Consider the following 55,399-nt stretch of genomic DNA (forward strand, 5'->3'; position numbering starts at 1 on the left):
TCCTGCGGGCCGCTGCCGTGCTGGACGCCGGCACGTCGGCCGGCACGGACGCCGTGTTGCTGGGCGCCGTCGCGCAGGTCGCCGTCGCCGAGGTCGCCGAGGCGCTCGCCCCGGCCGTCACCGCCCGGCTCGCCGTGGCGCACGAGGGCCGGCACCGCTTCCCCCACGCGCTGGTCGGGGAGACGCTGCGGGAGCTCACCCCCGCGGCGACGGCGCTCGACCTGCACCGCAGGGCGGCGTACACGCTCGCCACCCGGCTCGAGGCGGGCATCTCCGACGTCGCGGAGCTCGCCCACCACCGCAACCGGGTCGCCGATCTGTCCGGGGAGCCCGGCGACCGGGCTGCCGCCGTGGCGGTCGCGGTCCGGGCCGCGACCGCCGCGACGTCCGCGGCCGCCCACGACGACGCGGTCCGGACGCTCGAGACCGCGCTGGACCGCCTCGGCGCCGAGGATCTCCCGGGCGCACCCGATCGTGGGGTGCTGCTGTGCCGCCTCGGCGACGCGCTGCTCGCCGCCGGCGACCCGGCCCGCTCCCGGGCCGTGTTCCGCGCGGCGGCGGTGCACGCCCGGCGGGCCGGCCGGCCCGAGCTCCTCGCGACGGCGGCGCTGGGCGCGACGGGCGGCGCCGCGGGTTTCGAGGTCGACCTCGTCGATCCGGACGGGTGCGTGCTGCTCGAGGAGGCCCTCGCCACGCTCCCCCCGGAACGGGAAGGGCTCCGCGCGGAGGTGTCGGCCCGGCTGTCGGTCGCGCTGGCCTTCACCGACGGCGAGCCCCGGCGAGCCGCGCTGGCCGGCGAGGCGGTGGCGATCGCCCGCCGGCTCGGGGACCCGCGGGTGCTCGCCTCCGCACTCGCCGCGCACTGCGACGCGATCGCCGGTCCGGCCCACGTGGCGGAGCGCCGGACGGCGGCGGACGAGATCGTCGCGTGCGCGCGCCGCAGCCGTGACCGCACCGTCGAGCTGCTCGGCCGGCGCCTGCGGACCCTCGCGCTGGCCGAGGCGGGCCGGTGGGCCGAGGTCGACCGCGAGATCGAGGAGTACGCGCGGGTGGCCGAGCCGTTGCGACAGGCCGGGCTGAGCTGGTGCGTGCCGCTCTGGCGTGGCACCCGGGCCCTCGCCGCCGGGGACGAGCCCGCCCGGCTCCGGTACGACGCCGAGCTCGAGGCTCAGGCGGCACGGTCCGGCAGCGGCAACGCGCAGATCCTGCTGCTCACCCAGCGGTTCGTCGCGGCGCTGCTCCGCGGCCGCACCGACGAGGTCGACCTCGCCGGATTCCTGGCGCTGGCCCCGGACCTGGGGGCGTCCGGATACGTCACCCACGGACTGTTGCGGACGCTGCGCGGCGAACCCGGCGGCGCCGACCTCGTCCGCCACTGGCTCGACGAGCGGGGCGGAGGCACCCAGGACAGCGAGTGGCTGCCGGAGGTGGTGCAGGCCGCGCAGGTCGCGATCCTGCTCGCCGACGTGGACCTGGCCGCCCGGGTGTCCGCGCTGCTCACCCCGTTCGCCGGGCTGTTCGCGGTCGAGGGCATGGTCGCCGGGACCTGGGGCTCGGTCGACGGGTTCCTCGGCCGGCTCGCGGCGCTGCGCGGGGACCGGGGCGCCGCCCGCGCGCACCTCGCGGCCGCCGCGGCGGCGGATGCGCGGGCCGGGGCGTTCTTCGCGGACCGGACGCGGGCCCGGGCCACCGCATCCGGCGCACCCGGTCCCGTCGCCGACCGGGCCGATCCGGCCGAGTTCCGGCGCGACGGCGAGGTGTGGACCCTGGTCTTCGCCGGCCGCACCGCCCGGCTCCGGGACAGCAAGGGCCTGCGCGATCTCGCCGTGCTGCTCGGCCGACCGGGCCGCGAGGTCTCCGCGGCCGAGCTGGCCGGGGCGCCGGGTCCCGGCGCGTCCGCCCTGCCGCTGGCGGACCGGACCGCCGTCGCCGCGTACCGGGTGCGGCTGCGCGACCTGTCCGACGAGGCCGACGAGGCCGCTGCCGGCCACGACCCCGAACGCGCCGCCCGCGCCGCAGCGGAACGCGACGCACTGCTCGCCGAGCTGGCCGCCGTCACCGGCCTGGACGGGCGGCCCCGCACCGCGGGCTCGGACGCCGAACGCATCCGCAAGGCCGTCGGGAACCGGATCCGCTCCGCCGTCGACCGGGTCGCCGCCGCCCATCCCGAGCTCGGGCGGCACCTGCGCGCCGCCGTGCGGACCGGGACCTTCTGCCGCTACGCGCCCGAGCATCCGGTGCGCTGGCGGCTGTAGCACCGCTACGCCCCACGTGGCGCGTACGGGGTGAGGAGAGACAGGAGCACCCCATGACCGCCACCCCGATCACCACCGTCACCCCGACCGAACAGCTCGCGGGCCGCCTCTTCGAGGCGGGCCTCGGCGCCTTCGAGCTCGCGACCGTCCTGCTCGGCGACCGGCTCGGCCTCTACGCGGCGCTGCGCGCCACACCCCTGACCGTCCCCGCTCTCGCGGGCGCCGCCGGTGTCGACGCGCGGTACGCGCGGGAGTGGTGCGAGCAGCAGGCCGCCGCGGGCCTGCTGACCGTCGACGACCCGGCCGCCGCACCCGACGAGCGGCGCTTCGGCCTGCCGCCCGGCAGCGAGCCCGTGCTGCTCGACGAGGACAGCCCGGCCCGGCTCGTCCCGCTCGCGGACTTCGCCGCGTCGATCGGAAAGGTGCTGCCCGCCCTGGTCGAGGCCTTCCGCACCGGGGACGGCGTGCCGTACGCCGCCTACGGCGTCCAGCACGCGCAGGCGGCACTCAACCGGCCCGGCTTCCTCGGACAGCTCGTGCAGGACTGGCTCCCGCAGGTCCCGGGGCTGGACGCCCGGCTGCGCAGCGGCAGCGTCGCCGAGTTCGGCTGCGGGGAGGGCTGGGCGGCGATCGCGCTCGCCCGCGGCTACCCGGGCCTGCGCGTCGACGCCTTCGACGCCGACCCGGCGTCGATCGACTCCGCCCGCGCCCACGCCGCGGCCGCCGGGGTCGCCGACCGCGTGCGGTTCGTCGTCGCCGACGTCGCGGACCCCGCCCTGGCCGGTCGCTACGACGCCGTGTTCGCGTTCGAGATGTTGCACGACCTCGCCCATCCGGTCGCCGCGCTGCGCACCGCCCGCCGGCTCACCACCGGCCCGGTCCTGGTGGTGGACGAGCGGGCCGACGAGACCTTCTCCCCCGACGCGGATCCGGTGCAGCGCTTCCTCTACGCCGCCAGTGTCCTGCACTGTCTGCCGGTCGGCCGCTGCGAACCGGGCTCGGCCGCGACCGGGACGGTCCTGCGCCCGGACGTGTTGCGCCGCTATGCCGCCGACGCCGGCTTCGCCGACGTCACCGTGCTGCCGATCGAGCACGACATGTTCCGCTTCTACCTGCTGGAGGGCTCCCGGTGAGCACGCTGACGACCGGCTGGGAACCGTCCACACCGGACACCGACTCGCTCACGGCCGCCGCCGCCCGCGCGATGGCCGACCGGGCCGCCGCGTGGGCCGTGGCCGCCGGCGGCACCGTCCGGCACGTCGCGGGTCTCGTCGTCGCGGACGCGTTGTCCCCCTGCGTGTTCCTCAACACTGCCGTCTCCGTGGGCCCCGCGGGGCACGAGGCGGCCCGGGCCGCCGACGTCGGGCCCGACCGGGCCTGCCTGCTGCTGACCCCGCACCCCACGCCGGACCTGCGCCCCGACGGCCTGGAGCTGATGGGGCACCCCCACTTCATGGTCCGGGCGGCGGGCGCCGGCGCCCCGCCACCGCCCCCCGGCGTGACCGTGGAGGAGGTCCGCGACCCGGCCGGGCTGGAGGAGTGGGCGGACGTCCTGGCCGCCGGGTTCCCCAGCCCCGCGTCGCCGGCGCCGTCCGGACTGCTCGGCGGCCCGGCGCGGTTCTGGACCGCCCGGCTCGACGGGCACGCCGTGGCGACCGCGCTGTCCTGGACGGGGCGCGGCGTCGTCGACGTCGAGTGCGTCGCCACGCTGCCGGAGTACCGCCGCCGCGGCATCGGCGCCGCGGTGACCTGGGCCGCGACCCTGGCCGACCCGGCGCTGCCCGCGGTCCTGATCTCCAGCGACGACGGCCATCCCGTCTACCGCGGGATGGGCTACCTACCGGTCTCCCGCTGGACGCTCTGGTACCGGCCGGCACGGGGTGCCTGAGCTACCGCGGATCACACCCCGCGACCGGTCCACTCCCCGTCCCCGACCAGGAACTGGACGCTGTGCACCGACTCGACGTGGTCCCGGGGCACGGCGAGATGGGCCGGGTGCAGGAGATAGCGCCGGAAGTCCTCGGTGTCCGCGAACTCGCTCACGACCGCGTAGTCGGCGTTGGTCGCGCGCTCGCCGAGGTCGGGGCCCTGCCGGGTCCGCATCGGGAAGTCCACCTGGCTCGGCAGGCGGGCGATCGCCTCCCGGAACGCCTCGACGTCGGCGGCGCTCGCCGACGTCGCGAACCTCAGCGTGAGACAGTGCACGAGCATGTCCACCTCCACATCACTGGTGAGTCGTGATGGACATTAGCGCTCGACAACCGCTCTGAACAGCACAGAGATCTTTCGCCGTAGTTATCCACGATTGACAATGCCGACCGCACAGCCCTACCTTGCAGCTCCCGACACCTTCGACCGGGAGACCCGACAATGAAGCTGGGATGCTCGTTCGCCACGTCGCTGCAGACTCCCGAGCACATCCGCATCGCGGAGGAGCTCGGCTACGAGAGGGCGCTGTGCTACGACTCGCCCGCGCTGTACCCGGACGTCTGGATGATCCTGAACCAGGCGGCCGAGCGGACCGACCGGATCGTGCTCGGCCCCGGTGTGCTGATCCCGAGCCTTCGCCATCCGATGGTGACCGCGTCGGCGATCACCACCCTGGTCCACACGGCCGGGGCGGATCGCGTGCTGATCGGGGTCGGGAGCGGCTTCACCGGCCGCCTCGCCCTGGGCCGACCACCGGTCCCGTGGGCGCAGGTGAAGCACTACACCGAGGTCGTCCGGGCCCTGCTGCGCGGCGAGCAGGTCGAGTGGGAGGGCGCGATCATGCAGCTCATCCAGCCCGACGAGCGGTTCGGCCCGGCGCTGCCGATCGAGGTCTCGTGGGGCGTCGCCGGGGAGGGCCCGAAGGGCACCGGGGTCGCGCGGGACCTGGGCGCCGAGCTGTTCCGGATCACCGCTCCCGAGCCGGACTTCCCGGCCCAGATGATGATGCTGATCGGCACGGTGCTCGACGAGGGCGAGGACCCCGGTGCCGAGCGCGTGATCGACGCCGCGGGCCACGGTGCGGGGCTCTTCCTGCACTGGGCCGTCGAGCACGGGGTGATCGACGAGCTGCTCGGCGAGGCCGGACACACGTGGGCCGCGGCCTACGACCACATCCCCGAGAACGTCCGCCACATCGCGCTGCACGACCGGCACGTGGTGGGCGTCAACGACATCGACCGGCCCTTCGTCACCGGCGAGGTGGTGACCGCGGCCGGGCTCGCCCTGACCCGCGACCAGTGGCGCGACCGCTTCGCGGAGCTCGAGAAGGCCGAGTGCCACTGGGTCCACTTCCAGCCCGCGGGCCGCGACATCCCCCGCGAGCTCGAGGCGTTCGCCGGCGCCTTCCACCGCTGAGCCCCTCCCCGCCGAGAGGAGTACCGACCGATGACAGACCTGCAGTTCCTGGAGTGGGAGACCGACGGCCCGGTCGCCACCGTCTGGTTGAACCGCGCGCCGGTGAACGCGGTGGACCAGCAGTTCTACCGCGAGATCCGCTCGTTCTTCGGCGACCTGGAGCGCCACCTCCCCGAGGCGCGCGTCGTCGTGCTCGCCGGGCGGGGGAAGCACTTCTGCGCCGGCAACGACCTCGCCGCCTTCCAGACCCTCGACCCGGAGAACGCCCCGGAGCAGCTGCAGCGCGCCCGGGAGGCGTTCTGGGCGATCTACGACTCGGCGTACCCGGTGATCGCCGCGGTCCACGGCGTCGCCGTCGGGACGGGCCTGGCGATCGCGGCCTCGTGCGACCTCGTCGTCGCGGCCGAGGGCGCCCGGTTCGCCACCCCCGAGGTCAACGTGGGGGTGCTGGGCGGTGCGAAGCACCTCTCCCGGCTGGTGCCCCAGGGGATGGTGCGGCTGATGCACTACACCGGCGACCTCTACCCCGCCGAGCGGCTGCTGCCCTACGGCGGGATCGTCGAGATCGTCCCGCAGGAGCAGCTGATCGACCGCGCCCGCGAGCTGGCCCGGTCGATCGCCCGGCACAGCCCGGTCACGCTCCGGCTGGCCAAGCGCAGCCTCAACGGCATCGAGTACCGCGACCTCAAGACCGGCTACGAGTTCGAGCAGAGCCAGACCCGCGAGCTCTCCGGCTACGAGGACTCCAAGGAGGCCGTGAACGCGTTCCTCGAGCGGCGCGAACCGGTCTACACGGGACGGTGAGCATGGAGACGCTCGAGGACTTCCGGGTGCGCGCCCGGTCATGGCTGGCGGAGGCCGATCCACCCAAGGTCCCGCTGGACCTCGACAGCCGGTTCGCGGTGCTGCGGCGCTGGCAGCGGACCCTGGCCGAGGCCGGCTGGCTCGGCCTCGCCTGGTCGCCGGACGCGGGCGGCGGCGGCCTCACCCATGCCCACCAGCTGGTGTTCGTCGAGGAGCTCGTGCGGGCCCGGGCACCGCAGCCCATCGGGCTGATCGGCTTGGAGGTCGTCGGACCGTCGATCGACCGCTACGGCACCGAGTCGCAGCGCCGGGAGCTGCTCCCCCGCCTGCTCTCCGGCGAGGACATCTGGTGCCAGGGCTTCTCCGAGCCCGACGCCGGGTCCGACCTCGCCTCGCTGCGCACCCGCGCCGTCGCCGACGGGGACTCCTATGTGGTCACCGGACAGAAGATCTGGACCAGCTGGGCACACGAGGCGCAGTGGTGCGCCCTGCTGGTCCGGACCGATCCGTCGGTGCGCAAGCAGGCGGGGATCAGCTATCTGCTCGTCGACATGACCAGCCCCGGCATCACGGTCCGGCCGATCCGGCAGATGACCGGCGACCGGGAGTTCTGCGAGGTCTTCCTCGACGAGGTCCGGGTGCCCCGACCGAACCTGCTCGGCGCCGAGAACGAGGGCTGGCCGATCGCGACCCACACCCTCGGCAGCGAGCGCGGCGGCGCGACCCTGCGCCGCCGGGTGGAGCTGGAGGTCGCCCTCGAGGACGCCGTCGAGGCGCTCCGCGGACGCGACGATCTCGGCGACCGGGCGCGGGCCGCGATCGGCCGTGCGCACGTCGCCATGCGTGTCCTGGACGCCCAGACCCGGCAGACCACGGACCGGCTGCTCGCCGACACGGGTCCGACGCCGCTGGACTCGGTCGACAAGCTCGTGCTCAACGACGTGGAGCAGACGGTGTTCGCCGAGATCGCCGGCCTGCTGGGCCCGCTCCGCGCGCTGCCCGGCTCCCGGCCCACGGGTCTGCACTCCGAGCGCTGGGCGCACGACCACCTGTACTCGCGGGCCGCCTCGATCTACGGCGGGTCCGCGCAGGTCCAACGCACGATCGTGGCCGAACGACTCCTGGGGCTGCCCCGTGGCTGAGCACGAGCTCGCGTCCGCCGTGGACGACTACCTCACCCGCACCTACGACGGCGACCGCCGGCGCAAGCTCCTCGACGGCGGAGGCTGGGACGCGGGCCTGGCCGCCGAGCTCGCCGACCTCGGCTGGTACTCCGTCGCCGTCCCCGAGGAGAAGGGCGGGATCGGGGCGCCGCTGTCCGACCTCGGCCCGCTGTTCGTGGAGTACGGGCGCCACCTCGTGGTCGGGCCGCAGCTCGAGTACAGCCTGCTCCCGGCGCTGGTCGGGGGCCTGGACCCGGCGGGGCAACCGCCCGCGCTCGTCGACCCCGGCGTCACGGACGACTGGGCGGCGGACGTCGGCTCGGTCTCGCTGACCGGGCGGGAGCTCACCGGGACGGTCGAGGCGGTGCGCTTCGCCGCGCAGGCGGGCGTGCTCGTGGTCGTCGCCGGCGAGACCGTGTGCCTCGTCGACCCTGCCGCGTCCGGCGTGCGGACCGAACCGGTCGACAGCGCCGATCCCGGGACGGTGTTCGCCCGCGTGTCCTTCGACGGCGCCACCCCGCACACCCTCGTCCCGGGCGCGGACCTGGTCGGCCGGATCCGCGCGTGGGCCCGGCTCCTGCTCGCCTGCGAGCTCAGCGGCCTCGCCCGGGGTGCGCTCGAGCGCACGGTCGGGTACGTCGGTCAGCGCGAGCAGTTCGGTCGACCGATCGGGGGGTTCCAGGCCGTCAAGCACCTCGCCGCGGACATGGCCGCCCGGTCGGCGGGCCTGCAGAACCTCTGCGCGGCCGCGCTCGACGACGCGGGCGAGGCATCGGGCTCCGACCTGGAGCTGGTCTCGTCGACGGCCAAGGCCCACGCCGCGGAGGCGGCCGCCCGGGTCTGCGAGGACGCGATCCAGCTGCACGGCGGCATGGGCTTCACCACCGAGGCGGACGTCAGCTGGTACTACCGGCGCGCCCTGGCCCTGCGCGGCTGGTACGGCGACGCGACCGAGCTGCAGCGCCGGATCGGTGCCGGGCTCCTGACCCACGAGAGGCAGCGGTGAAGGCGACCCGGCTCGACGACGAGCAGGCCCGGCACAACGTCGAGGCGGGTTTCTGGGCGGGGAACCCGGTCGACTCCTACCTCGCCGCGGCCGCCATCCGGACACCGGCGGCGGTCGCCGTCGTCGACCGTGGTCGACGGTGGACCTACGGCGAGCTCGACGGTGCGGTGAACCGGTTCGCCTCCGCCCTGCGCGGCCGCGGGGTCGGACCCGGTGACGTCGTGTCCTGGCTGCTCCCCAACTGGACGGAGGCGATCGTCGTGCACCTGGCCGCGATCCGGGCCGGGGCCGTCAGCAACCCGATCATCCCGATCTACCGGCACCGGGAGACGGCGTTCATCCTGCGCCAGGCGGGAACGAAGGTGGCCGTGGTCCCGCACTCGTTCCGCACCTTCGACTACCCGGCCATGCTGGACGAGATCCGCGCCGAGGTCCCCACCCTGGAGACGGTCGTGGTGGTGGGCGGTGGGCCGCCGGCCTTCGACGACCTGCTCGCCGAGGGCCGGGCGGATCCGGTCGAGGCCGCGCGCTCCTCGTCGGACATCGCCCTGCTGCTCTACACCTCCGGCACCACGTCCGCCCCCAAGGGGGCGCTGCACAGCCACGACACCCTCGACCACGAGAACCGCAGCATGATCGACTTCTTCGGCCTCACCGCCGCGGACGTCGTGTTCATGCCCTCGCCGGTCGGCCACATCATCGGCGTCCTCTACGGGCTGCAGCTGCCGTTCATGCTGGGGAGCACGGTCGTGCTGCTCGACGTGTGGGAGCCGGGCCGGGCGCTCGAGCTCATCGAGGAGCACCGGTGCACCTTCACCGTGGCCGCCACCCCCTTCCTCCACGGGCTCGTCCACCACCCGTCGCTCCCGCAGCGGGACGTCAGCTCGCTGCGCGTCTTCGCCTGCGGCGGCGCCGACGTGCCGCCGGAGCTGGTCAGGGCCGCGACCACGGCGCTCGGCTGCACCGTCACCCGCGGCTACGGGTCCACCGAGTACCCGACCGCGACCGCCTGCACCGCGGCGGACCCCGTCGCGAAGCGGGCCGGCACGGACGGCAGGCCGATCGGCCCCGCCGAGGTCCGGGTCGCCGCCGACGGCGAGCTGCAGGTCCGCGGCCCCGAGCTGTTCCTCGGCTACCTCGACGCCTCGCTCAACGACACGGCCTTCACCGACGACGGCTGGCTGCACACCGGCGACCTGGCGCGCATCGACGCGGACGGCTACGTCGAGATCATCGGACGGCAGAAGGACATCATCATCCGCGGCGGCGAGAACATCAGCGCCAAGGAGATCGAGGACCAGCTCTTCGAGCACCCCGCCGTCGCGGACGTCGCGGTCGTGTCCACACCGGACCCCGTACTGGGCGAGCGGGTCTGCGCGGTCGTCGTCCCCGAGGCGGGTGGCGAGCCGACCCTGCCCGAGCTCGTCGACTTCCTGACCGGGCGCCGGATGGCCCGCCAGAAGCTCCCCGAGCGGCTGATCCTGCTCGACACCCTGCCCCGCAACCCCAGTGGCAAGATCCAGAAGTTCCGGCTCCGAGAGCTGGCACGTGAGAACGGAGTGACGCGATGAAGCTGCACACCACCACCGAGTTCGCCACCGGTCACAAGTTCCTCGAAGGCCTGCGCTGGCACGACGGCGCCCTCTGGGCCAGCGACTTCTTCACCGGAAAGGTGCTGACCTTCGCCGCCGACGGCGACGCCGCAACGGTCGCCGAGGTCCCGGGCGCGCCCTCGGGCCTGGGCTTCCTGCCCGACGGCACCGCGCTCGTCGTCTCCCAGTCCGACGCGACCGTCCTGCGGATCGGCCCGGACGGCACGCTGAGCACCTACGCGGACTTCAGCGCGTTCGCGGGCGGCCCCGGCAACGACCTGCTGGTCGCCCCCGACGGGCACGCCTACGCGGGCAACTTCGGCTTCGCCATCGGGAGCGAGGACCCGAAGCCGACCGTGCTCGCCCACATCGACCCGCAGGGGACGGTCCGCCCGGTCGACGCACCGGTCCTGTTCCCCAACGGCATGGCGCTCACCCCGGACGGACGCCTGCTGCTGGCGGAGACCTTCCTGTCCCGCATCACCGCCTACGACCGCGCGCCCGACGGCACCCTGTCGAACCCGCACGTCTGGGCGCAGCTCCCCGACGGCTTCATGCCGGACGGCATCGCGCTGGACACCGACGGCGGCGTCTGGTTCGGCAACGCGCTGACCCCCGAGCCCGGCGCCGGCTTCTACCGCGTCGTCGAGGGCGGCGAGCTCACCGACAAGGTGCCCGTGACCGGGGCGCAGGCGGTGGCCTGTGCGTTCGGGGGCGACGATCTCGGCACGCTCTACATGAGCTGCAACGCCACCACGCTCGAGGAGTTCGTGCAGGGGCAGTCGAAGGGGTCCATCGCCACCGCGTCGGTGGGGCGGACCGGCGCGCCCGCCTGAGCCCCGGCCGTGGTCTCCCCCGCTCTAGGATCACCGACGGCGGGAGGAGACCACGGCATGACGGCATCGAGTGCGGCGCCCCGGCCCCGGCCCCGCAACCGGCGGGCCGAGATCGCCCGCAACGCCGCCGAGCTGTTCAGCGTCCGCGGGTTCCACGCCGTCCGCATGGACGACATCGCCGACGCCAGCGGCATCACCGCGCGCGCCCTCTACCGCCACTACGCCAACAAGCAGGCCCTGCTCTCCCATGTCGTGCTCGAGGACCAGCAGCACGTCGTCGACACGATCACCGAGCTGGTCGCGCAGCCGCGCGACCTGGACAGCACCCTCGCCGCCCTGACCGAGGCCGCGCTGGACAGCCGCCGCCTCTCGCTGTTGTGGCAACGGGAGGCGCGCCACCTCGACGGCGAGGACTTCCTGCTGGTCCGGACCCGGACACAGTGGATCGCGGAGCGGTTCGGCGAGCTCCTGCTGGGACACCGACGTCGCGAGCTGGGCGACGAGGTCACCGACCTGCGCAGCTGGGTGATCGTCAGCGTCATCTCCGGAGCCGGGTTCTACGACAGCCCGCTCCCCCATCCCCGCCTCGCCCAGGAGCTCGCGGCGGCGAGCAGGCGGGTGATCCTCGCCCCCGAGGTGAGCCAGGTGAGCGGGGCGGGCGGGCCGGCCCGGGTCGCCGACCGGGCACCGCTCGCCCGCCGCGAGCAGCTCGTCGCCGCCGCGGCGCAGGAGTTCCGCGTCAAGGGGTTCGCGAGCGTCGGTATCGACGACATCGGCGGCCGGGTGGGCGTCGTCGGCCCGGCCCTCTACCGCTACTTCGACACCAAGGCGGACATCCTCGTCGCCGCCGTGAGCCGCTGGCACGAGTGGCTGGCGCTGGAGGCCGCCCGGGCCCTGCGCGCCCCCGTCCCCGACGAGGCCGTCCTCGGCCTGCTGGTCGAGGGCTACGTGCGCACCGCGCTCGACGCGACCGACCTGCTCGCCGTCTGGCTCACCGAACGCCTCTACCTGCCCGACGCCGTCCGGGAGCGCCTCGACCGCGTCCAGGCCGACTCTCTCGCCGAATGGCAGCACTGGCTGTCGGTCGCCCGTCCCGACCTCCCGGACGCCGACGCGGCCACCCTGGTCAAGACCGCCAAGACGATCATCGACGACTGCGCGCGCATCCCGCACCTCCGGCGCCTCCCGACGGTGACCGCCGAGCTGTCGGGCTCCGCTCTGGCCGCCCTCGGCCTCCCGCGGGCCGGTCGACCGTCCGGGTCCGGTCGCTAGAGCACCCGCCCGGGTGGGGACCGCAGCGTCGCCGCCGGGCTGAGGCCGTAGCGGGAGTGGTAGGTCGCGGCGAACCGCCCGTAGTGGTGGAAACCCCACCGCCGTGCCACCGCCGAGCTCGTGGTCTCGTCGGGGCCGCTCTCCCGCAGCTCGGCGTGGGCCTGGGCCAGCCGATGGTCACGCAGATAGGCCATCGGCGACCTGCCGACGTGGCGGCGGAAGCCCGCCTCCAGCGCGCGCACGCTCAGCCCGGCCGCCCGGGCGAGGTCGACGACGGAGACGATCTCGGCGGCCCGGGCCTCGATGAGCTCGAGGACGGCGCGGATCGCGGCGGGCGCACCCGGCCGGCCGGTGTCCTCGAGCCGGTCGGTGTAGTTGTGCGCCTGGCCCCGGAGCAAGCCGGTCATGGCCAGCCCCGCGAGGCTGCCCGCCATGACCGGGTCGGTCGCCATCCCGTCCGCCCGGTCCAGCTCGGAGCGCAGCAGCTGCAGCGTCCGGAGGAACGAGCCGCCTCGCGGCGCCTCCAGATCGAGCTGCGGATCGAAGGACAGGGGATGCACGGGTTCGGCGCCGAGCAGCGAGGCGAGCACGCGTTCCAGAGCGGCCGGCTCGAACCGGGCCGTGACGAGGCGGCAGTCCGGGCTCCACTCCTCGAAGTACACGGGCTCGCGCGGGGACACGACGACCCCTCGGCCGCGGGAGGCCACGAACGAGTCGCCTCCCGACCCGATCCGCACGTGGCCGACGCCGGCCAGCACCACGACGTGGTACCCGGGCGGGGGCGCGTAGAGCCGGACGTCCGTCCCCATCTGGATGTAGCCGAAGTCCAGGCCGGGCATGCCGTTCGTCCACAGGCGCATGTCGAACCGGCCGGGCCGCCCGACGACCCGCAGGCGGTGGGGCGCGTACGCCTGCGAGATCGCCACGCTGGCCTCGTCCAGGTCCCGGGTGTGGACCAGCGCGCCGGCCGGAGGCACCACCTCGGCGAGCACGCCACGCCCGGCTGATCCGCTCGGCTCCATCGCCGCGAACCCCTTCCCTCCCCACGACGCGATGCCCCATCGTCGCCGACGGCCGTGATCGGTCGAGTGTAGGCGCCGCGCGCGGTCCGACGAGCCGTTTCCCGACGTCGGACAGCCGGTTCCCGCCGTCGGCGAGAAGTGGACGGGGCGGCGCGAGCGATGGCTTTCCGACCCACCGGGCCGCTCCTAGCGTCGGCGCCGACCGACACGGGTCGAATGTCGAAGTGGACGGAGCTCCTCATGGTCAGGTCGTGGCTGTTCGAGATCTTCAGCTACCCGTACGACGCGGATCCGGCGAAGTTCGATCCGCAGCTGTGCAAGGAGCTCTACGACTGGAAGCTCGAGTCGTGGGTCGCCGCCGAGGAGCAGGGGTTCGACGGGGTGTTCTTCTCCGAGCACCACTTCACCCCGTACAGCATCAGCCCGTCGCCGAACCTGCTGGTCGCGACGCTGGCACAGCGGACCACCCGGATGCACATCGGGGTGATGGCCAACATCACCGCCTTCCACAACCCGCGCCGCCTGGCCGAGGAGGGCGCGATGCTCGACCACCTCACCGGCGGCCGTCTCGAGGTGGGCATGGGCCGCGGTGTCGACGAGCCGGAGTTCCTCCGCGAGGGGGTGCGGATGGAGGAGACCCGCGCGCGGTTCGAGGAGTCGGTCGCGCTCATCCAGGCCGCGTGGAAGGAGCCGACCTGGTCCTTCCACGGCGAGTTCTACGACTACGACAACGTCGGGATCTGGCCCCGTCCCCTGCGCCCCGAGCTGCCGATCTGGATCACCGCGCTGAGCCCGAGCACCGTGGCCTGGGCGGCCAGGAACAACTTCAGGTTCACCTCGGTGTTCTCCCCGACCGAGCAGATGCGGACGATCTTCGACGGCTACCGGAAGGCCGCCGCCGATGCCGGGCGCGAGGCGGAGCCCGGCGACATGGGCGTGTGCCGCAACGTGGTCATCGCCGACTCCGAGCAGCAGGCGCGCGATCTCGCGGAGCCCGCGTTCGACGCGCTGTTCGCCGCGTTCAAGGAGGCCGCGGTGTTCCACGACCTGGACAACGTGCCCGCCGGCTACGAGCACTACCAGTCTTTCTTCCGCCCGTTCGCCGGGGACGACGTCTCGTTCGACGCCCTCGTCGGGATCGGCGCGATCTGCGTCGGGACGCCGCAGACGGTGCGGGACCAGATCGTGGACCAGGTCGAGACGATCGGGTGCGGCAACTTCCTCAACTGGGGATCGTTCGGCACCCTCACCAAGGAGCAGACGATGCGCTCCTACCAGCTCTTCGGCGAGCACGTGGTGCCCGCGCTGCGCTCGCTGAACGTCTGACGATGACCTCCGAGCTCGCGGTCTGCTGCATGTCGCACTCGCCGCTGCTCCACACCGCCGATCCGGGCGAGTCGGTGGCGCGCGCGGTCGACGACGCGCTGCATGGAGCACGGACGTTCGCCGACGCTTTCGACCCCGACCTGGTGGTGGTGTTCGGACCCGACCACTACCAGGGCTTCCGGTACGAGCTGATGCCACCTTTCTGCGTCGGCACGGCCGCGCGGGCGATCGGGGACTACGGCACGAGCTCCGGCGACCTCGACGTCCCGCAGGACCTCGCGGACGACCTGATCGTCCATCTCCTCGACGCCGACCTCGACGTCGCGATGTCCGAGAAGATGGTCGTGGACCACGGGATCTCCCAGCCCCTGGAGATCCTGTTCGGCACCAGCGGGGCGCGGCCCGTCATCCCGGTCTTCGTGAACTCGGTCGCCGCGCCGCTCGGGCCGTTGCGGCGGGTCCGGCGGCTCGGGGAGGCCGTGGGGGCGTGGGCGGCCGGGCTCGACCGGAGGGTCCTGTTCGTCGGCTCGGGCGGCCTGTCGCACGACGTCCCGATCCCGCGGCTGCGCGAGGCCACCCCCGAGGCGGCCGCCTACCTGGTGGACAGGCGCCGCACCCCCGCCGAGCAGCGGGCCCGGGAGGAGCTGGTCCACCGGGCGGGCCAGGCGTTCGCGCGCGGCGAGTCGCCGCTGAGGGACCTGAACCCGGACCTGGACCGCGAGCTCCTCGCGCTGTTCGCGCAGGGCGACCCGGCGGCGTTCGACGAGGTCGACGTCGGGTGGCTCGGCGAGCAGGGCGGCAGCTCCGTCCACGAGGTGCGGTCCTGGATCGCCGCCCACGCGGCGTTGCGGGCCGCGGGGCCCTACCGGACCGATTCGTCGTTCTACCGGCCGATACCGGAGTGGATCATCGGCTTCGCGGTCACCACCGCCTCGACGCGGGGAGAGGAACAGTCATGATCGAGCAGGAGCTGGCCGTGGAGACCGCGGACGGGCCGATGGCCGTCGCGGTGCGCCGTCCCGACGGCCCGGGCCCGTACCCCGTCGTCGTGGTCTTCCACGACGGTCCGGGGCTGCGCCGGGACGTGTACGACATCGTCGCGAGGGTCGCCGAGGCCGGCTACTACGCCGTCCTGCCCGATCTCTACCACCGGATCGGCCCGAAGATCGTCTTCGACCTGGCCGGGATCGGCCGGGGCCCCGGCTCCCCGGAGTTCGAGCGGCTGATGGCGGCCGTGGGTTCCCTCGACGACGAGGCGGTGCTGGCCGACGTGGCCGCGCTGCTCGACGCCGTCGCCGCCGATCCCGCGGCGGGCTCCGGGGCCAAGGGCGCCATGGGGTTCTGCGTGGGCGCGCGGCTGACCTTCCGGCTGCTCGCCGCCCGACCGGACGAGTTCGTGGCCGGCGCGACGATGCACCCGTCGTTCGTGGTGACCGACGAGCCGGACTCGCCGCACCGCAGTGTCGGCAGGCTGGCCGCCGGGCTGTTCGTGGCCTTCGGCGCGGCGGACACCCTCGCCCCGCTCGAGGTGAACGCGCCGCTGCGCGAGGAGCTGGCCCGGGCGAACGCGACCGTCGAGATCTACGAGGGCGCCGATCACGGCTTCATGTTCCCGGGCATGCCCGCCTACCACGAGCACGCCGCGACGGGGTCCTGGAAGCGGACCCTCGACCTGTTCTCCCGGTCGCTGACGTGAGGACGGACGAGCTGGTCACCGGCCCGGACACCACCCACCTGGCCACGGCCGGGCCGACGGACGGCGAACCGGTCGTGTTCCTGCACGGCACCGGTCCGGGCGCCACCGGGGCGTCGAGCTTCGCGCCGATCCTGCCGGCGCTCGACGGGTTCCGCTGCGTGGTGCCCGATCTCGTCGGGTTCGGGCGCAGCAGCCACCCCGACGACGTGGCCACCGGCCCGGGCCCCTGGTTCACCCGGCGGGTCGACGCCGTACTCGCCCTGCTCGATGCTCTGGGCCTCGACCGCGTGCACCTGGTGGGGCACTCCTACGGCGCGCGGGTCGCGCTGGAGCTGGCGCTGCGCGCCCCCGACCGAGTCGGCCGGGTGGTGCTGCTGGCCGCCGGGGGCACCCCGGTCAAGGCGAACCTGACGACCTTGACCGACTTCTACCGCGACCCGGACGAGGACGCCATGCGGGCCCTGGTCGCGGCGCAGCTGTCCCGGCCGGGGCCCTCCGTCGAGGGGTACGTCACCGAGCGCCTGGCCGTCGCCGTCCGCCCCGAGGTCCGGCGGTCCTTCCAGGCGGCGATGGGTGCCGGCGCCCCCATGCCGACCTACGACGAGACGGTGCTCCCCACCGTCTCGCACCCGGTCCTCGCGGTGCACGGCAAGGACGACGCGACCATCTCCCCCGACGCCGCGTTCTTCCTCGCCGAGCACCTGCCGCACTGCGACCTGCATCTGTTCGCCGACGCCGGGCACCTGCTGCAGTACGAGGTGCCGGCGCGGCTCGGCTCCCTGATCCACCGCTTCCTGGCGGACCCCCGGTGATCGGGAAGGCACCGGCCGCCGACAACCCGGTCAGGATTCGAGAAGCGAGCACCGCCGGGCCCTTCCTAGGCTCGCCGGTATGGGAATCATCGACTTCGTCACCGTCGAGGCCGCCGACACCGCGGCCGCCGAGACGTTCTACGCCACCGCCTTCGACGTGCTGGGCGACAAGGTCCGGGTGCGGCCGTCGGAGGAGCCGTCGACCGGCTTCCGCGGCTTCACCCTCTCTCTGATCGTGGCCCAGCCGGCGAACGCCGACAGCCTCATGGACAGCGCCCGACAGGCCGGCGCGACCGTGGTCAAACCGGCCTCGAAGTCGCTGTGGGGGTACGGCGGCTCCGTCCGGGCCCCCGACGGCACGGTCTGGACGATCGCGTCGTCGAAGAAGAAGGACAGCGGCCCGGCCGCCCGGGAGATCGACGCGATCGTGCTCCAGCTCGGCGTCACCGACGTCGGCGCGACCAGGCAGTTCTACGTCGACCACGGCCTGAGCGTGGCCAAGAGCTACGGGAGCCGGTACGTCGAGCTCGACACCGGTCCCGTGAAGCTGGCTCTCAACAAGCGGACCGCGGTCGCCAAGAACGCCGGCGTCTCGCCGGACGGCACGGGCTCGCACCGGCTCTCGATCACCTGCGACGCCGGCACCTTCACCGACCCGGACGGGTACGTGTGGGAGGCCCCGCGACCATGACCGACGCGTGCGGGCCCGGGGCCTGCCGGGCGGCGCACCGGGCGTCAGTCCGAGGTCGACCACTCCCCGGACAGACCGCTCGGGACGAGGTAGCGGCGGCGCCCTCCGGTGCGCAGGGGCCGCACCGCGTCCAGCCACCGGGGCATCAGGTCGGTGTCGCTGATCATCTCGACGAAGTTCCGGAACGCCTCGCCCCAGCCGTTGACGGACCAGAGGAAGTACAGCTCCTCCTCACCGGTCTGCGGCGGGGACTTCCACGACGCGAGCAGGGTCATCCCGTGGCTCGCCGCGCCCGGGACGAAGATCGTCCGCACGGCGTCGAGGTAGTCGCCGGTCTTGCCCGGCGCCACGTCGATCTGCTCGAGGAGGTGGACGACGGGAACCTCGAGGCCCGCCCGTTCCAGGGCGCGATAGCCCGGCGACAGATCGGTCGACGTGCCCGGCTCGCTCCGCCGGCGGGCCTCCGACAGCTGCTCGGCCGTCACGTTCTCCTCGTCGCTCCACGTCGTCGGCTGCGAGCGCTGTCCGAGGACGGTGTTCGGCGACTCGAACGAGAGGCAGTCGTTGATCAGGTTCATGTGGTACGGGTGGCCACCGTAGAGCCAGAACGCGTCCTCGTCCTCGAAGACGTTCTCCCACACGAGATCCGGCGATCCCGGCGAGGCGCTCTGCTCGACCGCGAGCCGCGACTCGAGGAATCCCGGGATGTGCGTCGCGGCCCCGGCCAGCACGGTCTCCAGGCCGGCGACCTCCTCCGGCGAGACGTCCTTCCTCAGACGGATGGGGTACGTCCTCTTGAACACGACCTGACCTCTCGAACCGGGCGCGTCGCAGCAGCGCCGACCCTCTCGTCCACTCACGACGACGGTGACCGACGTGCTCGCCCACCCGTCCGAAGGATAGGGCCGCCGACGCCCGGAAGGACAGGCGGCACTCGTCGTCGACCGATGCGGTGGTGTGGCCCTCATCCCGCCGCGAGCGTCAGGGCCAGGGCCTGCTCGACCGGCGTGGCCCGCAGCCCCAGCCGTTGCGTGATCTTCGTGCTGTCCACCACGAACGGCGCCGAGAAGAGATAGCGCATCTCCCACAGGGCCGCCGTCGTCCGGTCGACGAGGCCGAGGGCGCGCACGGCGAGGTCGGGGATCCGGCGCACCCCCGAGCCGGGATGGCCCGCCAGCGCCTGGACCATGCCGACGAGCTCGCGGGTGGTGCGCGTCGCCGGGTCGTTCGGGACGTGCCAGACCTCGCCGGTCACGCCGTCGCGCAGGCCGAGCTCGGCCAGGGTGCGCCCCACGTCGGGGACGAACGTGTACGTGTGCGGCTGGTCCGGGTCGCCCAGCACCGTGGCCGGCCGGCCGCGGTGCGCGGGGCCGATCACCCGGTCGCCCAGGTTCGACTGCGCCCCGGTGCCGGGCCCGTAGAAGTCCGACGCCCGGGCGATCACGACCTCCACCCGGCCCGCCCGGTGCTCGGCGAGCAGGTCCGCGGCCATCGCGGCGCGGAGCCTGCCCTTCACGGTGTGCGCCGCCTCCGGGGTGGACTCGGTGAGCGGGCCGGACGGTCGTCCGTAGCAGTAGACGTTGTCCATGCTCACCAGGCGCGCCCCCGCGGACCGGGCCGCGGCGAGCACACCGGCCTGCAGGCGGGGGAACTCCTGGGGCCACTGCGGGTAGGGCGGGTTCAGGGCCTGGTACACGACGCGGGCGCCGGCGGCGACGGCCGTGGTGAACTCCGGGTCGGTGGCGTCCCCGGCCACGGTCTCGACGCCGTCGGGGCCGCGCCCGGAGCGGCTGACCATCCGCACCCGCTCGCCGCGGTCGCGCAGTGCCCGGGCGGTGGCGCGGCCGACGGCGCCGGCCCCGAAGATCACGTGGTCCATCGTGGAGCCTTCCGGAGCAGGGGAAGCAGGAGCAGGCCGGACAGCACGGAGACCGTGACCGCACCGGTCGAGCCGAAGATCGTGTACCGGGCCTCGACGTCGACCCCGACGAGCGTCGTGACCGTCCAGCCCAGGGCCCACAGCACCGGGACGGCGAGCGCCCAGGCGATCCGGGCCCGGGTGCCGGCCGGCAGGGCGACCGCCTGGGCCACCCCCAGCGGCACCCCGGTGATCAGGCCCATCAGCGCCAGGTCGGCGAGGCCCGTCCGGTAGCCGACGGCCGCGGCGCCGAGTGCGAGCCCGGCCGCGGTCCCGAGGACCGTCGCCGGGACCCAGCGGGCGGGCGGCAGGGCACCCAGGCTGGCCAGGCTCTGCCCGATGCCCAGCACGAGGCCGGTGAGGGCACCGCCGAGCAGCGCGGACCCGGCGTCGTCGACGGGCCCGGCCAGGCCGCCGAGGATCCCGGCGAGCGGGAAGGCGAGGAAACCGAGGACCCAGATCCCGTAGCGCTTCACCGGGTGCCCCGGCGGACCAGCAGGACGACGCCGAACGCGACGAGCCAGCAGCTCCACAGCACGTACCCGGCGAAGTTGGCGAGCCCGGCGAGCGGCACACCCAGGGGGACGAGCACACCGAGTACCACGAGCCCCGCCGACACCCCGCCGAGCACCGTGAACCAGCGGCCCGCGAACGCCGTGCCGAGCGCGACCAGCACCAACGCCGTCCAGAGCGCGGTCAGCAGGTAGCCGCCCGTCTCGCCGACCAGCGTGCCGAGGACCAGATTGGCCGTGCGGAAGCTCTCGACGTCGCCGCTCGCGGCCCAGCCCGGCACCAGCAGCGGCCAGCGCAGCAGCCCGGTGACCTGCACGACCGCCGCGAGGATCCCCACCGGCACGGCCCACCGCATCGCGCGCCTCCCGCTGAGACGCCCCACCCCGACGGCGACCGGGGCGAGCAGCGCCGCGCCGACCACGAGGGCGGTGAACCAGGCGACGACCGCGGTCTGCGAGTCGAGGAAGGCGGCCAGGACCTCGGCGGGCGGGTGCTGCAGGACCTGCGGGTAGTCGAAGACGGCGCCGAGGCCGGCGAAGGCGACGTCGAGCAGGACCGCGGCGCCGATCAGCAGGCCTGCGGTCGTGCGGTGCGCGGTGCGGTGCGCGGTGTCGGGAACGGCGGTGGTCATCGGGGGTCCTCCTGGTCGGGGCCGGCCGCGAGGAAGGCGACCAGCAGGGTGTCGGGGTGCTCGGCGAGGTGCTCGCGGGCGAGCAGCCGGGCGCGGTCGAGGTCGCCGGACAACGCCGCCGCGGCGACGGCCACCAGCTGGCGGTCCGGCCGGTCGACGGCGACGGCCCGGGCCCGGTCGAGCAGCGCGGGCCAGTCCGGGTCGGACAGTGCGGCGGCGACCAGTACCGCGGGATCGCGGCTGGTCGGCGCCAGGTCGGCGAGGGTCGCCACTGCGTCGGCGTCGCCGGCCACGGCCCTGCGGATCAACGGGTCGGTCGTCATGGCCGGAACGGTCCCGGACCCCGCTGACGACCGGCTGACGGCGGCGCTGACGAGCGCCCGGATCAGGGCCCCGACGATTGCGTCCGGCCGTAGGCTGCCGTCGTGCTGTCGGTGGACGTGCTGGGGCGGGTGGTCGTGCGCCGCGACGGCGTACCCGTGCCGGTCCCGACGGGGCTGACCACGGACCTGCTGGTGCGTCTCGCCCTGGACGCGGGCACCCCCGTCCGGGTCGACCGGCTCCTCGCCGACCTCTGGCCGGACGAGCCCGGTGTGCGGCCGAACACCCTGCAGGCCAAGGTGTCCCAGCTCCGACGGGCGCTCGGGGACGCCGCGCTGGTGCCCGGCGGTGCCGAGGGCTACCGGCTGGCCGAGGCCACCGTCGACGCGCACGAGGCCCGGCGCCTGGAGGACGAGGGCACGGCGCTGCTCGCGGCGGGCGACCGAACCGGAGCCGCGGCCGCCTGCCGGGCGGGTGCGGCCCTCTTCGGTCCGGAGATCCTCGCCGGCGTGCAGGGGAGCTGGGCGGAGCCCTACCGGGCGGCCCTGCAGGAGGTGCGGCTGCGGCTGGCCGAGGACGGGGCCACCGCCCGGCTCGCGCTCGGCGAGGCCGCCGAGCTGGTGGGCGAGCTCGAGGCACTCGTCGCGGCGCACCCCTTGCGCGAGGGGCTCTGGACCGCGCTGGTCACCGCCCTCTACCGGGCGGGCCGGCAGGCCGACGCGCTCGCCGCCCACCGCCGGGTGACCGCTCTGCTCGCCGACGAGCTCGGCGTGGATCCCGGGCCCGCCCTCGCGGAGCTGGGCCGCCGGATGCTGCAGCAGGATCCCGTTCTCGCCCCGGTGGCCCGCCGGGTGGGCAACCTGCCGGCGCTCGGGACGCCGCTCGTCGGGCGGCAGGCCGAGCTGGCGGAGCTGGGCGCCGACCTGCGGGCCCATCGGCTGGTCACGCTCGTCGGACCGGCCGGGGTGGGCAAGACGCGGCTCGCGCTGGAGGCGGCGCGCGCGGAGCCGGTGGCCTGGCTGGTCCGGCTGGAAGGCGCCCGCACGGCCGACGGGATCGCGGCGGCCGTCGCGGACGTGGTGCCGGGGGTCGAGGCGGCGGACCCGGCCGCGGGCCTGCTCGGCGTCGAGGCCCTGCTGGTCCTGGACACCTGCGAGCACCTCGTCGAGACGATCGCGGCGCTGGCCACGACCCTGCTGGACGCCGCCCCGGGCGTCCGGATCCTGGCCACCAGCCGGCAGCCGCTCGGGATCGACGGCGAGGAGGTCCGGCCCGTCGAGCCGCTCCCGGTGGCGGACGCCGTGGCCCTGTTCGCCGCCCGGGCCCGCCCCGGGTCCGAGGAGGGAGTGGCCGAGCTCTGCCGAGCCCTGGACTGCCTGCCACTCGCGGTCGAGCTCGCCGCGGCCCGGACGCGGGTCCTGACCGTGCCGGAGATCGCCGCCCGGCTCGACGACCGGTTCGCCCTGCTCGCCGACCCGCGCCGGCGCCGGACCCTGGCCGCCGCGCTGGCCTGGAGCTACGACCTGCTGTTCCCGGACGACCAGCGGGGCCTGTGGGCCCTCGCCGGGTTCCCGGACGGCGCCCCACCGGCCGCGGTCGAGCACGTGCTGCGCGAGCTCGGCGTCCCGCCCGCGGCCGCCCTCGACGTCGTCGACCGGCTGGTCGACCGCTCCCTCGCCGTCGTGGGGACGGACCGGACCGGGGCCACCCGGTACCGGCTGCTGGACAGCGTGCGGATCTTCGCCTCGGACCGGACCGAGGCCCCGGACACGGTCGGCGACGCAGTGGTGACGTGGGTCGCCGAGCTCGCCACGGAGGTCTCCGCGCGGGTCCGCGGCCCGGGGCAGGCCGACGCCGTGGCGCGCACGGCGGCGGAACGCGCGACCATCGACGCCGCGCTCGACCGGGCCCACGACCGCCATCCCGAGCTCGGGCTGCGGATCGCCGTCGGGTTCGCGTGGGCCTGGGTCCTGCTCGACGACTCCGGTGCCGCCGCCCGGCTCCGGCGCGCCCGGCTCGCCGCCCCCGGGGCGCCGGCCGGGCTCCGGGACCGGGCGCTGCTGCTGGAGAGCTGGCTGGAGGCGATGTCCGGCGACCTGCGGGCGGCCCGGCTCGCCCTCGACGCGGCCGGGGACGGTCCGGACCGTCTGTGGCACAGCGGTTTCGTGCTCTCCCAGGAGGAGCGGCACGCCGAGGCCCTGGCGGCGCTGGGCGCGGCGCGGGCGGCCTACGCCGGACGCGGGCTCGCGTGGGAGGAGACGGCGAGCGTGCTGCTGACGGTGTTCCCGCACCTCGGGCTGGGCGACGTCGCCGCGGCGCGGGTGGCCTGCGAGGAGGCGGTCGCGCTGCTCGGACCGGTCGGCGACGCCTGGGGCCGCCTGCACGCCGAGTCCGCCCTCGGCCGCATCGCGCAGGCGGAAGGCAGGCCGTCGGAGGCCGCCGCCCACCACGAGCGGGCGGCCGAATCGGCTGCGGCCCTGGGCTTCCCGGGCGCGGCGGCACTGCACCGGGTCCATCTCGGCCGCGCCCGGCACGCGGCGGGCGATCCGGCCGCCGAGACCACCCTGCGGGAGGCCACGGCTGCCGCGGAGCAGACGGGCGACCACCGGTTGCTGGCCGAGGCCCGGGTGCGGCTGGCCGAGGTGCTGCTCGCCGGCCCCGACCCGGACCACGCCGAGATCCGCGCGCTGCTGACCGCCGCGGACCGGTGGTTCACCCTGGCGGGCCCGGGCGACGGCGCGGACGAGGTGGCGCCGCTGCTCGAACGGCTGACCGGCGGGAGCTCCCCGGCCGACCCGCGGTGATCGGACCGCGGCGCGCCCGGCCGGAGCGCACCACTGCTCGTCGGGGACACCGCTGCACCGGTGAGGACGGCCGCCCGGGCCGAGACCGGCGACGGAGGTGAGCGGACCCTAGACGTCCGCCTGGTACGGGGGCGCCGGGTCGTACTGGATGTAGCGCTGGGTCGCCCGGGCGTGGCGCGGCGAGTGCAGCTGCCCCACCAGCCACAGCGCCATGTCGATACCGGCCGACACCCCCTGGCTGCTCACCACGTTCCCGTCCGCCACCCACCGCGCGTCCCGCACGACGTCGACGCCGAGCTCGGCGAGGCGGTCCTCGAACACCCGGTGCGTGGCGAGGCGCCTGCCCGCGGCCAGCCCGGAGGCGTGCAGCAGCAGGGCACCGGTGCACACGCTCGCCACCCACGTCGCCCCGGCACCGACCCGGACCAGCCACTCCAGGAGCGCCGGGTCCGCCGAGGCGAGCAGCGTGCCGTCGCCCCCGGGCACGATCACGACGTCGAGCGGGGGATGGTCGGCGAAGGTCGCGTCCGGCAGCACCCGCATGCCCTTCCGGCAGCGCACGGGCTCCGTCCCGGCCGCGACCAGCAGCACCCGGTCCGGCGGCGCCCCGTCGCGCTCGAGCAGCGCCGCCGAGGCGGTGAGGACCTCCCAGGGACCGACGACGTCGAGCTCCTCGGCCCCGTCGAACACCAGAACTCCGATCGTGCTCACGGCACCCACCGTAGACACTGTCGACGCGACGACCCGACGTGCCGGGCCGCCGGCTGCCACGCCGCGTCGAGCGGATCCGCCGCCGTCGGCGTATACCCCTGGGGTGGCCTGCACGGCATTCGTACTCGGCGGCGGCGGTCTCCTGGGCGCCGCGGAGGCCGGGATGGCCCGCGCGCTCCTGGAGGCCGGCGTGGTGCCCGACCTGGTCCACGGCACGTCCATCGGGGCGATCAACGGGGCCGCCATCGCCGCGGACCCCTCGCCCGGCGGTGCCCGGAACCTGCTCCGGACCTGGGCGGCGCTCGCCTCGGGCGACCTCCTCGGGGGCTCGCTCCTGGGCCGGGTCGGGCAGGTGGTGCGCAGCGGGACGTCCCTGCACGACAGCGAGGACCTGCGCCGGATGCTGCGTGAGCACCTGCCGGTGGCGACGTTCGACGAGCTCGTCGTGCCGTTCGAGTGCGTGGCCGCGAGCATCGAGCGGGCCCGCGAGCACTGGTTCGGCGACGGCGACCTGGTCGAGGCCGTCCTCGCCTCCTGCGCCCTGCCCGGGGTGTTCCCGCCCGTGCGCATCGGCGGGGAGCACTTCGTCGACGGCGGGCTCGTGAACAGCATCCCGCTCGCGCGCGCGGTGGCCGCCGGCGCGGACACCGTGTGGGTGCTGCACGTGGGGCGCATCGAGGAGCAGCTGCGGGTGCCCCGCCGGCCGTGGGAGGTGGGCTTCGTGTCCTTCGAGATCGCGCGCCGGCACCGCTTCCACGCCGACCTCGCCCAGGTGCCCGACGGGGTCACGGTGCACGTCCTGCCCACCGGCCTCCCCACCCGGCCGGCCGCGACCTGGTCCACCCTGCGCTACCGCGACACCGGGCGGATCGCCGAGCGCGCCGAGCGCGCCCACGACGCCACCCGCGCCTACCTGGACGGGCTGGGATGAGGCTCCTGCGCCGCCTCGTGACCGTCCCGCTGGTCGCCGCGCTGGACGTCCTCATCCTGGCGTCCGCCCCGGTCACGCTCGCGATCGCCGCGCTGCTCTGCCTCCCGGCGCGGTCGAGCCTGCCGCTGCGCACCGTGGCGCTGTTCCTCGCCTACGCAGCCATCGAGCTCTCCCTGCTCCCCCGCCTGCTCGGGGCCGGCGAGCAGGACTGGGACGCGCTGCTGCGCGAGGTGCTCGACCGCGGACACCGCGCGATGCGGACCACCCTCGACGTCACCGTCGTCGAGCAGCCCGGTTCGGTCCCGGTCGCGGACCTGCGCGGGGAGGGCGGGGTGATCGTCCTCGCCCGCCACTGCGGCCCCGGCGACTCGCTGTTCATCGCCTGGCTGCTGTCGGTGCACCACGGCCTTCGCCTGCGGGTGGTGCTCACCGCCCTGCTGCGCCTGCAGCCGAGCGTCGACCTCGCCGGAGACCATCTGCCGCTGTGCTTCGTCGGGCCCGGCGTCTTCGGCCGGGGGCGGCGGCGGGCCCGGGAGTGCGTGGAGGACGTGGCCCGCTCGATGACGGCCGGCGACGCGCTGCTGCTCTTCCCCGAGGGCGAGAACTACAGCCGCGAGCGGTGGCGCCGCGCCCTCGGGAAGCTCGTCGCCTCGGGCGCCGTCCGGCGGGTGCAGCGCATGCGCCGCAACACCTACACCCTCCCGCCGCGGCTCGGCGGGATCCTCGCCGCGCTCACCGCCGCGCCGGACGCCGACGTCGTGTTCCTCGCGCACAGCGGGTTCACCGACGACGGCCGCGACCGTCCACTGTGGCGGCTGCCGATCCACCGCACCCTGCTGGTGCACACCACCCGCGTGGCCGCCGCCGACGTCCCCCGGCACGACGACGCCGCGCTGTCCTCCTGGCTCGACGCCGCCTGGACCGACGTCGACGAGTGGATCGGGACGACCGTCGAGAACAACCGCCGCGCGGCGGGTCTCGACGCCGCGACGGCCGGCTGAACCCCCTTCCCCGGGCCGGCGTCAGGGCCTCGACGAGGTCGGCAGCGTGCGGGCGGGGTGATCAGCCGCCGAGTCCGAGCTGCTCGTCCAGCCAGTCGAACATCCGCTGTTCGGTGAGCTCCCGGGCCAGCGGCTGGCAGTGGTAGCTCGCTCCCTCCGCCTGCGTGAAGCGGGCCAGCGTCGCGCCCGGGACCAGTGCCGCGAGCTCCGCGCCCTGGCCGCCGAAGAACTGGTCGCCCTGCGCGTCGATCACGTAGAGCGGGGTGGCGATCCTCCCGGCGACGTCGGTGAGGTCGTACTTCGCGACCTCGTCGAGCGCCTCGGAGTAGCCGGTGACGCCGTACGGGCGGGACCGGAAGTTCCACAGGCGCTGTCCCTTCCCGGTGCCGGGCAGGCGGAACGCGAGCTCCATCTCCTTGTCGAAGCGCTCCTTGTCGCCCCGGTCGTACGCGGCCAGGAGGGCGTGCGGGATGTTCTGCCGCCAGGAGCGGGTCATGTCGACGACCCCGCCGTCGGCGATCGCGGCGGCGAACCGGTGCTCGAAGGCGAGCGCGCGCGGCACCCAGTAGCCGGCCTGGCTGACCCCGTAGACGGCGAGCCGCTCCGCGTCGACGTCCGGGCGGGCCAGCAACCGGTCGACGACCGGCGTCAGCACCTTCTCCCAGTCGTAGCGGAACGGGACGCCCCGCTCGAACAGCATCGACTGCTGGCCGGGGCCCTCGAAGACCACGACGTTGTAGCCCCGTTCGAGGCCGCCCTCGGCGCCCTCGCCGAAGATCCCGGTGATCGCCTCGTCGCTGCCCAGGTTCATCACGAGCGTCGGCCGCCGGGCGCCGGAGCGGTCCGGGGTGAAGATCCAGCCGGGCAGGGTCGTGTCCTCGTAGGGGATGTCGAGGGGCTCGACCGGCCACCGGGTCGTCGCCAGATAGCCGTCCCAGGCCGCCCGGTGCAGGCGGAAGGTCGGCAGCAGCCGGTCGACGTCGCCGAGGCCGGAGACCGCGTTGACCGCCACCGCGTAGTAGTTCGCGGCCCGCAGGTAGGTGCGGGCCGCGCTGACCGGATGGCCGCCCTTCGCGCAGGCCTCGGCGACGGCCGCGATGCGGTCGCCCAGCGCGACCCAGGCGGCGTACCAGCCCTCGTGGTCGTGGGGCGCGCACTCGGCGATCGTGGCCAGGACCTCGCCGATGTCGGCGCCGCCCCGGGTCGCCTTGCCCAGCAGGGCGCGGACGACGAAGTCCCGGTCGTCGGCGTAGAAGCCGGCGGTGTAGGTCTCGTGCGACGTGCGGCCGTGCCGGTCGAGTGCCGGGTCGGTCTCGTTCATGTCCGAGCCTCTCGGGTGGGAGCGTGGGTGGCCACGCGGCGGGTGTACACAGCGGCGGCGACCAGGGCGAGGATCGGCACGCCCCAGTCGATGAGGACGGTGGCCGAGACGCCCTGCTGCGCGAGGTGGGCGCCGAGGATGTGGCAGAGGCCAATCAGCAGCACGACACCGCCCCACATCGCGCTCAAGCGGCGGTTGACCTGCAGGAACAGCGGTGAGTGCCAGTCGGCCTCGGGCACCGTCGCCCGGGCGAACGGGGCGGTGAACGGCATCGGGACCGCCGTGGCCACGATGACCAGGCCGAGCACCAGCGGCACCAGGCCCCGCCCGTACACCACGAGCCAGGAGTCCACGGTGGGCCCGCCGAACAGGCCCACCAGTGCCATCACCAGGAGCACGCCGGCCTGGACGACCGGGAGGAACGGGACCCCGCCCCGGGCCGTGGCCGCGATGATCGCGACGGCGGCGACCAGGCCGGCGAGCGCGGCCCACCCGACCGGGATCCACGAGCACAGGACCGTGAACAGCAGGAACGGCACGAACCCGAGGACGAGCTTCACCGGGTTCACGAGGCACGCGCCGGAGCCGGGGTGAGGCAGGCCCGCGCCCTCATCGGACCGGCGCCGGCGTGTCGGCGCCGTCCTCGGGGGCGAACGCCTCGCGCAGTGCCGCCTCCTGCTCGCGGTCCAGGTTGCTGGTCAGCAGCTCGGCGGTGGTGTCGCCGAAGGCCTCCTCGATCCGCTCGACGACGGCGTCGTGGGTGAGCAGGAACAGGGCCGACGTCCCGGGCGTGATCCTGTCCCGGACCTGGCCCAGCAGCTCGTCGGACAACCCGAGCCGGGAGAGCCCCGCGGCCAGGCCCACCGCGGCACCCATCGCGATCCCGACGATCGGGAGCAGGAACAGCATGCCGAACAGCAGGCCCCAGAACGCGCCGGACAGCGCGGCGGTGCCGGCGGTCGTCCCGGCGACGGTGCCGGCCTGGTAGGTCTTCGGGCGGCGCTTGCCCGCGCGCCAGCTGACGACCGACGCGTCGTCGACGACGACGAGGCGCTGGGCCTGCAGGTTCTGCAGCGTGCGCAGCGCGTTCTCGGCACCTTCCGGGGTGTCGAACTTCCAGATGCTCAGGGTGGCCATCACGGGCTCCTTCTCCGATCGGGGCTGACGGGAACGACACTCCCGGGTCACCGGGGACCGGACATCCGCCATCTCACCCGGTTCCCGGCTCTCCCCGCCGCGTGGACGAGCGGGGCGGCGGATGCGCGATCGGGCCGTCCCACGTTCGGCAGACGCGTGCGGTCCGGCGGCCCGGCCACGATGGACGGATGCCGGCGGCCCGCTCGATCCGCTCGGGCGAGGTCACGTCGTTGGTCGGCGTGCTCGCGCCCGGGGGCGGGACCGGTGCGGTGCTGATCACGGGATCGCCGGGGGTCGGGAAGTCGACGACGCTCGACGCGCTCCTGCGGCACACCGGGGACGCCCGGGTGCACCGGGTCACGGCCGACGAGATGAGCCGCACCCGGCCGTTCGGGCTGATCGGGGACCTGGTCGGCGTCGCCGTGCCCTATCCGCCGCGCGCGGACACCGCCGCCCGGGTGGTCGACGCCGTCGAACAGCTGTGCGCGGACCGTCCCCTGGTCCTGGCCGCCGACGACGTCCACCACGCCGACCCGGACTCGCTCGCCGTGCTGACCGGGCTCGTCGGCGCCACCGCGGACCTGGCGCTGACCCTGCTCCTGGCCCGTCGCCCCCTGCCTGCGCGCACCCAGCTCACCGCGCTGGCCGCCCGTCCGCGGCTGCACGAGGTGGAGCTGACCGGCCTCGACGACTCGGGCCTGGAACACTTGGTCGCCGCCCGCTGCGGGGCGCCGCCCGGTCCGCGGCTCGCGGAGCTGCTGCGCTCCGCGAACGGCAATCCGCTCCATGCCGCGGTGCTGCTGGAGGACCTGGCCCGGTCCTCCGGCCTGACGACCGACGCCGGGACGGTCGAGCTGGCGGCCGACGCGCGCGCGTCGGTCCCGTCCTCGGTGCAGGCCGCGGCCCGCGCCCATCTCGCACTGGTCGACGAGCAGGCCCGCCCGCTCCTGCAGACGCTCGCGGTGTGGGGCCGGCCCGCGACCGTCGACCAGCTCGCCCGGATCACCGGCACCGCGCCCGTCGCCCTGCTCGAACCGGTGCAGGCGGTGGTCGCGGCCGGGGTGGCGCGCTGGGTGCCCGGGGACCGGCTGGACTTCGCGCACGACGTCTACCGGGACGTCGTCGGCGCCGATCTCGCCCCTCCCCTGCGGACCGTGCTGCACGACGCCTGCGCAGCGGTGCTGCAGGCGGACGGGGCGGCGGGCACCGAGGTGCTCGCGCACCGGGCCTCGCCCGGGCGGGCCCTGCAGGTCGCCGTGACCGAGCTGCAGTACGCGCCCGCCCAGGCCGCCGACCTGCTCGCCGAGGCGGCGGACCGCGCCGGCGCCGCCGAGGCCGAGGACATCGCGCTGGCCAGGGCGCACGCCCTGTCGGGGGCCGGGCAGCTGCGCGAGTCCCGGCAGGTCGCGCAGGAGGCGCTCGGCTGGGTGCGGAACCCGGCGATCCGGGCGTCGCTGACCGTCGTGATGGTGCACGCGATGCTGGCCGGCGCGCAGTCCGCCGAGGTCATCGGCATGATCGACCGGATCCTCGCGGGCGAGCTCCCGCAGCGGCAGCGGGCGTCGCTCGAGCGACAGCGGCACCTCACCGTGGTCCTCGGCGGGCTGGCGTCCGTCCCGGTCCGGTCCGGGACGGCTCCGTCGCCGGCGGGGCTGGCGCTGGAGCTGTTCCTGGCCGGCCGCTGCCGGGACGCGCTGGCGGCCGCCGAGGCCGCGGCGGCCGAGGCTCCCCCGCCCTCCGTGGAGCCCGCCCCGCCATGGACCGACCTGCGCGCCGCGCCCATCTGGCCCGCACTCGTCGCGATCTACGCGGAGGGCCCCGAGCAGGCCCGGCGGCGCTCGCTCGACGACCGCCGCCGCGCCCAGGAGGAGGGTCGCAGCTGGCTCAGTCCCGGGCTGTTGTTCGTCGCCGCCGGGATCGACCAGGTCGCGGGCCGGTGGGACGACGCGCTCGCCACCACCGACGCCGGCCTCGAGGCCGCCGCGGCCGCGGGCCTGGGCTGGGTCTCCCGGGCCGTGGCGATGAGCGCCCAGATCCGGATCCGGCGCGGCGAGCTGGACCGGGCCGCGGTCGAGCTCGACCGCTGGCGTCTGCAGGATCTCCCGGAGTACGCCGGGCTGCCGATGACCACGCTCGCCGAGGTCATGCTGCACGAGGCGCACGGCCGGCTGCCCGAGGCGGCCGAGCTCGCCGCGCGGAGCTGGGACGAGACCGTCGGTTCCGGCCGGCGGCTCTGGGCGCCGGTCGCCGCCCCCGACGTCGCCCGGATCGCTGCCCGCGCCGGCGACGCGGCCCTGCTCGCGCGCGTCCTCGCCGACACCGAGGCCGTCGTCGGGGCCGGGGACCAGGCCCCCGTCCTGGCGCCGGCCGCGGACCTCGCCCGCGCCGTCGCCGAGGGCGATCCGGACCGGGCGGGGGCCGCCGCCACCGCCTACGGCCTGCGTGGGCACGTCCCCGGGGAGATGGCGGGCTGGGAGGAGTCGGCGGTCGCCGCGGCCGCGCGGGGCGACGCGGACCGCGCCCGCGCCGCCGCCCGGCACTGCACCCGGATCGCGGAGAGCCTGGGCGACACCACCTCCCGGCGCCGCCTCGCGGCCCGGCTCCGCGCCCACGACCTCCGGGTCGCCCCGCCCGCCCGCCGGGCCCGCCCGGCCACCGGCTGGGGCAGCCTCACCCCGACGGAGCTGCGGGTCGCGGAGCTGGTGGGCGAGGGCCTCACGAGCCCCCAGATCGGCACGCGCCTCTATCTCTCCCCCCGCACCGTCCAGACCCACATCTCCCACAGCCTCCGGAAGCTGGAGCTCCGCAGCCGCTCGGAGCTGGCCGCCACGGTGGCGCGTCACCGGGGGTGATCCTCGCCGCGCGGCCCTATGCTCCGGGGCGACGGCGGATCCCGGGAGGCGTGGTGGCGCAGGTGAAACGGTGGTGGCTGGGGGTGCTCAGCCACACCCTCAACCCCCTCACCCGGCGCCTCGCCCGCGCCGGGCGCGGGCCCTTCGCGCTGGTACGACACGTCGGGCGGAAGAGCGGGCGGACCTACGAGACGCCGTTGATCCTGGCGCGGGTGCCGGAGGGGTTCGTCGCCGAGCTCACCTACGGGCCCGAGGTCGACTGGTTCCGCAACGTCGTGGCCGCGGGCGGATGCGTCGTCGTGGCGGGCGGGGCCGAGCACCGGGTCGACGGGGTGACGACGGTCGACCGCGAGGACGGGTTGCGCGCCTTCGGGTTCCCGGCGTCGGTGGTGCTGCGGCTCCTGCGCCGAGGGGAGTTCCGGCTGCTGCACGCCGGATGATCAGCGGCGCAGCCCTCGACGACGATCCGGGCGCCCACCTAGAAGGGGACGTCCCGCACGACACCGACGGGGCACTGCGAGGTCCGGAGCAGCCGCCGGACCAGCGGGCCCGCCGGGGCGTCGAGGCGCCGGCCCCGCGCCCGTACCCCGACGACCACCAGCGCCGCCCCGGCCGAGAGCGCCGGGAGCTGCCGGGCATCGTGCGGACCGGCCTCGTGCGGACCGGAGCTGTGCTGATCGGAGCCGCGGGGACCGGGCCCGCGGGGAGCGACGGAGGACGCCGCCGGATTCGCTCCGAGGTGGACGGTCACGAGCGGCGACGAGCGGGAGCTCGCCGCGGCGGCGGCGAACCGGCGGGCGGCGTGGCCGGCCGGCGAGTCGTCCACGAGCAGCAGGACCGGCGCGCCCGCCCGTTCCGCGGCGACGAGATCCCCGCGCACGGCGACGAGCGGGCACCGGGCCGCGGCGGCGAGGGCGGTCGTGACCGAGTCGGAGAGGGCGGTGCGGAGCGGTCCGCGCCCGCGGGTGCCGAGCACCAGGACACCCGCCCATTCGGACTCGGCCACCAGCACCGGGAGGGCCGAGCCGGGGCGGACCTGCTGCCGGACCTCGAGGCCCGGCACCACGGTGAGCGCGGCCTCGGCCGCCTCGGCCAGGGTCTCGCGGGCCGCACCGGCCACGGCGTCGCGGGCGCGGGCGGACGACGTCCCTCCGACCCCCGTCGGCCGCAGGGCCCCTGGACCCGCGGCCGCCACCAGGTGCAGCGGGCCGCCGCGCCGGTGCGCCTCCCGCGCGCCCCAGCGCGCGGCCCGCAGCGCCTGGGGCGAGCCGTCGACGCCGACGAGGACCGTGCGACGGAGGCTCGCGATGATCTCGTTGTCCACGGCTCACCCCCTCGACGAGGAGATACCCCATCTCCGGCCCGGGGGCGACCGCTGGAGAGCGGGTTCGCGGCGCACGCCGTCACGATCACCCCGGCGGATTGGCCGCACAGGGCCGCCGCGAGGCCCTGAGCTGGGCAGACGCGGCGAACCCCGCCACCGCGCGGGACCGGCCTGCGCCGGCCGTGATCGCCGCCCGGGTGCGGGCACGCAGCGGAGACAGTCCTCGGTGCACCCGAGCGCCGATCATGGAGCGCCGTCCGAACGCCCGGGATCGGCGAACTGTCGCGACCGCTACGGCCCCTCGCGGGCCGAGTCGGCGAGGTCGGGCAGGAGGTCGGCGGCCGTACGGATCTCCTCTCCCAGCTGGTGGTCCGTGCGGATGTCCGGGATGGCGTCGGCGAGACGGGTGAAGATCCTCGCGAGAGCGCGGCCGCTGGGAATGGCGTCGTCGAGGCGCAGGGCGCGGACGGCGGCGACCAGCTCGCAGGCCAGGACCGTGCGGTAGCTCTGCGCGGCGGAGGCGGCGCTGCGGGCGGCGTGCGGGGTGAAGCTGGCGTGGTCCTCGACCCCGCGGGAGATCACCGAGGTCCCCAGCGTCACCGGGCCGGCGGAGTGGCGCAGCCGGCCGAGGGCGTCGTGGGCGACGTACTCCAGGATCATCACGCCCGAGCTGCCGGACGGGCCGTTGGCCAGGAAGGCCGGCAGGCCCGTGTACTCGGGCTCGACGAGGTCGCCCAGGCGGGCCGCGGACAGCTCGGCCACGTGGTGGACGGCGGCCCGCAGGTTGTCCAGGGCCAGTGCCGGATAGGCCGTGGAGAACTGGCCGTGGTGGTAGGCCGAGGCGGAGCCGACGTCGATCAGCGGGTTCTCGGCCGCCGCGTTGATCTCGACCTCCAGCACCCGGCGCAGGTATCCGGCGGCCTCGAGCGCGGGGCCCTGAACCTGGCAGAACGCCCTGAGCCCGAACGGGTCCTGGATCCGGCGGCCGGGGCTGAGGTCGCCCTCGTGCCAGAGCAGGCGGCGCATCCGGGCCGCCGAGTCGACCGTTCCGGGGTGGGGCCGGCGGGCGTGCACCTGCTCCGCGAAGGCCTCCGAGGCGCCGCCGAGCGCGCAGTACGACAGTGCGGCGACGACGTGGGCGGCGTCGAGCAGCCGGCTCAGCTCGTCGCCGACGAGGACCGCCCGGGCGAGGGTGACGGCGTTGGACGACAGGAACGCCAGCGCGTCGCCCGGGTCGAGGACGATCGGCGGCACGTGGCCGGTGGCCCACGGGACGTGCCCGGTCAGCGTCAGGCCGATCTCGGCCAGCATGGACAGGTCCCCGGTGCCGATGGAGCCGGCGTCGTGCACCGCGGGGACCGAGCCGGTCCGCAGGGCGGCCTCGAGGGCCTGGAGGAAGCGTGGGTGGATGCCGCTGCCCGCGGCGGCGAGCTGGTTGAGCCGGACCAGCAGGGCGGCGCGGGTGACCGTGTCGTCGAGCCGCTCGCCCACCCCGGCGGCGTGGCTCAGCAGCAGCCGCAGGTCGTGGGTCTCGCGGTCGCCGGTGCCGACCAGGGCGTCGCGGTTCGCGCCGACGCCGGTCGTGCGCCCGTAGACGGGCCGGGTCGCGCTGACCACGAGCGCCGTCTCGTAGGACTCGGTGGCGGCCTTCAACGCCTCCTCGGACAGCACGACGGCGGCGCCGCCCGGCGCCACCGCGACGACGTCCGCGCAGGTCAGCGAGGCACCGTCGACCACGATCATGCGTCCACCCCCTCCGTTGCCCTCCCGACCGGGACCGCCCGGCGGCCCACCGTGTACCGCACGCCCGCCCGCACGACCTCGCTCACGAGCGGCACCCCCGGACGGTAGGCCAGGTGCACGAAGGACGGCGCCGCGAGCCGGACCAGGTCCGCGCGCATCCCGGGCGCGATCGCGCCGACGTCCGTCCGGCGCAGCGCCGCGGCACCGCCGGCGGTGAACGCGGACAGGGCCTCGGCCGGGCTCAACCCCATGTGCCGCACGGCGAGGGCGATGCAGAAGCCCGGGTTGCTGGTGAAGGAGCTGCCCGGGTTGCAGTCCGTCGCGAGCGCGACCGTGGCCCCGGCGTCGAGGAGCCGCCGGCCGTCGGACCAGGCCGTCCGGGTGCTGAACTCGACGCCCGGCAGGAGGGTCGCGACCGTCTCCGAGGCGGCGAGGGCGGCGACGTCCTCATCGGACAGATAGGTGCAGTGGTCGACGGCCGCCGCCCCCAGCTCGACGGCGAGCTGCACGCCGCCGCCGATCCCGAGCTGACCGGCGTGCACCCGGATCCCGAGCCCGCGGGCGGCCCCGGCCTCGAGCACCGCGCGGGACTCGTCGACGTCGAAGGCGCCCTTCTCGCAGAACACGTCCACCCACCTCGCGCGGGGGGCGCAGGCGTCGAGCATGGGGCCACGGACCAGGTCGACGTAGTCGTCGCGCCGCGCCCCCTCGGGCACGACGTGCGCGCCCAGGAAGGTCGTCTCCGGGGTGAACCGGCCCGCGATCTCCAGGGCCCGCCGCTCGTCGTCGACCGTCAGGCCGTAGCCGCTCTTGCACTCGAAGGTGGTCACACCCGCGGCCAGCAGCTCTCCCGCCAGCGCGGACACCCCGGCGGCCAGGGTCTCGTCGGACGCGGCCCGGGTGGCGGCGACCGTGGTCCGGATCCCGCCCGCCGAGTACGGACGGCCGGTGGCGCGGGCCTCGAACTCGGCCGACCGTTCCCCGGCGAAGACCAGGTGGGCGTGGCTGTCGACGAACCCGGGGACCACGGCCGCGCCCTCGCAGGAGACCCGCTCGTCGGCCGCCGGAGCCTGCCGGGCCTCACCGACCCACGCGATGCGCTCGCCGTCGACGACCACGGCGGCGTCGCGCAGGGTCCCGATGGCGGGGTCGTTCGTGGTCAGCTCCCCGATGTCGGTGTGGAGAACGCTCACGCTGCTCCCTCCATGATGGACGACACCGCGGCCGCGAGCCGCCGTCCGACGTGCGGCACGGTCGTGTGGTGGCGGTCCGCCACGACGACCCGGCCGCCGACCACCACGTCCGTGACGTCCGCCGCCGTCGCCGCGAACACGGCCGTCTCCACGGTGGCACCGCCACCCGCGGTGCGGACGGAGTCCAGGTCGATCGCGACCAGATCTGCCCGGGCGCCGACGGCGAGGATGCCGGCGTCCGGGCGGCCGATGATCCGGTGGCCGCCGAGCGTGGCCGCGCCGAGCAGGGTGGCCGCGTCGAGCACGCCGCGTTCGCGCCGGTGCAGGCGTTCGTCGAGCTCGACGGCGCGGGCCTCCTCGAACAGGTCGATCACGGCGTGGCTGTCGGAGCCGAGGCCGAACGGACCGTGGGGCGCGGTCAGGAGGGCGGGGGCGGGGCCGATGCCGTCGCCCAGGTCGCGTTCGGTCGTCGGGCAGAAGCACACTCCGGTGCCGCTGGTGCGCAGGTCCGCGATGTCGGCCGCGGTGAGATGGGTGGCGTGCACGGCGGTCGTGCGCGGGCCGAGGACGCCGAGCTCGCGGAGCAGGCCGACGGGGGTGCGGCCGTGCACGGCGAGGCACCGCTCGACCTCGGCGGTCTGCTCGGCGACGTGGACGTGCAGTGGTGCGTCGTGCGCCTCAGCCCACTCGACGATGGCCGGGGCGTGCTCCACCGGGACCGCGCGAACGGAGTGCAGGGCGGCGCCGACCACGATCTCGTCACCATGCCGTGAATGCAGCTCGTCCACGCGGGCGGCCCAGGCCTCGCCCGATCCGTCGCCGAAACGGACCTGGGCCTCGGTCAGCGGGACGCCGCCGACGTCGGACGCGAGATAGCAGGTGTCGAGCAGGGTGAGCCTGATCCCGGCGGTGCGGGCGGCGTCGATCAGGGCCTCCCCCATGGCGTTCGGGTCGATGTAGCGGGCGCCGCCGCGGTCGTGGTGGAGGTAGTGGAACTCGCCGGCGGCCGTGATGCCGGCGAGCGCCATCTCGGCGAACACCGCCGTCGCGATCTCGCGGTAGCCGTCCGGGGTGATCCGGTGCGCCGCCCGGTACATCAGGTCGCGCCAGGTCCAGAAGGATCCGCGGTGGCGCTGGGTCCGCGAGCGCAGCAGGCGGTGGAAGGCGTGGGAGTGCGCGTTGGCGAGGCCGGGGATCACCAGGCCGCGCAGCACGGGGACGCCGGACGGCCGCGGCGCCTCCCGGACCTCGGCGAACCGTCCGTCCTCGACGGAGATCAGGACCCCCGGACGGACGGGACCCGTTCCGGTCCAGGCGTTCTCGCACCACCACTCCCCCCGTGAGTGGCGATAGTCGCCATGGCGACTATCGCCACTCACGAGGGCGTGGTCGGGCCGGCTCATGCGGTCGTCCCGTCGCGGAGCACGGCGGTGAGGGCGTCGACCCCGGCGAGGCAGTCCCGGCGCTCGGCCCACTCCGCCGGGGAGTGCGAGACGCCGGTCGGGTTGCGCACGAACACCATCGCCGTCGGCACGACCGCGGAGAGCACCCCGGCGTCGTGGCCCGCAGCGGTGGGCAGCATCGGGATGTCGCCCAGGACGGCCCGGATGCGGCCGCGCGGTCCGGACGGGAACTCGACGACGGGCGACACGGACTCCGTGTGCACCGCGACGGAGGTGCCCTCGGCGGCGGCGTGCCGGGCGGCGTCGGCGAACAGGTCCGCGGTGAGCGCCTCCAGGACCGCGGTCGAGGGGGCGCGGGCGTCGAGGACCGCGTGGACGCCGGAGGCGATCGCGTTGGCGCCGTTGGGGGCCACGCTCACCTTGCCGAAGGTCGCGACCGCGCCGTGCTGGACCGCGCGCTGCCGTGCGGAGCCGACGGTCGCCGCGTACGGCAGCATCGGGTCGTGCCGGTCCGCGATCAGCGTGGCGCCGGCGTGGTTGGCCTCGCCGGTGAAGTCGAGCCGCCAGCGCCCGTGCGGCCAGATCGACGAGGCCACCGCCACGGGGGCACCGAGGCGGTCGAGCGCGCGGCCCTGCTCGACGTGCAGCTCCACGAAGAGCCCGACGCGCTCGGCGAGCCGGGGGTCCCGGCCCAGGGCGGCGGGGTCCCGGCCGGCGGCGGTGAGGACCTCGGCGAGGCTGCGGCCGTCCGCGTCCCGCAGGCCCAGCGCGCGGTCGGGGCCCAGCGCTCCGGTGGAGAGCTGGGAGCCGACGCAGGCGACGCCGAACCGGGCGCCCTCCTCGTCGGCGAACGCCACGATCCCGAGGGGGCGCTGCGGCACATGCCCTTCGGCTCGCAGCGCGTCCACCGCGGCGAAGGAGGACACGACGCCGAGCGGGCCGTCGAACGCCCCTCCGTCCGGCACGGAGTCCAGGTGCGATCCGGTCACCAGCGCGCCCCGCGGGTCCCCCGTCCAGCCCGGCGGCAGCCACCAGGCCCACAGGTTGCCGTTGCGGTCGGTCTCGACGGCGAGCCCGCGTTCCTGCGCGCACCCCACGAACCACTCGCGGAGGGTCTGCTCGGCGTCGCCCCACACCGGGCGCCGGTACCCGCCGGTGGTGCCGTCCCGCCCGACGTCGGCGATCGCCGTCCACAAGCCGTCGAAGGTGCTCATCGCACGTGCACCGCCGAGCGCCGTGATCCGGTCGCCGCCCACCTCATCGCTCCGCCATCGGGATCCGCACCCCGCGCTCGCGGGCGACCTCGGCGGCGTGCGGGTAGCCCGCGTCGACGTGGCGGAGGACGCCGGTGGCCGGGTCGTTGGTCAGCACCCGCTCCAGCTTGGCCGCGGCGAGCGCGGTGCCGTCGGCGACGCAGACCTGCCCGGCGTGCTGCGACCGGCCGATCCCGACGCCGCCGCCGTGGTGGATCGACACCCAGGTCGCCCCGGACGCCGTGTTGACCAGGGCGTTCAGCAGCGGCCAGTCCGCGATGGCGTCGGACCCGTCGAGCATCGCCTCGGTCTCCCGGTACGGGGAGGCGACGGAGCCGGAGTCGAGGTGGTCCCGCCCGATGACGACGGGCGCGCTCAGCTCGCCCGAGGCCACCATCTCGTTGAACCTCAGACCGGCGCGGTGCCGCTCGCCGTAGCCGAGCCAGCAGATCCGGGCGGGCAGTCCCTCGAAGGCGACCTTCTCGCCCGCCATCGTGATCCAGCGGCGCAGGCTCTCGTCCTCACCGAAGAGCTCGAGGATCGCGCGGTCGGTGGCGGCGATGTCGGCGGGGTCGCCGGAGAGGGCTGCCCAGCGGAACGGGCCGCGGCCCTCCTCGAACTGGGGGCGGATGTAGGCGGGCACGAATCCCGGGAAGGCGAAGGCGCGCCCGTAGCCGCCCTGGCGGGCCTCGTCGCGGATCGAGTTGCCGTAGTCGAAGACCTCGGCGCCGCGGTCGAGGAACCCGACCATGGCCTCGACGTGCGCGGCCATCGATTCCCTGGCACGCACCGTGAAGCCCGCGGGATCGGTCTCCGCGGCCGCCTTCCAGTCGTCGACCGACACGCCGATCGGGAGGTACGCCAGCGGATCGTGGGCCGAGGTCTGGTCCGTGACGACGTCGACGGGGGCGTTGCGCCGCAACAGTTCCGGCAGGACCTCGGCCGCGTTGCCCACCAGGCCGATCGAGAGGGGGTGGCGGGCGTCGCGGGCCTCGACGGCCAGGCGCAGGGCGTCGTCGAGGTCGTCGGCGCGGACGTCGAGATAGCGGTGCGCGATCCGGCGGTCCACCCGGCTGGGGTCGACGTCGACGCAGATCGCCACGCCGTCGTTCATGGTCACGGCCAGCGGCTGGGCCCCGCCCATGCCGCCGAGGCCCGCGGTGAGGGTGATCGTCCCGGCCAGGGTGCCGCCGAACCGCGTGCGCGCCACGGCCGCGAAGGTCTCGTAGGTGCCCTGCAGGATGCCCTGGGTGCCGATGTAGATCCACGAGCCGGCCGTCATCTGGCCGTACATGGTGAGTCCGGCGGCCTCGAGGCGGCGGAACTCGGCCCAGTTCGCCCAGTCCCCCACCAGGTTCGAGTTCGCGAGGAGCACCCGCGGCGCCCACTCGTTCGTCCGGAGCACGCCCACCGGCTTGCCGGACTGGATGAGGAGGGTCTCGTCGTTCTCCAGGTGGCGCAGGCAGTCCACGATGGCGTCGAACGCGGGCCAGCTGCGGGCGGCGCGGCCGGTGCCGCCGTAGACGACCAGGTCCTCGGGGTGCTCGGCGACCTCGGGATCGAGGTTGTTCATGAGCATCCGCAGGGCCGCCTCCTGCTGCCAGCCGCGGCAGGTCAGCTCGGTTCCCCGGGGGGCGCGCACGGCCTCGCGGATCGCGGTCATCGGGGGTCCTCTCGTCGGCGTGCCGCCAGTGCACCGGACATCCGGACGCGCAGAAAGGCCCGGGAAGCAGGTAGGGTCTCGGATCCGAGACAGTGCCCCTCGTGAGTGGCGATAGTCGCCACAGCGACTATCGCCACTCACGGGTCGGGAGGAGCGCATGGCCAGCAGCACGTCGCCCGCGGTGGGGCGGACGCTCGACGTGCTGCTGTATCTCGCGTCGAGGCCCGGCCCGGTCGCGGGTGCGGCGCTGATCCGGGATCTCGGACTGCCCCGCTCGTCGGCCTACCACCTGCTCGCGGTGCTGACCGGGCGCGGGTTCGTCGTGCACTATCCGGAGGAGCAGACCTACGGGCTGGGGCTGGCGGCCTTCGAGATCGGCAGCGCCTACCTGCGGCACGGGCCGCTGGAGAACCTCGGCCGTCCGATCGCGCGCCGGCTGGCGGCGGGCACCGGCGAGGTCGCCCACCTCGGGATCCTGCACGGCGGCGACAGCCTCTACCTGGTGAAGGAACGCCCCGCTCACCAGGACTTCCCGGTGTCGCTGGTGACCGAGGTCGGCGTCCGGCTGCCCGCGTCGCTCACGGCCAACGGCCGGTCGCTGCTCGCCCACCTGTCGTCCGCCCAGGTCCGGGCGCTGTTCCCGGGGCCGCTGGTGCGCCGTACGGGTTCCGGCCCGGCGACGCTCGCCGCGCTCCGCGCGCTGCTGGCCACCGAACGCGACCGGGGCTGGGCACTCGAGGACGGGATGATCACCGACGGCATGCAGTCCGTGGGCGCCTGCGCCTTCGACCACACGGGCACCCCGGTCGCCGCCTTCAGCGTGACCCGGCGGGCCGATCGCGCGCGTGACACCGTCGAGGAGGTCGCGGTCCTGGTCCGCGATGCCACGCGGGAACTGACGTCGCGGCTCTCCGGCCGGGCACCCGAGGGCTGGTTCGGCGGATCCCCGCCCGGGTCAGGACGCCCGGCGCGTCGCCGGGGTGCCGGCGGTCGGTGACGCGCTGCGGCCCGGGCTCGTGACGGCGGACCGCGCGATCGCGGTCGCCCGAGGCGGCGGGCCGAGGGCGCCGCCGGGCGGTCTCCGGGCATGGGCAGTAGCGTCGGCCCATGCGCGTTCTGGTCACCGGCGGCGCCGGGTTCGTCGGGTCCCACGTCGCGGATCTCCTTGCCGCACAGGGGCACGAGCCCGTCGTCCTGGACCTGCTGCTGCCCCTGGCCCACGGGCCGGAGGTCCCCGCCTGGACCGCGGCGCACGAGTTCGTCCGGGGGGACGTCCGGGATGCTCAGCTCGTGGCGCGGCTGCTGCCGGGCGTCGACGCGGTGTGCCACCAGGCGGCGATGGTGGGGCACGGCGTCGATCCCCTCGACGGCCCGGACTTCGCCACGCACAACGACCTCGGGACCGCGGTCCTGCTGGCCGAGATGTACCGCGCCGGGGTGGGGCGGCTGGTGCTGGCCGGCTCGATGGTCGTCTACGGGGAGGGCCGGTACGACTGCGGCGACCACGGCGTGGTGCGGCCGGGGCCGCGGGACCGCGCCGATCTCGACGCCGGGCGCTTCGAGCCGCGCTGCCCGCACTGCGGGCGCGAGCTCGTGCCCGGCTTCGTCCCGGAGGACGCGCCGATGGACCCGCGCAGCACCTACGCCGCGACCAAGCTCGCGCAGGAACACCTGGTCAGCGCGTGGGTGCGGCAGACCGGCGGCTCCGCGTGGTCGCTGCGCTACCACAACGTCTACGGCCCCCGGATGCCCTTCGGCACCCCCTACGCCGGGGTGGCCTCGATCTTCCGGTCCGCGCTGGAGCGCGGCGAGGCACCCCGGGTCATGGAGGACGGCCGGCAGCGCCGGGACTTCGTGCACGTCACCGATGTCGCCGCCGCGAACCTGGCCGCGCTGACCACACCCGTCGAGGGCTTCGCCGCCGCCAACGTGTGCTCCGGTGAGCCGCACACCGTCGGTGACCTGGCCGCGGAGCTGGCCCGGGCCATGAACGGGCCGCAACCGGTGGTCGTCGGCGGGGCCCGGCCCGGGGACGTCCGGCACGTGGTCGCCGATCCGGGGCTCGCGCGGGAGCGGCTCGGGTTCCGGGCCGGGGTCGCGTTCGCCGACGGGGTCGCCGCGTTCGCGACGGACCCGTTGCGGGCGCCCGTCACCTGATCGTGCCGTCATCGATCGGTAAGCACCCGGAATCGATCCGGAACCCCCTCGGGCCCCGAAGATCAGGGTGTGGCTCTCCCGGAGATCGTCCTCCCGTGCCTCGACGAGGCCGAGGCACTGCCCGCCGTCCTGGCCGGGCTCCCACCGGGCTGGCCGGTCCTGGTCGTCGACAACGGCTCCACCGACGGGACGGCCGACGTCGCGCGGGCCCACGGCGCCCGGGTCGTCGCCGAACCACGGCGCGGCTACGGCGCCGCCGTCCACACCGGACTCGTGAGTGCCCGGGCCGAACTGGTCGCCTTCCTCGACGGCGACGGATCGCTCGACGCCGGGCTCCTGCCGCAGCTCGCCGACGACGTGACGAGCGGGCGGGCGGATCTCGCGGTCGGGCGCCGGATCCCGGAACCGGGCAGCTGGCCCTGGCACGCGCGGGCCGGCAACGCCCTGATCGCCGCGGAGCTGCGCCGGCGCGGCGTCGCGGTGCACGACATCGCCCCGATCCGGGTCGCCCGGCGGGAGGCGCTGTGCGGCCTGGGGATCGCCGATCGGGCGTTCGGCTACCCCCTCGAGCTGCTGCTGCGGGCGGGCGAGGCCGGCTGGCGGATCGTCGAGCGGCCGGTGCGCTACTCGCGGCGCGGTGGCGGGCGGTCCAAGGTGTCCGGCTCGGTCAGCGGGACGGCACGGGCGGTGCGGGACATGGCGGGGCTGCTCCGATGAGCCCGATCCCTCCCGGTGCCGGACCGCGCACCGCCGGTTCCGGCAGCACCGGGCCGATCAGCACCGGGCCGATCAGCACCGGCCCGGCCGGCACCGTGATCGTCCTGGCCAAGGCCCCGGTGCCGGGCCGGGCGAAGACCCGGCTCTGCCCGCCGGCCACCCCCGAGGAAGCCGCCGCGATCGCCGCGGCCGCCCTGCTGGACACCCTCGGCGCGGTCGCTGCCGTACCCCGGTCACGGACCCTGGTCGCCTTCACCGGGCTGCTCGAGGAGGCCGCGCGGTCGGCCGAGATCGGCGCGGCGCTGGACTCGGTGGAGCGCACGGCGCAACGCGGCCCGGACCTCGGATCGCGGATCGTCGCCGCGCACGCCGACGCCGCCGCCCGGCATCCCGGTGCGCCCTCGCTGCAGATCGGGATGGACACCCCGCAGGTCGATCCGACGCTGCTGGGCGAGGGACTCGCACGGCTGCAACGGGTCGACGCGGTGCTCGGGCCGGCCGCGGACGGGGGCTGGTGGGCACTCGGCCTGGCCGATCCCGCGCTGGCCGGCCCGGTCGCCGGGGTCCCGATGTCGCGGTCCGACACCGGCGAGCGGACACTGCGGGCCCTGCGCGACGCGGGGCTGCGGGTGGAGCTGCTGCCCGAGCTGACCGATGTGGACACCGCGGCCGATGCGCGCGCGGTGGCCGCGACCGTGCCCGGATCACGGTTCGCGATGGCGGTCGACCTCGTGTTCGGCGCCGTGCCGATCGATGCCGGCCGGGCCCGGTGAGCGGGGCACGCCGGAGGGCGGTCGACCCGGGTGGCCGGCCGGACAGGAGCCCCACGTGGCCGGAGCCGGGCAACGACCGGGACCGGGCGACGAGCGGGCCCGATGACCTGGGCCGTGCGGTGACCGGAACCGTGCGATGACCGGGGCCGCGCAGGTGGCGCCCTTCGACGGGGTGCTCGCCGGGAGGTCCGACCGGCTCGTTCGCGACGACGGGGTCGTGCTTCCGATGGACGCGGGCCGGTGGCGCTCCGGGGCCGGTCACGGCGACCGCTGGGTGCTGGACCGGTGCACCGGCCCGGCCGTGGACCTGGGCTGCGGTCCGGGGCGGTTCGTGGTGGCGCTCGCGGCGCGCGGGGTGACGACTCTCGGCGTGGACACCTCACCCGTCGCGCGGGCGCTGTGCCGCAGGCGCGGTGCGCCGATGGTGCGCCGGGACGTGTTCGCGCCGTTGCCGGGCGAGGGATCCTGGGCGCACGTGCTGCTCGTCGACGGCAACATCGGCATCGGCGGCGATCCCGTGCGGCTGCTCACGCGGGCCGCCGCGCTGCTCGGCGAGAGAGGCACGGTGCTGGTCGAGACCGCGCCCGAGCCCGGGGAGTGGTGGTGCGGCACGGTCCGCGCGGGCGGGGTGGGCGCGGCGGTGCCGTGGGCGTGCGTCGGGTCCGAGACGCTCGGCGCCCTGGCCCCGGCGGCGGGGCTGCGGGTGCACGGCCTGTCCGCCGGTGGCTCCCGGACCTTCGCGGAGCTCGTCCCGACATGACCCACCCAACCCCCCGCGAGTCGGCACATTCGGTAGGCCGAAACACACGCCTGCGACGTCTCGTCAGCGTGTGTCTCAGGCTCCCGAAAGTGCCGACTCGCGGGGTTGGGGTGGGGGTGGGGTCAGGTGCGGGCGGGGGTTCGGTGGGAGCCGGGGGTGGGCAGGACCAGCTCGAACTCGCAGCCGGGGGTCCGGTTGCGGACGCCGATGGTGCCGCCGTGGGCCTCGGCGAAGGCCCTCGCGATCGCCAGGCCCAGGCCCGCACCGGGGCCCTCCCCCGGCGTGCGGGCGGCGGCGCCGCGGAACCCGACGGTGAACACCCGGTCGAGGTCGGCCTCGGGGATGCCGCCGCACGCGTCCAGGACCCGCAGCCAGGCCGATCCGCCGGAGCTCCCGGCCGTCAGCTCGATCCGGCCGCCCCCCTGGGTGTGCCGGATGGCGTTGGCCAGCAGGTTCCGGACCGCGCGGGTCAGCTCGGAGTCGCTGCCCCGGACGACCGGCCACGTCTCGGGCGAGGTCGCGACGATCTCGACGCCGGCGGCCGCGGCGGCCGGTGCCTCGGCGGCGACCGCGTCGGACACGACCTCGCCCAGCGCCAGCGGGACGAGGGTCAGGTTCAGCGCGGCCGAGGTCGCCCGGGAGAGCTGGAACAGGTCCTCCACCATGCCCGCCATCCGGTCGGACTCGCGGCGGATGCGGGCCAGGTAGTCCGCGACCTCGGCGGGCTCCCGGACGATGCCGTCCGCCAGCGCGTCGGTCATCCCGCGGATCCCGGCGAGCGGGGAGCGCAGGTCGTGGCTCATCCAGGCGACCAGCTCGCGCCGGGCCGCCTCCGCCCCGCGGACGGCGTCGAGCTCCGCCGCGTCGGCCTCGCGCTGCCACAGGGCCTCGCGGGCGAACCGGCGGCCGAGCCACCACGCCGCCGGCACCGTGACCACGGCGACGACGAGGCACACGGCGATCGTGCCGACCAGCTCCGGGGTGTACATCAGCCCGCTCACCCCGACCACCCCGCCCAGCGCGGCCGCGAGCGGCACGAGGGCGAGCGTGATCATCGCGGCGGCGATCGAGCGGCGGCGCATGACCTGCATCAGGATCGCGCCGGCCACCGCGACCGGGAGCGCGAACAGCAGCGCCAGCGGCGCGGCGTGGGCGAGCTCGGTGAGCATCGGTCACCCTCCCCGGTCGTACCGGTAGCCGGTGCCCCAGATCGTCGCGATCCGCCGCGGCGCCGTGGCATCCGCCTCGACCTTCTCCCGCAACCGTCGCACGTGGACGGTCACCGTGGACCGGTCGCCGAACTCCCAGCCCCACACCCGCGACAGCAGCTCCTCGCGGGTGAACGCCTGCCCGGGATGGGCCAGCAGGAAGGCGAGCAGGTCGAACTCGCGGGTGGTGAGGGCGAGCTCCGCACCGTCGAGCACGGCGGTGCGCGCGGCCGGATCGACCCGCAGTCCGCCGTCGACCAGCACGGGGGATGCGGCCGGGGCCGCGGTGCGGCGCAGGATCGACCCGACCCGCAGCACCAGCTCGCGCGGGCTGAAGGGCTTGGTCACGTAGTCGTCCGCGCCCAGCTCGAGGCCGAGCAGGCGGTCGTCCTCCTCGCCGAGGGCGGTGAGCATGACGATCGGGGGCCGGTCGCCGTCCGCGCGCAGGGCCCGGCACACCTCCAGCCCGCCAAGGCCGGGCAGCATGAGGTCCAGCACCACGACGTCCGGTGGGGTCGCCCGCGCGGCGCGCAGGGCGCCGGGACCGTCCGCGGCCAGCTCGACCTCGTGGCCGGCGGCCCCCAGGTACCGGCCGACGACGTCGCGGACGGTCTCGTCGTCGTCGACCACCAGGACGCGTGCGCACACGGGGAGCACGCTAGCCCCGTCCGGGGCCGGGGTGCGGATCCGTCACCGGTCGGTAAGGCGGGCTGACGAGATGCTTACCGGAATCCGGCGACGGGTCCGCGCGGCCCTACCGTCGGGGCCCATGAGGATCCGGTGGCGCAGCCCGATCCGGGGCCCCTGGCTGACCTCGGTGCTGGGGTTCGTGCTGCTCTGCGCACTGCCGGTGGTCATCGTGACCGGGCTGCTGGACTGGGTGGCCTACGGGTCGGGTGCGATCCCCTCCGACGTCGCCGGGCTGCACCTGCCCCGGTTCGACTGGCCCACCCGCCCGGCCTGGCTGTTCCGGCTGACCCAGGGCCTGCACGTCGGGCTCGGGATCGTGCTGGTGCCGGTGGTGCTGGCGAAGCTGTGGTCGGTGATCCCGAAGCTGTTCGCCCGCCCGGACCGGAACCTGCTGAAGCTGGCCGAGCGGGCGACGCTGGTGCTGCTCGTCGGCGGGATCCTGTTCGAGATCGTCACCGGGCTGCTGAACATCCAGTACGACTACGTGTTCGGCTTCAGCTTCTACGCCGCGCACTACGTCGGCGCCTGGGTGTTCATCGCGGGGTTCGTGCTGCACGTCGCCCTCAAGCTGCCGACGATGGTGCGTGGGCTGCGCTCCCGGTCGTTCCGGAACGAGCTGCGGACCCCGCTGGCGGAGACCCGGCCCGAACCGCCCGGCGAGCTGGTGGCCCCCGAGCCCGATCCGGCGACGATGAGCCGCCGCGGCGCGCTCGCGGTGGTCGGGGGCGGATCGCTGCTGCTGGCCGCGCTGACCGTCGGGCAGACCGTGGACTCCCTGCGTCCCACCGCTCTGCTGCTCCCGCGGGGCCGCACCGCGCCCGGGGACTTCCCCGTCAACCGGACCTTCGCCGCGTCGGGCATCGACGCACAGGCCGTGGGCGGGGTGTGGCGGCTGGGGCTGGGGAACGTGCGGTTCACCCGTGACGAGCTGCTCGCCCTGCCCCAGCACACCGCCGCCCTCCCGATCGCCTGTGTCGAGGGCTGGTCCATCCAACAGACCTGGACGGGCGTGCGGTTGCGCGATCTCGCCGCGCTCGCCGGCACACCGGCCCCGACCGGGGCCCTCGTGCGGTCGGTCGAGGACGGGCCCTTCGCCCGCGCGAGCCTCACCGCCGGGCAGGTGCTCCATCCCGACTCCCTGCTGGCGCTGCGGGTCAACGGCGCGGACCTCACCCCCGACCACGGCTATCCGGCGCGGGTGATCGTGCCGGCGCTGCCGGGCGTGCACTGCACCAAGTGGGTCCGCACGATCGAGTTCGCGGCATGACCGCCGTCCGGTGGGTGGGTGTGCTGGGCTGCGTCGCCCTGGGCGGCTACGCGGCGACGATCCTGCTGCGCGACCCGACCCTGCACTCGTCCATCCCGTGGATGCTGGCCTGGTTCGCGGGCGCACTCCTGCTGCACGACCTGGTGCTGTTCCCGCTCTACGCCGCCGCCGACCGGGCGCTCGCGCTGCTGCCCGCCACGCGCGTCCCGCTCGTCAACCACGTCCGGCTGCCGCTGCTCGGCGCCGGGCTCACGCTGCTCGTCTACCTGCCGGGGATCATCCGGCAGGGCGAGCCGGTGGTGCTCGGCGCGAGCGGGCTCGACCAGGGCCCGTTCCTCGCGCGCTGGCTCTGGCTGGTGCTCGCCATGACCGCGGTGTCCGCGCTGGTCTGGGCCGTGCGCGTCACCAGACGGTCAGCAGCAGATGGTTGACGACGAGCGCGAGCGCGGCCTGGGCCACCAGCCAGCGTCGGGGCCGGGGTAGGGCGCCGCAGGCCACGACCGCCCAGACCGCGAACGGCAGCCAGATCCGCTCGACCTCGGCCTTCGACATCCCGGAGAGGTCGGCGAGCAGGATCGCGGCACCCGCGGCCCCGACCAGCCAGGTCGCGGCCCGCGGGAGGCCGCTGGTCTCTCGTCCCGGCCCGAGTGCCGCGATCGTCGCCGGGCCGAGGGCGAACGCCAGCGCGGCCAGGTTCGCCCACAGGAAGTAGGCGTAGGGGCGGCTCGCGGCGGCGCTCGCCGCGTAGATCACCTTCACGTACTCGTAGCCGGTGAACCACCAGAACCCGGCCGCGGTGAAGGCCGCCACGATCACGAGCACGCCGGCGAGGGCGGGGACGAGGAGCGTCCAGCGCCGGGTCGTGAGCAGCACCGCCAGGGGGAACAGCGCCCCCAGCACGAGGCCGTAGGAGAGGTAGAGGGCGTAGCCGAGGACCAGTCCGGCGGCGAACGCCCGCAGCGGCCCCCGCGCAAGAGCCAGCAGCGCCACACCCCAGGCGAGCCAGCCCGCGAACAGTCCGTCGGCCGACACCCCGACCCACACCGCGCCCGGGAACAGCACCGAGAACGGCAGCACCCGCCGGGCGAGGTCCTCGTGCCCCAGCGCCCGCAGGGTCACCGCGACCGCGACGGCCGCCGAGGACCCGACGAGCATCACGACGACGCCCGCGGCCCCGCCGGAGCCCAGCCCGATCCGGTCCAGCACCGTGAACAGCAGGAACGCGCCCGCGGGATGGCCGCCGACATGGGTGGTCCAGAACCACGTCTGCGCCGGGTCCACCGCCGTCGTCAGGATGTGGTCGGAGAAGACCCGCAGCATGGGGCCGATCCCGCCGAGCTGCGCGACCCGCGGGACATCGTGCAGGTACTCCTCGCCGCTGGTCAGCCGCTCGACCACGCCGCGCTGCCACCCGTCCACCAGTGCGAGGGACAGGGTCCAGGCGAAGGCCGCCGCCCAGCCCGCCGCCAGCAGCGCGCCCCAGCGCAACCGGGCGGCGAGCTCCGGCCCCCACACCACGGTCCCGACCGCCACGACGACCGCGGCGGGCGTCCCCGGCCCGACGTGCGGCAGCCACTCGGCCAGCAGCGGCGGCCAGCCCAGGAAGAGCTCGACGCCCGAGGCGACCAGCCGCCGTCCGACGATCGCCGCGGCGACCACCAGCAGCACCGCGGCCGGCACGAGACTCGTCCGGACGGCCGTACGCATGTGATCACGCTAGTGGGATCCGGCACCGCAGGTCCTTACGAGACCGGAACGTGCCCCCGAATTCGCGTGCGGCGTGGGGTCCGCCGTCCCTACCGTCGACCACGTCCCACTCCCTGCCACCCGAGGCCCGTCATGACCAGCCCGCTCTTCTGCAGTACCGAACTCGCCGCCCGCATCGAGCGGGCCGAGGTCGACCTCATCAGCGCCGTGAGCAGGGCCTCCGTCGCCCGGTCCGGTGTCGCGGGGTTCGTCACGCCGCTCGCCGGAGGGGCCGCGAGCTTCGCCGGGGCGGACTCGCCGTACACGAAGGTCGTCGGGCTGGGGTTCGACGGGATACCGGAGCTCGACGCGGTCGAGGAGGCCTACGCCGCGCACGGCGCACCCGTCTCGGTGGAGCTCGCGCACCTCGCCGATCCGGACCTCGCCGCGCTCCTCAGCGACCGCGGCTACCGGCTCGAGGGCTTCGAGAACGTCCTCGGCCTGGACCTCAGCCGACCCTCCGACGCTGTCGCGCCGGACGGGATCGAGGTCCGGACCAGCGGCGACGACGAGTTCGAGGAGTGGCTCGCGGTCGTCGTCGACGCCTCGGTCCATCCGGACACCCAGGGCGTGCCCTGGCACGACGACTTCCCCGCCACGGCGATCGAGCAGGCCCAACGGGACTCCGCCGCGGCCGGGCTCACCCGCTACGCCGCCTTCCGCAAGGGCGAGCTCGCCGGGGGCGCCGAGTTCCGGATCGTCGACGGCATCGCCCAGCTCGCGGGCGCCGGGACCGCACCCGCCCACCGCCGGCACGGGGTGCAGAGCGCGATGCTCGCCGCCCGCCTCGCCGACGCCCGGGCCGCGGGCTGCGACATCGCGGTGATCGTGACCCAACCGGGCTCGAAGTCGCAGCAGAACGCCCAACGCCGGGGCTTCGACCTGCTCTACACCCGAGCGACCCTGGTACGGCAGCCGTGATCGCCCTCCACGCGGGGTCCCGCGCCGAGCTCAGGGCGCTGTTCGAGCTGGCCGAGGATTCCGAGGCGCAGCTCGACGGCTACGTCGACGAGGGCGACGTCCTGGTCGCCCGGGACGGCGACCGGCCGGTCGGCCACCTGCAGCTCGTCCCGGGCCCGGGGGCGGGCGAGGTCGAGCTGAAGAACATGGCGGTGCTGGAGTCCGTGCAGGGCAACGGTATCGGTCGCCGGCTCGTGTACGCCGCGATCGAGCTGGCCCGCACCCGGTCGGCCCGCCGGATGCTCGTCGCCACCGCGGCCGCGGACATCGGGAACCTCCGCTTCTACCAGCGCGTCGGCTTCCGGATGCACTCCGTCGACCGGGACGCCTTCGGGCCCGCCACCGGCTACCCGGACGAGATCGTGATCGACGGGATCGTGCTCCGGGACCGGGTGTGGCTCGATCTCGACCTCGGCCGCTCCTGACCGGGTCGCCTCCGGGCCCAGCCTGTGTTCTCGGTCACCAGGGCCTGCGTGTTCCGGATAGTGGGACGAGGGTGGCCCCATGACGACAGAGACGCCGGGAGGCGACTGGGTGGAGCAGCTCGTGGAGCTGCACGTACTGGCGGAGAACGGGGACGCCGACGCGGCCCGGGCCGCTGCGGAGTGGGTCGAGGACGATCCCGCCGCCCGCGCCGTGTGGGCGTCGGTGGACGAGGACGTCGCGCAGCTCCGGCACGCGGCCGCCGCGGAGAAGTAGGGCGCCCCGGCCTCAGCCGTGGGCGAGGATCTTGATCAGCGTGACGAGCGCGCCGAGGCCCACCAGGGACGCGACGACGAGGGCCTGCTTCCACCAGACCAGCTCGGTGCGGCGGGCGGCGAGGAGCGCGAAGAGGCCCAGCGCCGCGATCGAGACCCCGATGCTGATCCACAGGGCGAGCGGGATCGCCAGCAGGTGCAGGCCCGAGAGCAGCAGGAACAGCAGCGGGAGCGCGGCCGCCTGCATGATCTGTGCGGACGCGCGCAGCGAGTGGTGGGTCTCGGCGCTGCGCAGCCGGCCGCTCGCCGCGAGGCCACCGACCATCCCGGCGAACACGCTGGCGGCGTAGAGGCTGCCCGAGCCGACCAGCACGTCGACGAAGGAGCCCCACGGGGTGACGTCGTCGAGGTGCGAGGTGAGGACGAGCAGGGTGCTCAGGCAGGACAGGCCGCCGTAGACCCGCTCGCGGAGGACCTCCGCGACGTGGACGGGCTCTCCCCCGTGCGAACTCTTCACCCGACTCCCGTCCCGGCCGACCCGTCGCCGGAGCCTACCGAGCGGGGTGATCGCCCCGGACGGATGAGCCGCACGAGTGGTCCGATCTCACCCCGGCTGTCGCGACGTGTGCGGGAGGTCCGCGAGCACGTAGTCGAGCAGCTCGCGGCCGTGGTCCGAGGCGACGACGACGTCGTCCGCGGTGATCCGGATGCCGTGCAGGGACTGCATCCGCAGCACGTCGCCGTCGGCCCGGTGGTTCGGGAAGATCCCCGCGTAGGACACGCCGAGCGCCTCCAGGTCCTCGGCGACCAACGCCGTCCCGGGCGAGACGAGCGGGAGGTCGAGGTACACGGCGTCGAGCCGGTCGTGGTGGAAGAGCCGGTGCCGCACGGCGCCGACGACCTCGGCGAGGTCCGCGCCCGGCTCGGTGGCGGTGAGCACCGCGAGGTTGTGGTCGCGGTCGATCTCGGTGTGCAGCACGGTCCGGACGGCCGGTTCGGCACCCGGCGGGGGCTCGGCGAGGCGGCCGCGCAACGCCGACCGGTCCAGGGTCCGGCCGATGACCTCCCGGTGCCGCGGGGGCGCATAGACCGGGCGGTCGTGGCCGTCGTTCACCTTGGCGTAGAAGAAGGCCGCCGAGCGGCGCCGGCGGACGGTGTCGGTGGCGGCGTCGTTGGCGACCGTCGCCGGGATCCAGCCGAGCAGGAACCCCGTCTCCCAGGCCCCGACCGCGAGATTCGCCTTCTGGCTGTACGGATGCGCCGCGGTGACCTCGGAGTACATGCCGGCCATGCCGCGGTCCCGGGCCCAGTCCATGAGGAACCGCTTGGTGCGGGTGAACAGGTGCCGGCCGCGGGCGGCGGCCAGGGTGACGGCCTGCCCCGCGTGCCCGACGACGTCGCCGGGCGTGGCGAGCGCCAACCCCATGTGGCACAACAGGTCCCCGCCCGGGGTCTCCGCCACCACCGAGACGTACCGGCCGTCGGTGAGCCGGGCCCGGACCTCGTCGGCGTCGTAGACCCAGCGGATGTCGTAGCTGGGGCCGTAGGCCGTGCGGATCGCCGAGGTCAGGATCGCGCCCTCGGCGGGGCCGAGCCGGCGCAGCACGACGTCGTCCGTTGTCGACGTGGTCATGGGGACCTCCCGGTTCTCCGGTCGTCAGGATGGACCATCGGGCGCCACAGTGGATCAGGCCGGTCGGACCGTGGCGCCGCGGGACTTGACCTTGACACGGTGTCAGGGTCTTCCCTGGGCGTCGGAGGTGGTTCCGATGACGGACATGCGGGCGCTGCGGGCGCTGCGGGGGGACGACGCGTCGGTGCGGTTGCGCGCCGCGATGGCGGTGGGCACGAACCCGGACCCCGGGTTCGTCGAGGCGCTGGTCGCGCGGTGCGCCGTGGAGCCCGACTTCTCCGTGCGCGAGATGCTCACCTGGGCGCTGACCCGGCACGAGCCGGCCGCGACCGTGCCGGCGCTCGTCGGCGAGCTCCGGTCGGAGATCTCCCAGGCCCGCAGCCAGGCCCTGCATTCGCTGTCGAAGATCGCGGACCCGGCCGCGTGGCCGTCGATCACCCGGGAGCTGCTGACCGATCGCGACGACGAGGTGGCCCGCGCCGCGTGGCGGGCCGCGGTGGCCCTCGTCCCCGAGGGGGAGGCCGCCGGGCTGGCCGGGACTCTCACGTCGCAGCTCGGGCGGGGTGGCCGGGAGACCCAGCTGAGCCTGAGTCGGGCGCTGATCGCGCTCGGCGAGCCGATGCTGCCGTTCCTGCGCGCGGCGACGGCCTCCACACAGCCCCGGGTGCGCCGGCACGCGCTCGCCACGGAGCAGCTGTGGAAGGACCCGGACGCGGGGTTCGATCTCGCGGTCGAGGAGGCGAAGCGGGTCGTCGCGCTCGGGCCGGCGGGCCTGCCAGGCTGAACCCGTGCTGATCGGTGAGGTGGCGAGGTGGTCCGGGGTGAGCGCCCGGATGCTCCGGCACTACGAGTCGCTGGGCCTGGTGCGGCCGACGGGGCGCACCGGGTCCGGCTACCGGGAGTACTCCCCCGAGGACATCCGGCGGATCTTCCACGTCGAGAGCCTGCGGTCGCTGGGGCTGTCGTTGCGCGAGGTCGGGAGCGCACTCGACGATCCCGGTTTCGCCCCGGCGGCGCTCGTCGAGAAGCTGGTCACCCGGACCCGGGAGCGGATCACCGCGGAGACGGAGCTGCTCACGCGCCTGCGCCGGATCGGCGCCGCGGAACCCGCGGGCTGGGAGGACGTCCTGGGGATCGTCGCGCTCCTGCAGGACCTCGGCTCGGAGAGCGCCGGGCGGCGCCAGCGGGCGGCGCTCGCCGGCTCGGTCCCGGTCGAGGCGCTCGTCGAGGCGGCACTGAACGAGCCGGACCCGGTCGTCGCCGGGACGCTCCGCTGGGCGCTCACCCGCTCCGGCGGCGGCGCCGCGCTGCTCGCGGAGGGGCTCGCCTCCCCCGCCGCCGAGGTGCGGGAGCGCGCCGTCCGCGCCCTGGCCGAGATGCCCGACGACGAGGCGGGCGGGCTGCTGCGCGGCGCCCTCGCCGACGACGACCCCCGGGTGCGCCGGCCGGCTGCGCTGGCGCTCGGGAGCCGGGGCGTCACGGCGGCCGTCCCGACGCTCGTCACCATGATCGTCGAGGAGACGAACGACGTGGAGGCGGCGGACGCCCTCGCCGTGGTGGCCCGCGATCCCGCCGCGGCGCAGGAGATCGTCGCCGCACTCGTGGGGCAGACCGGGACGGGCGACGCCGGGACCCGCCGGAGGCTCACCCAGTCCCTCGCGGACATCCCCGGCCCGGCGGCCGACCGGGCCCTGGCCGACCTGTCGACGGACCCGGACCGGGGGGTCGCGCTCACCGCGGCGTACGTCCTGGAGCTGAGGAAGGACCGTTGAACGCCTCCGGCCTGCGCCGACCTCGCCCGTCCGCCACCGTCACCGGATGGCCGAGTACGCCGTCAACGACGACGCCGTCTCCCACGCCCGGGAGCTGATCGACGCCCGCCGCTACGTGCTGCGCAGCCGGTGGGGCGACGTCGCGCCCACCGCCGCGGACGGCACGCGCTATCTGAGGAGCCACACCTGGGACGAGTACGGGGCCTGGCACCTCGGCCTCACCGAGGGCGCGAGCGAGGAGACCAAGCGCCGCTACGCCTTCGTCCTCGGCGACTTCCGCCGGATCCACCGGATGGGGATCATCAGCTGCCACTACCGGGCCGCGGAGTGGGGGCACAAGGACGTCGAGCTCGCGGCCCACGACCTGCTGCAGTACCTGGACGACTCCCGGCGGTAGGGCCGGTCCCAGGAGTCGACGGACGGAGCGCCGTCAGACCCTCGTGACCGCGTGCGTGCACCGGATCGCCGAACCCGGATCG

General features: G+C 75.3%; 55 protein-coding genes (1 of these 55 cut by a window edge). 33 read left to right on the forward strand and 22 right to left on the reverse strand.

Annotation, left to right across the window (positions count from 1 at the left end; all coding sequences use genetic code 11):
- The 3 genes in view from ABD324_RS24295 to ABD324_RS24305 are tightly spaced (at most 53 nt apart) and all read left to right on the forward strand, a layout consistent with a single transcriptional unit that may run on beyond the window.
- Positions 1–2,255 carry the 3' portion of an ATP-binding protein gene (locus tag ABD324_RS24295; protein WP_344421405.1) on the forward strand. It extends 733 nt beyond the left edge of the window, so only the last 2,255 of its 2,988 coding nucleotides appear in the window; the start codon falls outside the window, past its left edge; the stop codon is at positions 2,253–2,255.
- Between the two features lie 53 nt (positions 2,256–2,308).
- Positions 2,309–3,388 (forward strand): class I SAM-dependent methyltransferase, encoded by a 1,080-nt coding sequence (locus ABD324_RS24300; protein ID WP_344421408.1) that lies wholly within the window; start codon positions 2,309–2,311, stop codon positions 3,386–3,388.
- Entirely contained in the window at positions 3,385–4,143 is a 759-nt protein-coding gene (locus ABD324_RS24305; protein ID WP_344421411.1) for a GNAT family N-acetyltransferase, read from the forward strand. The genes ABD324_RS24300 and ABD324_RS24305 overlap by 4 nt, the downstream gene beginning before the upstream one ends.
- A gap of 11 nt (positions 4,144–4,154) precedes the next feature.
- Here ABD324_RS24305 and ABD324_RS24310 read toward each other — a convergent pair whose 3' ends face one another.
- Positions 4,155–4,466 carry a Dabb family protein gene (locus ABD324_RS24310; protein WP_344421416.1) on the reverse strand — a complete coding sequence of 104 codons (312 nt, stop codon included), beginning with the start codon at positions 4,464–4,466 and terminating at the stop codon, positions 4,155–4,157.
- A gap of 159 nt (positions 4,467–4,625) precedes the next feature.
- On the opposite strand from ABD324_RS24310, the gene ABD324_RS24315 reads away from it, so the two are divergent.
- From ABD324_RS24315 to ABD324_RS24345, 7 genes are read left to right on the forward strand one after another with little or no spacing between them, the layout of a single operon-like run.
- Positions 4,626–5,600, forward strand: a complete 975-nt coding sequence (locus ABD324_RS24315; RefSeq protein ID WP_344421419.1) for an LLM class flavin-dependent oxidoreductase — start codon at positions 4,626–4,628, stop codon at positions 5,598–5,600.
- 30 nt (positions 5,601–5,630) lie between these two features.
- Positions 5,631–6,404: an enoyl-CoA hydratase-related protein gene (locus tag ABD324_RS24320; protein ID WP_344421422.1), complete on the forward strand. Its 774-nt coding sequence runs from the start codon at positions 5,631–5,633 to the stop codon at positions 6,402–6,404.
- Between the two features lie 2 nt (positions 6,405–6,406).
- A complete protein-coding gene (locus ABD324_RS24325) occupies positions 6,407–7,546 on the forward strand; it encodes an acyl-CoA dehydrogenase family protein (RefSeq protein WP_344421425.1) in 1,140 nt (379 codons plus the stop codon).
- Positions 7,539–8,573 carry an acyl-CoA dehydrogenase family protein gene (locus tag ABD324_RS24330; protein WP_344421428.1) on the forward strand — a complete coding sequence of 345 codons (1,035 nt, stop codon included), beginning with the start codon at positions 7,539–7,541 and terminating at the stop codon, positions 8,571–8,573. Before ABD324_RS24325 ends, ABD324_RS24330 begins: the two co-directional genes overlap by 8 nt.
- Entirely contained in the window at positions 8,570–10,144 is a 1,575-nt protein-coding gene (locus tag ABD324_RS24335; RefSeq protein ID WP_344421431.1) for an AMP-binding protein, read from the forward strand. Before ABD324_RS24330 ends, ABD324_RS24335 begins: the two co-directional genes overlap by 4 nt.
- Positions 10,141–11,001 carry an SMP-30/gluconolactonase/LRE family protein gene (locus tag ABD324_RS24340; RefSeq protein ID WP_344421434.1) on the forward strand — a complete coding sequence of 287 codons (861 nt, stop codon included), beginning with the start codon at positions 10,141–10,143 and terminating at the stop codon, positions 10,999–11,001. Before ABD324_RS24335 ends, ABD324_RS24340 begins: the two co-directional genes overlap by 4 nt.
- Before the next feature lie 57 nt (positions 11,002–11,058).
- Positions 11,059–12,273, forward strand: a complete 1,215-nt coding sequence (locus ABD324_RS24345; RefSeq protein WP_344421436.1) for a TetR/AcrR family transcriptional regulator — start codon at positions 11,059–11,061, stop codon at positions 12,271–12,273.
- Here the strand turns inward: ABD324_RS24345 and ABD324_RS24350 are convergent.
- Positions 12,270–13,295, reverse strand: coding sequence for an AraC family transcriptional regulator (locus ABD324_RS24350; RefSeq protein WP_344421438.1), 1,026 nt, complete (start codon positions 13,293–13,295; stop codon positions 12,270–12,272). The genes ABD324_RS24345 and ABD324_RS24350 overlap by 4 nt on opposite strands.
- 240 nt (positions 13,296–13,535) lie before the next feature.
- On the opposite strand from ABD324_RS24350, the gene ABD324_RS24355 reads away from it, so the two are divergent.
- The 5 genes from ABD324_RS24355 to ABD324_RS24375 all read left to right on the forward strand — a co-directional run bounded on the left by ABD324_RS24355 (position 13,536) and on the right by ABD324_RS24375 (position 17,820).
- The gene (locus ABD324_RS24355) at positions 13,536–14,621 is read left to right on the forward strand and encodes an LLM class flavin-dependent oxidoreductase (RefSeq protein WP_344421441.1); all 1,086 of its coding nucleotides are present in this window, start codon (positions 13,536–13,538) and stop codon (positions 14,619–14,621) included.
- Between the two features lie 2 nt (positions 14,622–14,623).
- Positions 14,624–15,580: a 3-carboxyethylcatechol 2,3-dioxygenase gene (locus tag ABD324_RS24360; RefSeq protein WP_344421444.1), complete on the forward strand. Its 957-nt coding sequence runs from the start codon at positions 14,624–14,626 to the stop codon at positions 15,578–15,580.
- Positions 15,577–16,317 carry a dienelactone hydrolase family protein gene (locus tag ABD324_RS24365; protein ID WP_344421447.1) on the forward strand — a complete coding sequence of 247 codons (741 nt, stop codon included), beginning with the start codon at positions 15,577–15,579 and terminating at the stop codon, positions 16,315–16,317. Before ABD324_RS24360 ends, ABD324_RS24365 begins: the two co-directional genes overlap by 4 nt.
- On the forward strand, positions 16,314–17,129 hold the full coding sequence (locus ABD324_RS24370; RefSeq protein WP_344421450.1) for an alpha/beta fold hydrolase: 816 nt from the start codon (positions 16,314–16,316) through the stop codon (positions 17,127–17,129). The genes ABD324_RS24365 and ABD324_RS24370 overlap by 4 nt, the downstream gene beginning before the upstream one ends.
- 79 nt (positions 17,130–17,208) lie before the next feature.
- Positions 17,209–17,820, forward strand: a complete 612-nt coding sequence (locus ABD324_RS24375; RefSeq protein ID WP_344421453.1) for a VOC family protein — start codon at positions 17,209–17,211, stop codon at positions 17,818–17,820.
- A gap of 44 nt (positions 17,821–17,864) precedes the next feature.
- On the opposite strand, the gene ABD324_RS24380 is transcribed toward ABD324_RS24375, so the two are convergent.
- From ABD324_RS24380 to ABD324_RS24400, 5 genes are all read right to left on the reverse strand, one after another.
- Entirely contained in the window at positions 17,865–18,623 is a 759-nt protein-coding gene (locus ABD324_RS24380) for an antibiotic biosynthesis monooxygenase family protein (protein WP_344421455.1), read from the reverse strand.
- A gap of 161 nt (positions 18,624–18,784) precedes the next feature.
- A complete protein-coding gene (locus tag ABD324_RS24385; protein WP_344421458.1) occupies positions 18,785–19,699 on the reverse strand; it encodes an NAD-dependent epimerase/dehydratase family protein in 915 nt (304 codons plus the stop codon).
- Positions 19,687–20,214: a hypothetical protein gene (locus ABD324_RS24390; protein ID WP_344421461.1), complete on the reverse strand. Its 528-nt coding sequence runs from the start codon at positions 20,212–20,214 to the stop codon at positions 19,687–19,689. The genes ABD324_RS24385 and ABD324_RS24390 overlap by 13 nt, the downstream gene beginning before the upstream one ends.
- Positions 20,211–20,882, reverse strand: coding sequence for a DUF4386 domain-containing protein (locus tag ABD324_RS24395; protein WP_344421464.1), 672 nt, complete (start codon positions 20,880–20,882; stop codon positions 20,211–20,213). Before ABD324_RS24395 ends, ABD324_RS24390 begins: the two co-directional genes overlap by 4 nt.
- On the reverse strand, positions 20,879–21,205 hold the full coding sequence (locus ABD324_RS24400) for a hypothetical protein (protein ID WP_344421466.1): 327 nt from the start codon (positions 21,203–21,205) through the stop codon (positions 20,879–20,881). Before ABD324_RS24400 ends, ABD324_RS24395 begins: the two co-directional genes overlap by 4 nt.
- A 102-nt stretch (positions 21,206–21,307) precedes the next feature.
- Between ABD324_RS24400 and ABD324_RS24405 the strand changes: the two genes are divergently transcribed.
- A complete protein-coding gene (locus tag ABD324_RS24405; RefSeq protein ID WP_344421469.1) occupies positions 21,308–24,007 on the forward strand; it encodes an AfsR/SARP family transcriptional regulator in 2,700 nt (899 codons plus the stop codon).
- Positions 24,008–24,115: 108 nt separating this feature from the next.
- Here ABD324_RS24405 and ABD324_RS24410 read toward each other — a convergent pair whose 3' ends face one another.
- Positions 24,116–24,718 carry a DJ-1/PfpI family protein gene (locus ABD324_RS24410; RefSeq protein WP_344421472.1) on the reverse strand — a complete coding sequence of 201 codons (603 nt, stop codon included), beginning with the start codon at positions 24,716–24,718 and terminating at the stop codon, positions 24,116–24,118.
- 103 nt (positions 24,719–24,821) lie between these two features.
- Here ABD324_RS24410 and ABD324_RS24415 point away from each other — a divergent pair, with 103 nt between their 5' ends.
- Together ABD324_RS24415 and ABD324_RS24420 are read left to right on the forward strand one after the other, a co-directional pair.
- A complete protein-coding gene (locus ABD324_RS24415) occupies positions 24,822–25,649 on the forward strand; it encodes a patatin-like phospholipase family protein (RefSeq protein ID WP_344421474.1) in 828 nt (275 codons plus the stop codon).
- On the forward strand, positions 25,646–26,650 hold the full coding sequence (locus ABD324_RS24420) for a 1-acyl-sn-glycerol-3-phosphate acyltransferase (protein ID WP_344421477.1): 1,005 nt from the start codon (positions 25,646–25,648) through the stop codon (positions 26,648–26,650). Before ABD324_RS24415 ends, ABD324_RS24420 begins: the two co-directional genes overlap by 4 nt.
- A 61-nt stretch (positions 26,651–26,711) precedes the next feature.
- On the opposite strand, the gene ABD324_RS24425 is transcribed toward ABD324_RS24420, so the two are convergent.
- From ABD324_RS24425 to ABD324_RS24435, 3 genes are read right to left on the reverse strand one after another with little or no spacing between them, the layout of a single operon-like run.
- On the reverse strand, positions 26,712–27,971 hold the full coding sequence (locus ABD324_RS24425) for an alpha/beta hydrolase family protein (protein ID WP_344421481.1): 1,260 nt from the start codon (positions 27,969–27,971) through the stop codon (positions 26,712–26,714).
- Positions 27,968–28,531 (reverse strand): hypothetical protein, encoded by a 564-nt coding sequence (locus ABD324_RS24430; protein ID WP_344421483.1) that lies wholly within the window; start codon positions 28,529–28,531, stop codon positions 27,968–27,970. Before ABD324_RS24430 ends, ABD324_RS24425 begins: the two co-directional genes overlap by 4 nt.
- 49 nt (positions 28,532–28,580) lie before the next feature.
- Positions 28,581–29,108, reverse strand: a complete 528-nt coding sequence (locus ABD324_RS24435) for a DUF1269 domain-containing protein (protein ID WP_344421486.1) — start codon at positions 29,106–29,108, stop codon at positions 28,581–28,583.
- Between the two features lie 188 nt (positions 29,109–29,296).
- On the opposite strand from ABD324_RS24435, the gene ABD324_RS24440 reads away from it, so the two are divergent.
- Both ABD324_RS24440 and ABD324_RS24445 read left to right on the forward strand, forming a co-directional pair.
- Positions 29,297–31,960 carry a LuxR C-terminal-related transcriptional regulator gene (locus ABD324_RS24440; protein ID WP_344421489.1) on the forward strand — a complete coding sequence of 888 codons (2,664 nt, stop codon included), beginning with the start codon at positions 29,297–29,299 and terminating at the stop codon, positions 31,958–31,960.
- 62 nt (positions 31,961–32,022) lie between these two features.
- Positions 32,023–32,400: a nitroreductase family deazaflavin-dependent oxidoreductase gene (locus ABD324_RS24445; protein ID WP_344421491.1), complete on the forward strand. Its 378-nt coding sequence runs from the start codon at positions 32,023–32,025 to the stop codon at positions 32,398–32,400.
- A 38-nt stretch (positions 32,401–32,438) separates the two neighbouring features.
- Here the strand turns inward: ABD324_RS24445 and ABD324_RS24450 are convergent, their stop codons facing one another.
- The 6 genes from ABD324_RS24450 to hutU all read right to left on the reverse strand — a co-directional run bounded on the left by ABD324_RS24450 (position 32,439) and on the right by hutU (position 40,530).
- Positions 32,439–33,284, reverse strand: a complete 846-nt coding sequence (locus tag ABD324_RS24450; protein ID WP_344421494.1) for a universal stress protein — start codon at positions 33,282–33,284, stop codon at positions 32,439–32,441.
- 291 nt (positions 33,285–33,575) lie between these two features.
- The gene (locus ABD324_RS24455; protein ID WP_344421497.1) at positions 33,576–35,027 is read right to left on the reverse strand and encodes an aromatic amino acid ammonia-lyase; all 1,452 of its coding nucleotides are present in this window, start codon (positions 35,025–35,027) and stop codon (positions 33,576–33,578) included.
- Positions 35,024–36,220, reverse strand: a complete 1,197-nt coding sequence (gene hutI, locus ABD324_RS24460) for an imidazolonepropionase (RefSeq protein WP_344421500.1) — start codon at positions 36,218–36,220, stop codon at positions 35,024–35,026. Before hutI ends, ABD324_RS24455 begins: the two co-directional genes overlap by 4 nt.
- Positions 36,217–37,623, reverse strand: a complete 1,407-nt coding sequence (locus ABD324_RS24465; RefSeq protein ID WP_344421503.1) for a formimidoylglutamate deiminase — start codon at positions 37,621–37,623, stop codon at positions 36,217–36,219. Before ABD324_RS24465 ends, hutI begins: the two co-directional genes overlap by 4 nt.
- Entirely contained in the window at positions 37,620–38,837 is a 1,218-nt protein-coding gene (locus ABD324_RS24470) for an allantoate amidohydrolase (RefSeq protein WP_344421505.1), read from the reverse strand. Before ABD324_RS24470 ends, ABD324_RS24465 begins: the two co-directional genes overlap by 4 nt.
- A gap of 43 nt (positions 38,838–38,880) precedes the next feature.
- On the reverse strand, positions 38,881–40,530 hold the full coding sequence (gene hutU, locus ABD324_RS24475) for a urocanate hydratase (protein WP_344421849.1): 1,650 nt from the start codon (positions 40,528–40,530) through the stop codon (positions 38,881–38,883).
- 166 nt (positions 40,531–40,696) lie between these two features.
- Between hutU and ABD324_RS24480 the strand changes: the two genes are divergently transcribed.
- From ABD324_RS24480 to ABD324_RS24500, 5 genes are all read left to right on the forward strand, one after another.
- Complete coding sequence (locus ABD324_RS24480) at positions 40,697–41,536, forward strand: IclR family transcriptional regulator (protein WP_344421508.1); 840 nt, start codon at positions 40,697–40,699, stop codon at positions 41,534–41,536.
- A 110-nt stretch (positions 41,537–41,646) separates the two neighbouring features.
- Positions 41,647–42,696 (forward strand): NAD-dependent epimerase/dehydratase family protein, encoded by a 1,050-nt coding sequence (locus ABD324_RS24485; protein WP_344421511.1) that lies wholly within the window; start codon positions 41,647–41,649, stop codon positions 42,694–42,696.
- Positions 42,697–42,765: 69 nt separating this feature from the next.
- Positions 42,766–43,413 carry a glycosyltransferase family 2 protein gene (locus tag ABD324_RS24490; protein WP_344421514.1) on the forward strand — a complete coding sequence of 216 codons (648 nt, stop codon included), beginning with the start codon at positions 42,766–42,768 and terminating at the stop codon, positions 43,411–43,413.
- Positions 43,410–44,186 carry a TIGR04282 family arsenosugar biosynthesis glycosyltransferase gene (locus ABD324_RS24495; RefSeq protein ID WP_344421517.1) on the forward strand — a complete coding sequence of 259 codons (777 nt, stop codon included), beginning with the start codon at positions 43,410–43,412 and terminating at the stop codon, positions 44,184–44,186. Before ABD324_RS24490 ends, ABD324_RS24495 begins: the two co-directional genes overlap by 4 nt.
- A gap of 136 nt (positions 44,187–44,322) precedes the next feature.
- The gene (locus tag ABD324_RS24500; RefSeq protein WP_344421520.1) at positions 44,323–44,946 is read left to right on the forward strand and encodes a methyltransferase domain-containing protein; all 624 of its coding nucleotides are present in this window, start codon (positions 44,323–44,325) and stop codon (positions 44,944–44,946) included.
- Between the two features lie 122 nt (positions 44,947–45,068).
- On the opposite strand, the gene ABD324_RS24505 is transcribed toward ABD324_RS24500, so the two are convergent.
- Positions 45,069–46,115, reverse strand: a complete 1,047-nt coding sequence (locus ABD324_RS24505; RefSeq protein WP_344421523.1) for a sensor histidine kinase — start codon at positions 46,113–46,115, stop codon at positions 45,069–45,071.
- Between the two features lie 3 nt (positions 46,116–46,118).
- A complete protein-coding gene (locus ABD324_RS24510) occupies positions 46,119–46,811 on the reverse strand; it encodes a response regulator transcription factor (protein ID WP_425565892.1) in 693 nt (230 codons plus the stop codon).
- A gap of 112 nt (positions 46,812–46,923) precedes the next feature.
- On the opposite strand from ABD324_RS24510, the gene ABD324_RS24515 reads away from it, so the two are divergent.
- Positions 46,924–48,111 (forward strand): molybdopterin-dependent oxidoreductase, encoded by a 1,188-nt coding sequence (locus ABD324_RS24515; RefSeq protein WP_344421529.1) that lies wholly within the window; start codon positions 46,924–46,926, stop codon positions 48,109–48,111.
- Entirely contained in the window at positions 48,108–48,542 is a 435-nt protein-coding gene (locus ABD324_RS24520) for a hypothetical protein (RefSeq protein ID WP_344421532.1), read from the forward strand. The genes ABD324_RS24515 and ABD324_RS24520 overlap by 4 nt, the downstream gene beginning before the upstream one ends.
- Here the strand turns inward: ABD324_RS24520 and ABD324_RS24525 are convergent.
- The gene (locus ABD324_RS24525) at positions 48,514–49,818 is read right to left on the reverse strand and encodes a hypothetical protein (protein ID WP_344421535.1); all 1,305 of its coding nucleotides are present in this window, start codon (positions 49,816–49,818) and stop codon (positions 48,514–48,516) included. The genes ABD324_RS24520 and ABD324_RS24525 overlap by 29 nt on opposite strands.
- A gap of 132 nt (positions 49,819–49,950) precedes the next feature.
- Between ABD324_RS24525 and ABD324_RS24530 the strand changes: the two genes are divergently transcribed.
- From ABD324_RS24530 to ABD324_RS24540, 3 genes are all read left to right on the forward strand, one after another.
- On the forward strand, positions 49,951–50,778 hold the full coding sequence (locus ABD324_RS24530; protein WP_344421538.1) for a GNAT family N-acetyltransferase: 828 nt from the start codon (positions 49,951–49,953) through the stop codon (positions 50,776–50,778).
- Complete coding sequence (locus ABD324_RS24535; protein ID WP_344421541.1) at positions 50,775–51,242, forward strand: GNAT family N-acetyltransferase; 468 nt, start codon at positions 50,775–50,777, stop codon at positions 51,240–51,242. The genes ABD324_RS24530 and ABD324_RS24535 overlap by 4 nt, the downstream gene beginning before the upstream one ends.
- A 79-nt stretch (positions 51,243–51,321) precedes the next feature.
- Positions 51,322–51,516: a hypothetical protein gene (locus ABD324_RS24540; RefSeq protein ID WP_344421543.1), complete on the forward strand. Its 195-nt coding sequence runs from the start codon at positions 51,322–51,324 to the stop codon at positions 51,514–51,516.
- A 12-nt stretch (positions 51,517–51,528) separates the two neighbouring features.
- Here the strand turns inward: ABD324_RS24540 and ABD324_RS24545 are convergent, their stop codons facing one another.
- Together ABD324_RS24545 and ABD324_RS24550 are read right to left on the reverse strand one after the other, a co-directional pair.
- Positions 51,529–52,032, reverse strand: a complete 504-nt coding sequence (locus tag ABD324_RS24545; protein ID WP_344421546.1) for a hypothetical protein — start codon at positions 52,030–52,032, stop codon at positions 51,529–51,531.
- Between the two features lie 87 nt (positions 52,033–52,119).
- A complete protein-coding gene (locus ABD324_RS24550) occupies positions 52,120–53,148 on the reverse strand; it encodes a GNAT family protein (protein ID WP_344421550.1) in 1,029 nt (342 codons plus the stop codon).
- A gap of 136 nt (positions 53,149–53,284) precedes the next feature.
- On the opposite strand from ABD324_RS24550, the gene ABD324_RS24555 reads away from it, so the two are divergent.
- The 3 genes from ABD324_RS24555 to ABD324_RS24565 are packed head-to-tail and all read left to right on the forward strand — an operon-like array spanning position 53,285 to position 55,317.
- Positions 53,285–53,932 (forward strand): HEAT repeat domain-containing protein, encoded by a 648-nt coding sequence (locus ABD324_RS24555; RefSeq protein WP_344421553.1) that lies wholly within the window; start codon positions 53,285–53,287, stop codon positions 53,930–53,932.
- A gap of 4 nt (positions 53,933–53,936) precedes the next feature.
- Positions 53,937–54,920: a HEAT repeat domain-containing protein gene (locus ABD324_RS24560; RefSeq protein WP_344421556.1), complete on the forward strand. Its 984-nt coding sequence runs from the start codon at positions 53,937–53,939 to the stop codon at positions 54,918–54,920.
- Positions 54,921–54,966: 46 nt separating this feature from the next.
- The gene (locus tag ABD324_RS24565; protein WP_344421559.1) at positions 54,967–55,317 is read left to right on the forward strand and encodes a hypothetical protein; all 351 of its coding nucleotides are present in this window, start codon (positions 54,967–54,969) and stop codon (positions 55,315–55,317) included.
- Positions 55,318–55,399 lie beyond the last annotated feature (82 nt).

It is taken from the genome of Pseudonocardia ailaonensis, from assembly GCF_039531635.1.
Classification (GTDB): domain Bacteria; phylum Actinomycetota; class Actinomycetes; order Mycobacteriales; family Pseudonocardiaceae; genus Pseudonocardia; species Pseudonocardia ailaonensis.

Coding starts and splice junctions, on each gene's coding strand:
- ABD324_RS24300 (WP_344421408.1), top strand. CDS start 2,309: ATGACCGCCACCCCGATCACCACCGTCACCCCGACCGAACAGCTCGCG.
- ABD324_RS24310 (WP_344421416.1), bottom strand. CDS start 4,466: ATGCTCGTGCACTGTCTCACGCTGAGGTTCGCGACGTCGGCGAGCGCC.
- ABD324_RS24315 (WP_344421419.1), top strand. CDS start 4,626: ATGAAGCTGGGATGCTCGTTCGCCACGTCGCTGCAGACTCCCGAGCAC.
- ABD324_RS24320 (WP_344421422.1), top strand. CDS start 5,631: ATGACAGACCTGCAGTTCCTGGAGTGGGAGACCGACGGCCCGGTCGCC.
- ABD324_RS24325 (WP_344421425.1), top strand. CDS start 6,407: ATGGAGACGCTCGAGGACTTCCGGGTGCGCGCCCGGTCATGGCTGGCG.
- ABD324_RS24340 (WP_344421434.1), top strand. CDS start 10,141: ATGAAGCTGCACACCACCACCGAGTTCGCCACCGGTCACAAGTTCCTC.
- ABD324_RS24345 (WP_344421436.1), top strand. CDS start 11,059: ATGACGGCATCGAGTGCGGCGCCCCGGCCCCGGCCCCGCAACCGGCGG.
- ABD324_RS24350 (WP_344421438.1), bottom strand. CDS start 13,295: ATGGAGCCGAGCGGATCAGCCGGGCGTGGCGTGCTCGCCGAGGTGGTG.
- ABD324_RS24355 (WP_344421441.1), top strand. CDS start 13,536: ATGGTCAGGTCGTGGCTGTTCGAGATCTTCAGCTACCCGTACGACGCG.
- ABD324_RS24360 (WP_344421444.1), top strand. CDS start 14,624: ATGACCTCCGAGCTCGCGGTCTGCTGCATGTCGCACTCGCCGCTGCTC.
- ABD324_RS24365 (WP_344421447.1), top strand. CDS start 15,577: ATGATCGAGCAGGAGCTGGCCGTGGAGACCGCGGACGGGCCGATGGCC.
- ABD324_RS24375 (WP_344421453.1), top strand. CDS start 17,209: ATGGGAATCATCGACTTCGTCACCGTCGAGGCCGCCGACACCGCGGCC.
- ABD324_RS24385 (WP_344421458.1), bottom strand. CDS start 19,699: ATGGACCACGTGATCTTCGGGGCCGGCGCCGTCGGCCGCGCCACCGCC.
- ABD324_RS24395 (WP_344421464.1), bottom strand. CDS start 20,882: ATGACCACCGCCGTTCCCGACACCGCGCACCGCACCGCGCACCGCACG.
- ABD324_RS24400 (WP_344421466.1), bottom strand. CDS start 21,205: ATGACGACCGACCCGTTGATCCGCAGGGCCGTGGCCGGCGACGCCGAC.
- ABD324_RS24420 (WP_344421477.1), top strand. CDS start 25,646: ATGAGGCTCCTGCGCCGCCTCGTGACCGTCCCGCTGGTCGCCGCGCTG.
- ABD324_RS24425 (WP_344421481.1), bottom strand. CDS start 27,971: ATGAACGAGACCGACCCGGCACTCGACCGGCACGGCCGCACGTCGCAC.
- ABD324_RS24435 (WP_344421486.1), bottom strand. CDS start 29,108: ATGGCCACCCTGAGCATCTGGAAGTTCGACACCCCGGAAGGTGCCGAG.
- ABD324_RS24440 (WP_344421489.1), top strand. CDS start 29,297: ATGCCGGCGGCCCGCTCGATCCGCTCGGGCGAGGTCACGTCGTTGGTC.
- ABD324_RS24455 (WP_344421497.1), bottom strand. CDS start 35,027: ATGATCGTGGTCGACGGTGCCTCGCTGACCTGCGCGGACGTCGTCGCG.
- ABD324_RS24465 (WP_344421503.1), bottom strand. CDS start 37,623: ATGAGCCGGCCCGACCACGCCCTCGTGAGTGGCGATAGTCGCCATGGC.
- ABD324_RS24470 (WP_344421505.1), bottom strand. CDS start 38,837: ATGAGCACCTTCGACGGCTTGTGGACGGCGATCGCCGACGTCGGGCGG.
- ABD324_RS24480 (WP_344421508.1), top strand. CDS start 40,697: ATGGCCAGCAGCACGTCGCCCGCGGTGGGGCGGACGCTCGACGTGCTG.
- ABD324_RS24485 (WP_344421511.1), top strand. CDS start 41,647: ATGCGCGTTCTGGTCACCGGCGGCGCCGGGTTCGTCGGGTCCCACGTC.
- ABD324_RS24495 (WP_344421517.1), top strand. CDS start 43,410: ATGAGCCCGATCCCTCCCGGTGCCGGACCGCGCACCGCCGGTTCCGGC.
- ABD324_RS24500 (WP_344421520.1), top strand. CDS start 44,323: ATGACCGGGGCCGCGCAGGTGGCGCCCTTCGACGGGGTGCTCGCCGGG.
- ABD324_RS24505 (WP_344421523.1), bottom strand. CDS start 46,115: ATGCTCACCGAGCTCGCCCACGCCGCGCCGCTGGCGCTGCTGTTCGCG.
- ABD324_RS24515 (WP_344421529.1), top strand. CDS start 46,924: ATGAGGATCCGGTGGCGCAGCCCGATCCGGGGCCCCTGGCTGACCTCG.
- ABD324_RS24520 (WP_344421532.1), top strand. CDS start 48,108: ATGACCGCCGTCCGGTGGGTGGGTGTGCTGGGCTGCGTCGCCCTGGGC.
- ABD324_RS24525 (WP_344421535.1), bottom strand. CDS start 49,818: ATGCGTACGGCCGTCCGGACGAGTCTCGTGCCGGCCGCGGTGCTGCTG.
- ABD324_RS24530 (WP_344421538.1), top strand. CDS start 49,951: ATGACCAGCCCGCTCTTCTGCAGTACCGAACTCGCCGCCCGCATCGAG.
- ABD324_RS24540 (WP_344421543.1), top strand. CDS start 51,322: ATGACGACAGAGACGCCGGGAGGCGACTGGGTGGAGCAGCTCGTGGAG.
- ABD324_RS24550 (WP_344421550.1), bottom strand. CDS start 53,148: ATGACCACGTCGACAACGGACGACGTCGTGCTGCGCCGGCTCGGCCCC.
- ABD324_RS24555 (WP_344421553.1), top strand. CDS start 53,285: ATGACGGACATGCGGGCGCTGCGGGCGCTGCGGGGGGACGACGCGTCG.
- ABD324_RS24565 (WP_344421559.1), top strand. CDS start 54,967: ATGGCCGAGTACGCCGTCAACGACGACGCCGTCTCCCACGCCCGGGAG.